Genomic DNA, 57,671 nt, shown 5'->3' on the forward strand with positions numbered 1-57,671 from the left:
TGTCGTGCTGCTTTTCGGTGTTTACCTTAACTACATGGAAGCCGATAAAGTTTTCACTTACGTTACAAGTGTCGCTACTTTCGGTGCCCTCTGGACATGGGGAACCATACTTGTCACACAGATCATGTCTAGACGGAAAATGAGTCAGGGAGAAAAGCAAGGTTTGTCATACAAAATGCCGCTTTTCCCATTCACTTCTTATTTCACTTTAGCCTTTTTAGTATTCGTAATGGTAGTACTCGGTTTTTCAGCAGATACAAGAGTCGCTCTAATCGTCGGTCCGATTTGGATCTTACTGTTGGTAGCCCTGTATTATGCGACCGGCTTGCATAAACGGAATAGATAAGTTTCAAAGAGGGTGCCAGTAATTGGCACCCTCTATTAATGTCTTCACCTTCTCCCCCTTCTTTTGATCACCCAATGGACCACCGCACCAGCTCCGCCTATAATAATGAGGATAGGCAAGTTCCCTATTATGAAAACAATGATTCCTGAACCCGCTTTAAGTAATAGATTCGCACTTGTTGCAAGTTGTTTCTTCGTTCTCTCCCATGTATTCAATTCCTTATTATCAATGCCCGGCACAACTATCCGGTCCTGTGATAACGTGATGGTGACCGTCGAATATGAGGTTTGGTTTTCAAGATACTTCATTTGCCCAGTCAGCTGCTCTATTTCTTCTTGCACCACGGCAAGATCGGATGATATTTTCAGTAAATCTTCCGTCTTCCCGGCATCATTCATGAATGCAAGTAACCTTTCCTCTACTGCCCTCTTTGATTTCAATCTTGCTTTTAGATCAACATATTGCTCCGTTACATCCTGTCCAGTCACATTCCTTCCGACCACTTCTGAGGCCTCGCCCTCGCTGACGGCCAGAAAATCCTGAAAATGGGATTCAGGGACCCGAACGGTGATCGTTCCTTCCACCAGTTCTTCATCTTCCCTATATACATTGGACTCGACCACATATCCGCCATATTCAGCCACCTTATTCTCAATCTTCATTTGTGCTTTTTCAAGGTTTTTCACCTTCAACTCAAGTTGTGCTTGATGGATGACCTTTCTTTCTTCCGTCATCCCTTCCTTTTCCGCTGCTTCTTCCTGCACCTTATCACCGGAAATGGAAGCGTCCATTTTACTTTCCGCCGTTTCATCCTGTGCTTTGGATGCTGAATCATCTTTCTCATTACTGCTGCATCCAGCAAGTAAAAGTAACAAACAGAACAGAAGCATCATTGTTTTACGGTTCATCGGTATTCCCCCTTTTCTTAATAGTACCGACGTATAATTTGGAAGAAAGTTACACTTAGTCATTAAAGGGCATGTTTTATTTTCATATGAATAGGTAAAGGTATAAGAGCATCCAAATTATTAAGAAAGAAGTGGATTCATTATGAACTACGGAAAATTTGCTAAAAGTTTATTGGTCCCTGTGGTCGGAGGTTCACTTGTGGGTATATTCGCCACAAGGAATTCAAAAGCAATTTATGATAAACTCAAGAAGCCTGCCTTTGCACCTCCTTCCTGGACCTTCCCCGTTGCTTGGACAAGCCTATATACGATTATGGGAATAGCGAAATATCGCATTGCATCCAAAGAAAAAGAATCGAAGTCCGCTGAACTCCTCTATAATACTCAACTAGGGTTGAATTTCTTATGGTCTTTTTTATTCTTCAAATGGAGATTGCGTGGAACGGCCTTTATTGAAATGGCTGCACTGCTGACCCTGATCACTTTAACTGCATTCGAATTTTACAGAATAGACCGTGCATCCGGTTTAGCGATGATTCCCTATATAGCATGGGTCACCTTCGCATTGGGATTGAACTTTTCCATTTTCAGAAACAATTAATCACATAAAGAAGCGCCCCTTGTATAAAGGGGCGCTCTCTTTTAAAGTTTCACGAGTAAACCCGCCAAACTCACGAGTAAATCCTCAAGTTTCACGAGTAAACCACAATTAATTATTGATATTCATAATTCTTCCTTCGATTTCTGCCGTGATCTTCCCGCCTTTAAAGGTTTCTTTGACATAGTTAACGAATGCTTCCAGGTCAGCATGTCCAAACACACGCTCTTTTCCTTTCAGTACGGTATAGTTATCACCGCCGCTAGCCATGAAATCATTGACGGCCACCGTGTATGTTTCGGTATCCTCGATCGGAGTTCCGTCCGCTTTCTTCAATAAAGTGACACGTTCCGTGACAGGTTTACTGAAGTCGGCTGTATAGCTCAGTCCAGAAATTTGCAAGGTTTTCGGAGATCCTTCTACGACCCATTGCTGTTGAAGCAGCGTTTTCACTTCTGCTCCAGTCAGTTCCAGCTTAACCAACACGTTCCCGAACGGCTGGATTTTCGCTAAATCGGAAAAAGTGACTTCCCCCTTTGGAATATCCGCACGAATTCCGCCTGGATTCATGAAGGCAAAATCGGAATTCAAATCTGCCTTCATCGAATCGGCAATTAAATTTCCAAGGCCCGTTTCCTGTGTATAGGCATTGGCTCTTAAAATTTTTTCATCCGTTGTCCCAAGCGGAGCCTTCAACTCGGGGAACATGTCTAGATAGTCGTTAATGAATTTCGTCGTCCCGGCATCAGGCGTGATGCCATCTTGAGTAACCGTCACAATCTCAGCTGACCTTTTGACAATATCCTTTGTGTTCGGGTCGATTTCCAAATCCACATCTTCAAAAGCCGTTCCATAAGAGTAAGCTTGTACAATCAATTTATCGTCCACATAGTTGTTGACCTTTGCATGATTATCCCCGGCTAAGATCACATCCACTTCATCATCCACGGCATTGGCAAGGTCGGCCACTTCACCTGTGATGACCCCTTCCTTTTCCGTGCCTGGGTCATGTGAGATGACCACTATCGATTTGACGCCTTTATCTTTCAACTCTTTAACCGCCTTATTTACGGCAGGTGCCTGTTCTATGAATTCCACATTCTTAATGCCATCCGGACTTACTTTTTGAGGTGTGGCATTCGTGACTACGCCTATGAACCCAATATCAACCCCGCCGACCTTTTTTATGACGTAAGGGTCCAAAATCGTTTTTTTCGTGTCTTTATATACGACATTGGCTACTACATATGGAAAGTTCAATTTATCGAATACCACATCGGATGTTGGCGACTTTCCGCCATTGATTTGAGTCATCAGGGTTTCTACCCCTTTGTCGAATTCATGGTTCCCGACAGTTCCGACATCGAATTTCATATTATTCAAAAACTGGAGCGTCGGTTTGTCTTGGATCAAAGAAGAAACGGGTGCACTTGCCCCAACAGCATCCCCTGCCGAAAGCAGAAGTGTATTTTCGGGGTTTTCAGCTTTACGCTGCTTCAAATGCGCAGCTAGATAATCAGCACGCCCTTGTTTGATACCGCCAAAATCGGAGGTGGTATCAAGCTGGCCGTGAAGATCATTGATCCCGAGCAGTTGCACCTTGACATTTTCTTTCCCCAAATTGAATTTGTAAATGCCAAAGCCTTTCTCATCCTTTTTGCCTGTATAGGAAATCGCGCTGTCTTCATTTAAATATTCCGCACCTTTTGGTGATGAGGTGAAGGTAACGTTCACCTTGCCTGGAATCGGGGCGATCGACCAGTTATTATCAGCGGTTGGATTGATCTCACCCTCTTGTGTGATGTAGTCCATCAAGATCTGGCGATTTTCATCCGCAGAGTCCACTACATATTCGCTACCCTTGACTCCCGGGAAGTTCCCCCCGCCCGAAGCACGGTAATTATTCGTCACGACGATGAAGTCTTGATTCGGATCCACTGGTTCACCCTTATATTTCAAATCTGCAATCCTGCTGGAATCCGACACTTTTATCCCTTTTTCATCATAGCGCGGGGCCTTGGTGACATCGATTTGGTACGTGACGCCGTCAATCACATCAAAATTATAGACGGCAAACTTTCCATTAAGCAGCTCCTGTTCCTCAGACTTGGCAGGATCGATTGTATTATATTTCCCTGCAGACATCTCAAGCCACTCTTTAACCACGGACCCTTTGATCTTGATTGCCTTCAAGGTATTATCGTATAAATATAAATCGCCGGCACTGCGAATGGTCAGTGCGCCTTCCTTGATTTCGGTGAATTCCTCGACTCCATTTCGGCCCGCTTTGAAAGGGGCGCCAACAGAGAGGATGGGAAGGTCTTTGTATTCCGGGCGGTTGCTTTGGATGTATTTCTCTACATACCATTTCTGTGCGCTCGTCACGACCTGTACGGAAGGGTCGTCTTGCACAAGGGCGAAATAACTATGAATTGGAGCTGTAGTCGTTCCAATTGGCGTGTTAACATACTTGATCGTTCCTTCGTGATCCTTCTTCACGGCTTTGACGACAGACGCATCTTCAGCTGCTTTTGTTCCTGTTATTTTGTCGTTGATTGCCCGTGTTGATGAATCGGAATGGACGACTTTCCATTTCCCCTTGATATTTTGGATATCAAGATCGATGATCCCGAGATTACTGCCGCCATATCCTGCTTGAACGGCTGGTACACCATTGATGGTACCCTTTTTATTATCCACGCCTTTAAGGATTTTTCCTTGTGCATCTTTGAATAGGCTGTCTAAAGAAGCCTCATCTTGGGCCGGAAAGACCTTATGCGTATGGGAGAACGTGATGGCATCGATGCCGGATACCTTGCTTAATGAATAGATGACATCCTCGGTGTTCTTGGTGTCGCCATTAAACCCGGAATGTGTGAGCGCCACGATGACATCCGCGCCCTTTTTCTTCATTTCAGGTACATATTTATTCGCTGTCGTGACGATTTCCTTTGTAATGACCTTACCGTCAAGATTCGCTTTATCCCAATCCATGATTTGCGGAGGGACAAAACCAATGTAGCCTATTTTCACTGATTTTTCTTTTCCATTGATGTCTTTCACTTTCTTCGTGACGATTTTATATGGAGTATATTTATTTTTATCATTCTTTGGATTATTATCTTTATCTTTTTTATAAACATTGGCATTAACGTAAGGGAAGTTCGCATCGTTGATGGCCTCGTCCAAATAAGATAAACCATAATTGAATTCATGATTGCCGAATGTGGCCACATCATAGTCAAGCAAGTTCATCGCTTTAAAGACGGGATGGACTTCACCTTTTTTCAGTGGCGCTATTTTCGCTTTGTACGTACCTAGCGGGGTCCCTTGAATAAGGTCGCCGTTATCCACTAAAACGCTATTTTTCACTTCTTTTCGTGCCTGTTTGATTAAAGAAGCCGTGCGCGAAAAGCCGACCGAGTCCGATACGGCATCCTTATAATAATCATAGCTCACCAGATTAGTGTGTATATCCGTCGTTTCCATGATCCTTAGTTCAAATGGTGCATCCGAAACGGAGGCTGCCAGGCTTTTGCCGAAGTTACTAGTATTGCCGTTATACTTGGAGACAACCGATACTTTGACCCAATAACCCGCTTTGTATGAATTGAAATACGCGGAGAACTTTTGGGCCGATTTAATATCTGCCTCAATGGCTGCCTGTGAAATGACCTTCTTACCATCCATCAACTGGAAGACAACGGTTTCATTTCCTTTGTTCCCTTTTTGCGGTTTGACCGTTACAGTCGCTTTTGTGCCTTTTGAGTAATTAACAATAGGAGCTGTAATGATAAACGGTTCAGTCGTGACAGGTTTCTTATTAGACTCTTTGGCGGATGTCTCCCCAGGTACGGTAAATGGGGCTGCAGCCAAACTTACAGCAAGAATAGGGGCGAGCATCTTATTGACATGCATCTTGAACGACATACTTCACAACCCTTCTATTTTTTGTAAAATGCTAGAATAATATATCATGATTTTGTCGAATAAGCGCCAAATTTTACCGTAATATTACGAATTTTGTATAAATAGTTCTTTTTACCCATTCACCTTTCAAAGATGTATATAATCATCATTGAATCCCATTGAATCCTTAGGGAAAAAGTTTCTTTTTTGGAGGACATAATAAAGTGGGGAAACCACTCACGTGGCTTCCCCTTTATCAAGCAGTACTGCTTAGTTTTATATTAATCTAGAGGCGATAGGAGAAGTGGTACTAGATAGATAATATGTCATATCTAACCACGTTGGATGAACTGATCATTTTCCAGCTTTAAAAATGGAGTTGCAGAAACTGTATATTGCGTCACCGGCGATGATACCTGCAGCCATTATCGTCATTTGTTGTTCATATTTACCGTTACTTTTTCTCATAATGATGATTCGTAAGACAATACCTGTCAGTACGGCCCATCCTGCAATTGGAGTCAATAAAAGTAGACCAGTAGCAAATAAAATTCCCATTTGCCTTTTTGAGCCACCGATTAATTGAAGAATCGCACCCGGGATAGCCCAAATCATTAAGTCTCTTGCAATACCATTCGAGATTCCAGATTCAATAGTCGTTGCATACACAAGGTCAACCGGGGGAATCATCCCTTGGGAGAAATATGTTTCATATGACACCACTACGACAATTGCCGCTACGAAAAAACCAACTAAACCGGCATACAACTGATTCCGGCGCCCTTTTCTTTCAAACTCCATATCTTGGCCATTTCCCCGAAGGATATAACCCGTCTTCAAATCATATCCCAAATCAGCGAATGCAACTCCAGTACATGCACTGAATCCCACCAATAATGCCAATGCTTCTGCTGGAAATCCGATTAATATCCCAATAATCAATGTAATGAGTGCTACAGCAAAAGCAGGGAACCATCCTGCGTGCATGGCTGCAATACCAACAATCAATTCATGGGCAAATGCCGCTACCATTGTAAAAAGGACGAACCCGATTAACATGCCTACTGACATTTGGGTATAGATTCCGCCTAAAACTGCCAGCAGGATCGATATGGCTGTATAAGCAATAAAACCATAGCCAAACGCTTGCCCCAACTCTTTGGTAGGTTTAGAGAATTCATCAGCTTGCACAGCCACTTCTTTCTTTTTATTGAAAATTAAAACGATCACTTGAATTAACGCAACAATGCCCGCTCCGATCATAAATCCATGAGGGATATACAATTCATTGATATCTATTCCAAACAACGGAACCGAGTAACCTCTCAATAATAGCCCTATGCCGAACATCGTTAGCGCCCATATATTCCCTATGAATGCAACACCGAACGCCGACATGGGAATTTTCAAAATCGCTCCAATTATTCCGATTCCAATTCCGGTAAGTAAATACTTTGCCCGGTTCCCGCCTTCATCTCCAGCTTTAATTGCTTCAGCGGTTGCAATCCCTGGTGGCCAGGCTTGTTTTGCAGGGAAAACTTTCGTATCGAACATTTTATAAAGCAGCAAAGCATCAACAATCATGGCAAGAGTCACACCGATAAACAATGGCATAATTAAATGGTGCATTCCAAGCACATAAGGTATCCCGATTGGTAACATCAAACTGCTCGCAGCTCCGAAAGTTGCTGACGAGATTGAAGTTTGGACCAAATTCTGGCTATGGATTGACTTGAATTTAAATAAAAATTTCAAAGGGATCCGAGCCAGAATCATGGCGAATACAGCTCCAACGATTGAAGTATTGGCGGAAATACCTAAAGAGGTAATAAGTTGGACACCTATCATGGCCCCAATGACGGCCAATAATACAATTACAAAAAAAATCGCAGGATTAAATATGGTCGGATGGTTTTTTCCTGTTTGATTTTTATTCGCCATTTGAAATCTCCCCTATTTGCGTATTTATATATTAATTGTATAAGTTTCCGAACTTATTAAAATATTGCTGGATGATATCCGTTTTCTTTCTCAGGATCTCCAAAGTCTCGGCAAACCTATCTTCCGGCATCCTGTAGGAAGGTCCCGCTATCGTCAGTGATCCAATTACTTTGCCTGAGCCATTGAAAAGCGGTGTGCCCATCCCAAAGACAGCATCCGAGAACTCTCCTTTCGTAAAACTCCAACCTTTTTCTTTGATGACTTTTAGATCTTCCAACAGTTCCCCTTTGTCGGTCATGGTTTTCTCGGTAAAGACTTTCATCCCTTTTTTCATTATTTCCAATTGTTCTTCCTCAGGAAGAAAAGCCATAATTGTTTTACAAGATGCCCCCACATAAAGGGGGGTGCGAGTGCCAACCATTACATTAAATTTGATTTGCTGCTCATATTCCGCAATTTCAACAGTTACACCGTCATCTCCATCTTTTAGCGTGAGAAAGACCGTTTCATTCACAACGTCCGCCAATTCCTTCATGACTGGCTGGATGAATTCCGAGAGTTTCATTTTTTGTTTAATCACACTGGAAAACTCTAAAAATTTCAAACCCAATTCATAGTTTTTTGTACTTTCGTTTTGAATGAGGTACCCTTTATTCTCATATGTCTTCAGGATTCGGTGTAAGACCGTATGATTCATCTCCATTTGACGGGCTAAATCTCTTAATCCCCATTCCGGAGTTTCCGCATTGAAATAAGACAGCACATCCAATGCATTCTCCAACGTTTTTAAAGTCATATCTCCATCTCCCTAAACTACTGGCGTAATTCTGTATAGCCGATTATGCTATCGTATTTATCATTTACTATGACCCCGAATTTTTCTTTTGCTTGTTCAGCTGTGATATAACCGTTCTTGACATCCTTTAACACAGCCTGTTCATCCCTTTTAGCCGGATCTCCATATCCCCCACCAGTGGCAGTGACCAGATGGATTGTATCCCCTTTTTCCAATTTCAACCTTGACGTGACACCAAAGGGCCCGATGACCTCACCGTTCTCTTTATGGATCTTTATATAGCTTGATGATCCGTTTTCTCCTTTATTCATTCCCCAAGGCTGAAATTGATGTCTTCCAAAACTAACCGTCAGTTCTTGGCCTTCACTTAAAGTTTTATACGAACGTATTACACCAGAACCGCCGATATGCTGCCCCGCACCTTCTCCATCACATCTAAGTCCATAGTTTTCAACTCTCACTCCGTACCTGGCTTCCGCAATTTCAATCGGCATATTGTATGTCTCACCGTTACCCATACAAAATTGCCCTCTTTGACCATCTTGGCTTTCACCAGCTCCCCAGCCACCTAAAGTAGGTTCAACAATAAGGAACGGCTCATCCGTCTCAGGGTTTTTACCCGACAATAAAAAGGAGCAGACAGATAAAAGATGGCCGGAAGTTAAGCGGTCGGGAAGCAATGGAGCTAGCGCTTTCCAGATTAGTTCTGCACCGCCGATTCTCGCTTCGAAGTTCATCGAAACTGGCGATGGCCTTGTTGCAGAAACAATTGAATGATCACCCGTGATGATTCTCAGTGGTTTGAATAGACCTTCATTGACATTGAACTTCGGTCTGATGATTGCTAAAAACATGACCCTGACACTGGATAACAAGCCATAATAAGAACAATTTACAGGATTCATCACTTGTTGATGGGAGCCTCTGAAATCACAGATGAATTCGTCGTCCGTAATCGTAACTTTCACTTTTATAGGATATGGCCCTCCTTTTGAAGGATCGCCCTCGATAAAATCTTGGGCTTCAAAAGTTCCTTTCGGAAGTGCTCCCAACTCTTTCAATGAATATTTTTCCGCCTGATCAATCAGGTTATCCATCGTGGAGGATACGGTGCTTCTTCCATATTTCGTGCAAAGTTCTTTGATTCTTTTTTCACCAGTTCGAAGCGCAGCCACTTGCGCCCACATATCTCCAAGAGACAATTGAGGCAATCTTACATTTGTAGCAATCATTTCTATAATGCCTTCATTCACTTTTCCGGCATCAAAGAGTTTGATTCCAGGCATTTGCAATCCTTCTTGATAAATCTCAGTTGAATTATTGGTAAAGGAACCGGGATCTTTTCCTCCCACCTCTGTCCAATGTCCTTTATTGGCCGAGAATGCAATAAGCTCACCTTCAAAATATATAGGCATCACAAGGCCGACATCCGACAAATGCGATCCCCCGCCTACATATGGATCGTTTATGATGATGATGTCTCCTTCTGACAATTTATTTCCATCATCAAATTTATCAAGTATGTGCTGAACCATCGGACTTAGCATGCCGATAAAACTAGTGACACCGTTTCCTTGGCTGATTAAGTTTCCTTTAGCATCGGTCAGGCCACACGCATAATCCAATACCTCGTAAAACATCGGACTCATCGAAGTTCTTGCCAAAGCGATGAACATTTCTTCACCGATGGACAGCAGCGAATCCTTGATAACTTCTAAAGCAAACGGATTGGCAGTTTTCATCATTATTTCACCCCAGTTTCAATAATTAAATTTCCATAAGCATCAACAGATAATTTTTGTCCTTCCATAATGACGGTGGAAGCGGATTGTTCTTCGACAATTGCTGGACCTGTCACTTCATGTCCTCTGGCCAATTTTGCCCGTTCATATACAGGGGTAAGACACCAGCCGGCTTGATTGAAAAATACATTTCGCTCTTCAATTTTTGCATCCTCCACAGCTGATTCACTTTCTTTCATTTCAGAGATGACAGGCTTGTCCACTATACCGAAACTGGTGAGATGCAAATTAACGATTTCAATTGCACTTTCCGGTAAGTTGAACGAATATACTTGTTCATGCATTTGATGGAATTGGCAGATGATGTCCGCTATAGCCCGATCATTCCATTCTCCATTCGGGACAGGAACTTTCACCGTATGCTCTTGGCCGATATACCGTAAATCTGCGAATCGGTTGAATACAATCTTCCCTTCATCCACATTCTCTTTAGCAAATTGTCTTTTGGAATTGGTCTCCATATCTTCCCATTTCAGATTCATTTCCGTTAAATCCAAGGTATTCAGCAATTTTATATAGGTATGGATATAATCATGGCGTAAATCTGTCATCAACATGCCCCAAGCAGAGAAAACGGATGAAGCCAATGGGATGACAACTTTTTTCACCCCAAGGTCTCTGGCAAGTTCTGCTGCATGAATTGGGCCTCCGCCGCCGAATGCCAACAATGTAAAATCTTGTGGATCATATCCTTTCCTCACTGATATAAGCTTTAATGCGTTAAGCATATTTGAATTCGCGATATCGATGATTCCGAGAGCCCCTTCTTCAGTGGATGTTTGAAATGGCTTAGCGACATTTTCATCAATTGCCGCTTTTACTTTTGCCATGTCCACCTCGTAATCGAAGTTTTTCCCTGAAAGCCTCCCAACAAACAAATTTGCATCTGTCGTAGTCGGAAGTTTCCCGCCTTTTCCGTATGCCACAGGACCTGGTGATGAGCCTGCCGATTGGGGTCCCACTTTCAAGGAGCCGATCTCATCAATCCAAGCGATGGAACCGCCGCCATTTCCAATTTCAACAATATCGACGACTGGCACTTTAATCGGGTATCCTGCTGTTTTTTCGGACTTTTCAATGTAATAGTTCGTTGACACTTTCACTTCACCGTCACTAATTAATGAACACTTTGCAGTTGTTCCGCCTATATCAAAAGCGATGATATTCTCTTCACCGATCATTTTCCCTAAAATGGCGGCTCCGAAAATTCCAGCTACCGGCCCTGACTCAACCATGTTGATTGGAATGTTTTTCGCGTTTTCGAATGTCGTGACACCGCCATTGGATTGCATGATGTACCGGTTCTCTTTGATGTTAAAATCACTTAACTTGTTCGAAAGATTGTCAATGTATGAATTCGCAGTCGGTTTAACGTATGCATTCAGCACCGTCGTATTCGTCCTTTCATACTCACGCCATTCTTTAGTGATATCGCTGGAAACGCTGACAGATACCCCAGGCCACAACTCCTCCACGATTTTAAGCGCTTTCATTTCATGCTCGGGATTCAGGTAAGAATGCAAAAAGCAAATCGCAATTGCCTCAACCCGTTCTTCCTTAAAATACTCTATCGCTTTCTCAATATCTTCCTGAACTAACGAAGTAACGACGTTTCCTTTGTAATCCAACCGTTCTGTCACTTCTAGACGCAAATGCCTTTCCACAAAGGACTCTGGTTTTTTATATTTAAAGTTGTATAAATCAGGGCGATTTCCTCGAGCAATTTCCAAGACATCTTTCGTTCCCTTTGTCGTAAGTAATCCTACTTTTACACCTTTTCTTTCGGTTAATGCATTAATCACAACGGTAGATCCATGAATGAACATGTCGATAGTCTCTACGCTGACCCCACTTTGTTTAATTACGTCAATTACTCCGTTCTCAAACTGGGGCGGAGTTGTGTGTGATTTGGCAAATCCAAATTCCCCATTGTCATCCACATATACTAAATCAGTGAAAGTTCCACCGATATCTGTTGCAATCCTCATGCAATTCTCCCCCTTTTTTGGTTCTATAATAGAACCACTGGTTCTTAACTAAAAATATATTAATTTAACAAGTTAGAATTGTCAAACTATTTATTATTCAATGTTTTTGGCTATTGGAATTTCCCTTGTATCTTCGAACAAACCTTTATCCGACCTTTCGACCGTCTCTAGCTGTGAAAAAAACGAACGATCCCCGGACCCTAAAAAAGAAGTTGATTCAGGTAAATAAGACTGGCCCATGCCCCGGTGTTTAATTTGGACTGGAGGAAAAGTGGCAAGACAGGTAACCCCAAAAGATTTTCCAGGAAAATCTTCAAAAACTCGAAGGAGGGTAAGAGAGCAATAGTAATGTAATCGGGCTGATAATATGGATATGCGGTCTTGGTACGCGGGGAGTTTCGCTGAAAAAGGGGAACTGGTTCAAGAAAAATCCGGCGCCTGACACCAAAGAATTTGGGGACAAGCAGCCGAATGATGGCATTTTATTTTTATTTCAAATCAGTACGGAGTCTATCTTTCCTTCTTTTTTTTGTAAAGATTTAATGTGTGAAACGGCCAAATCGATTTCCTCTTCCGTGTTGAAATAGTGAGGGGACAGCCTCGCCATTTTATCAATACCATATTGTTGAAGCAGCGTGTTCGCCATGAACGTGCCTGATTCAATAATGATTTTTTTCTCCTCTAAATATTCTGTTATTCTATCCGGATGAAGTCCCTTTACATTAAACGGAATGATGCCTAGCCGATTTTTGATATCCTGTGGCCCGTAGATGGAGATTCCCTCTATGGTGGAAAATTGATTAACAGCGTACTCTGTTAAGGCTGCCACTTTTTTGAATATATTTTCCAGGCCTATATTTTGGGCATAATCGATAGCTGCTCCCAGCCCAAGTATGGAAGGGACAATCGGGCATCCTGCCTCAACTCTTTTGGCGGCTGATGAATAGTTATAGTCATTCGTTTCAAAATCCCAAGTGGTTCCTCCCCAGCCAATTAAAGTAGGCTCAATGGAATCCACCAATGATTCTCTAATATACAATATTCCCGATCCTTCGGGACCCCTCAGCCATTTCCGTCCACAAGCTGTCAGAAAGTCACAATCAAGCTCTTTAACATCAATGGGTACCAATCCTAGAGTTTGAGATGCATTGATAAGGGTTAACGCATCATTTTCTTTTGCAAGTTTACATATTTTCTCTACTTCCTGTAGGGCTCCAGAGGCATTAGGTAAATGGGAAACGGTTATAAGCTTGGTCCGTTTCGTCATTTGCTTCGCTATTAAATCCACATCAATAACGCCTGATTTATGAGTCTCGATAATCTTTAAGCTGACTTTTCTTTTATCCCTTAATTTAAGCCAAGGTGTATAATTACTATGAAATTCAATGTCAGCGAGTATGATTTCATCTCCTTCTTCCCACGGAAGTCCATTTGCAACAAAATTAATGCCTTCTGTCCCATTTTTCACAAAAGCAATTTCCGATGCATTGGCCCCAATGAAACTTCCTGCCTTTACTCTTGTTTCATCTAACTTCCGATAAACCTCTTTTCTGAATGCAGGCAAGTATGGACCTAAACTAGCTGTCTTTTGTAAATAATCTATGATCGCATTAACAACTTGTCGAGGTGGGGCAGATGCAGCGGCAGTATTTATATACATGTAATTCTCATGAAAAGGATTATCCCTTTGAATCTGTTCAATATCCATATTCAGCACCCCCTATACAGTAATAAGATCTTTTCGAAGCGACATCAAATTGATAAAGCCATCTTCTGTCATGATAATATTATCCTCTATCCGGACTCCTCCTTTACCAGGCACATAAATCCCCGGTTCAACCGTAAAAGCCATTCCGGGCTGTAATCTTAGATCACTATTCATCATGATATATGGCTCTTCATGGGAATTCAGCCCCAACCCATGTCCTGTACGGTGGGTAAAATACTCTCCATAACCCTTGCCTTGTATAACGGCACGTGCAATTTCATCAACTTCATGTGCTGTCACACCCGGTTTGATGATATCAATCGCCGCCTGCTGTGCTTCTTTGACAGTTTCATAGATTTCCTTTAATTCATGAGAAACGTCCCCTACCGCTACCGTACGACAAATATCACCCACGTACCCATTGATTATGGACCCGAAATCGATCACAACGAGTTCTCCTGATTCAATTTTCTTGCCGCCAGCACGTCCATGCGGACTTGCGCCTCTATATCCAGAGGCAACGACGGTTCCAAACGGCGTTCCTTCAGAACCCCTTTTTCTCATTTCATACTCCAGCTGTGCCGCCACTTCCACTTCGGTTACTCCAGGCTTAATATATGGGATTGCAGCTTCGAAACTTTCTTCCAGTACTTTCACAGCCTGTTGCATCTGTTCAATTTCCTGTTTATCTTTATAAATTCTCAGAACATCAATTAAATCACTAATATCATCAGCTGCTGTCGATAAAGTCTCTGCACCTTTTAACTCCATGATTCTCATTTGGTTGTATTCAACTCCGATTTTCATAAGAGTTCCTGCTGCATTTTTCAATTCACCTAGAGCCCTGCTTGGCCCCTCTTCATCTGTATACCAAAATACATTTTCATCCGTCACTTCCTGAACTTTACTCAACTCCACTTGTGGTGAAATAATAAACATCTCAGATTCCTTTGTAATAACAACAAATGTCAGCCGTTCACTTTGTTTAAGCTTCAGTCCGGTAAAATAATACATATTCGATCCCGGTACAATAACTGCCGCATCTATATTATTTTCCTTTAATAGTCGAGTAAGTTTTTCCCTCCGTTGTTCAAACATTTAAATAATGCCCCCTATCAATATTTTGATTTTTCAATGTTTTCATTCTATAGCATGTCAACACGAAGTCAAATGAATCTTATTGATCGGCTAATCCCCTTTCTTTTTAAAAACCTAGGAATTCCTCCCGAAATAAAAAAACTGGTAATGCATGTTGCATTACCAGTTTTAAAGTATAAAGCCTATAAAGTCCGATTTATTAAACTGGCTGATACCGGTTCGATGCCCATCTCCCTCGACCAGATGGACAGCTGGCCTATATGGTGAATTTCGTGCGCAATAATATGGCGAAGTATCATGCCTTTTTCGTATGCCCCCTCCATCCATGATGGCTGTATCATTCCTTGCTCATCCTCAATGGAATGCGAGTTTAAATAGTCCATGACCTCAGAATGATAGCGGGTGGATAGATCCTCCACTTTCTCGATCGTATCATAAGCGTCCAAATCGATCGCGGCATCAGGCTTTCCTTGTATGGCCTTGATCCAGCTGCATTCGACATCGATAATATGGGCAAGTGTTTTCAGTATATTGCCCATCCCTCCTGTGCGCTGCCGTTTCAGTTCCTCACTCGGTAAGGCCCGGCACCATTTGAACCACTCACTTCGCACCTGCCAATTATAAATGAATAATGTCAACATCATCCCAGCCCCTAACTCTTTTTCGTCCTTTTGTATTGATAATAATCCTGTCTTTGGATGGTTCTGAATCCACAAGATTCATAGAGTCTTAATGCATGCTCATTAGTCGCCTCGACCTCGAGAAAAATATCATATCCCAGCTGGCATTGTTCGGCTACGACCTTTTTCAATGCCTTTCTGCCAAGTCCTTTTCCCTGGTATTTTGGCAAAATGGAAAACCCATAAATCCATGCTTCCCCGCCTGAATGATCAACACGGATTTTACCGACTGCAAGGCCATCCATTTCAATCATCATGGTTTTCAGAGTATCCTCATATAGGATGCGCTGATAATAATCCTTCGCTTCCTGTTTCGTAAATTGGAAACATTGAACATCCAGCTGAATTTCCGTTTCCTCATCATCTCTCCGTGAAGGGCGAATGACTGCATCGCCATAATCGTCAAGCTCCATTTCGGACCACTTCATTTGAAACTCAGAAAAAGCAAAGTCACATGGGAGCTGTTTCAAAAATCCTGCCCCTGATTGGGATTGAGCGGGTGAGTTCAGGAGAATCAACCTATAGTTGCGCTCCACGGCACTCCTTATGGCCTCTTCCAGAAGCTTTGTAAAAATGCCTTGTCTCCTGTAATCAGGATGCACCATCCCGCACATCTCCGCTTTGTTTCCAAAATCGTAAAGACCAATAAAACCAACAAGCTTCAATCCATCATAGTGAAAAAAGTCATTCTTAAGCACACCATTTCGACTGCGAAGCGTTTCCCAGTTCAGCTTTAAAGTAAAACCTTCCCGTTCACATTCTTGCTGTAGGATTCGAATATCTTCTAGCTGTTTATCATTCAAATTCTCCACCCCTTTTCCATATTATCAGTTTTTTGCCAAAAAAATTAGAAAAGCAGCATCCTTTTTCTTGGATGCCGCTTACTATTCATAAGTTTTTTGATGAATGTTGTTTTTTTAAAAGTATTTTCACTTTAATCCATAAAACTAAAATCGTACGAGGGGAGGATTTCCTATCTAATTCCATTGTCGGATGAATTATAGTAGTAAAATGATTCCAAATAACGATTGTTTTTTACCTATTTTGTGCTATATTCCAAATAATGGTTTACCATTATTTTACTTGATTTTAAAGGAGGGATATAACCAAGTCTTGATTTTTTTTGAGTACCCATTTCTTTATACCCGAATTCCGGACCCTTTTTAGAATAGAATCCGAAATTCGGTGTTTATCACCTGGCACATTACGTCCTGAGGTTATCGTTTTTTCGTTTTATGAGCGGACTTTTTTAAGTTCTCTACGTCCGTAGTCAGTTCTTTTAATTGTTTACCGAAGCGGAAGAGCAAAAACATAGAAACGACGAATGGATAGCCAAATTCGCTAACTAATGAAACCCACATAGTAGCATCCTCAATCATCATCCTCTTCACCCCTTTTCTTGTATCTGATATCTAAAGTGAAACTTGTTTAAAAAAATCAATCTAGCACTATTGATTTATGGAAAAAAGAACGAATGTTCCTATATAATTGATTTATTCCCCTTGTCTATCACTTTATTAATAAAAGGAGGGATAACAATGAACCACTTAACTTCTCATTTTTTTTCTCATTCATTGGAGTTTCTGCAGCAACAGTACTCATCTTTCTTTGCACAGCCAATCATTCATTTATTCTTACAGAACCCAGAACATTTAAAGATTTTCACTGAAACTCTTGATTCCCCTTCTTCCCACAACATTGATCATCTCAACGAGACTTTCAAAATTTTCTATTACCGGGCTAAAGTATACAAATACATGTGCTCCTTAATTTACTTTTTCTCTGTTGATTTTGATAAAAGGGCACGTAAGCAGCGGGAACGCTATCGAATGGTACTTGATGCGACACCAATGGATACTGGCGGATTGATCGATCGAATCGGTACGCTGGACATTCAACTTGAAAAGATGGGGGAAACGAACGAACTCGCTTCACACATTAGTGATGAAGAGATGATAAAAGCCTTGAAGAAGTTAACAGCCAAACAAAGCCTGGTATTGACCATGATCTTTTCCTACGGCCTATCCAACAAGGAAATTGCTGCCTATTTCCATGAGTCGCCGCAGAATATCTCAAGCATCCGTAAACAAGCTCTAAAAAAACTGCGAAAGCACTATATGGATGAGGTATATGTTAGAAAGGAGAAAAGCCATTGTGGATAAAAAACTGTCAAAAGAAGAATTGATGGATCTCATAGACTCATTGAATCCTAAAATAAAAAAATCGTTAAAAAACACGAACTATCAAGACCGGAATGATCTGGAGCAAGAAATTAAACTCAAGATCATTGAATCATATGAAAAAATCGCGGCAATCGAGGCCCCTAATTTTGAGGAGTTCCTAGCAGAATTCTTTACTAAGCAAAAACAATGAAGAAGTACCAAGTCCAGGGCAAGGATACTGGACTTGGTACTTTTTTTCGAGTTATCAGTATGATGGTTTCAGTGTCAGCTTATCCCCTTTTGGATCGCCCAATGTGGTTTTGTGATAAGTACCTTCTGCCCAATCATCAAGCTGGTCGTGGTACCACTCACTTTTAACGTTACCTGATTGACCCGGGCCAACAAGGTGATATCCTTGATTCATGTCGGATAGGTCGATGACGAATCTCCAGGAGCCACCGTGATTAACGGTTCCATCATCTAAAAATGCCGCTGCCTGTACGGTGACACTGCTGCCGCCTACCGGTATTCCTCCGCCGCTGTTAAATAAATAATTTAACGGGGCGACACTCGATAGCGGATGGTTAAACCTGACCTGATGATAGTCCCCCCATTCCCAATCGGCTATATCGTCACCTTGGGATTCTTCAAGCTCGGTTAACGTCATCTGTAACGACTTGGCAAGCACCTGCTCAAGTCCGCCTGCATCTTCAATCCAAGGGCCCGGCTTACCGTCCAGTGCCCGCCTTAGTAGTTCATCAACGGCCGAACGCCTTCCATTAAAGAGGTTGAGGGTTTCCTCCGGTATTTCTTCCGCAAGCAGGACATCCCCTATTTTTTTCATCCAGACATTAAAAATCATCGGTGCCGCTTCATCAACGGAATCAATATGATTCCATTTCTTCAGAATCATTAGTGCCTGATCTTCCTGCTTCCCCCATGGACCTTTCAATACATCCACGAATTGGGGAACAAACTCCTTGGCTTGCAAATTCACCTTATCCATCTGCAGGCTTTGCATATCCTCGGCAGTAAGCTTTTTATTGGCTTTTAAAAACTCCTGTATCCTCATCTGACGGTACGGCTGTGCCCAGTTATTGCTGATGTGGTAAGGGTAATCATCCGAGATGACTTTATTATTCGCCGTCGAAATGAATCCCTCTTCCGGATTCACCGTTTTTGGAAGTTCATCAAAGGGAATAAAGCCTTTCCACTCGAATTCATCCGTCCAGCCAGGTACAGGAAGCATACTATCGCCTTTTTTCCGGATTGGGATTTTCCCATTCGCCTTATAGGCAATGGTCCCATCGGCTGAGGCAAAGACGAAATTCTGTGCCGGCGTTTCGAATTTCAAGAGGGCCTTTTCGAATTCTTTCCAGCTTCCCGCTTTATTCATATTCAGTACCGCTTCAAGCTCGGCGGATGGATCAAGTGCCGTCCACCTTAATGCAAGCACGGTATCTTTTCCGCTTTTCCCGGCAAACTCGGAGACCACAGGCCCATGGCGGGTAACCGTCACTTGATAATCAAGTGTTTTACCGTCCTTCACCTTGATAGGTTCGTCCAGGATATCAGCTTTTTCCCATTTCCCTTTGTAGGAGAATTCCTTCTCGTTTTCCGGGTTTCTCCTCTCGATATAGAGATCCTGGACATCCGGGCCGGTATTGGTCACACCCCAAGCGACCTTTTCGTTATGACCTAGTATGATTCCGGGAATCCCGGCAAAGATAACACCGCTCACATTGACTGAAGGGGCCTCCAAATGCATTTGATACCAAATGGATGGTGTAGCCAATCCCAGATGGGGATCATCCGCCAATAACGGCTTACCGGAATCCGTTTTCTTGCCTGAAACGACCCAATTATTGCTGCCGTTGAATTCATAAGGAATAACGGCCCCGGCAAAACTTTTTTCAATATCCAGTTCTTCCTTGCCGATGATATATGGAGCGTTCTTTGGATAATCAGGAAATAAATCATAGGCTTTTTCCTTTGGGAACGTTTGCAGCAAATACTGCCTAAACGCCTGATCTTCCCAGTTCCCGCCTAAATCAAAGGCCATATATTTACCGATGGTCAGCGAATCGACGGGTGTCCAAGGCTCTGGTTCGTATCCAAGCAGGGTGAACTCCGCCGGCCATTTCCCATTCTCCTTCAATTCATCGATATAAAGGTTCACCCCTTCGGCAAACACATCCAAGGCTTCTTTCCCGTCACTTGAATATGCTGCATAAGAGGCTTCAGCCGCCCGCCTCAACCCAAGTGTGCGGAAATACTTATCATTTTTGATGGTTTTCTCACCAATCACTTCACTCAATCTTCCTGATGCCTGACGCCTGCTTAAATCCATTTGAAATAAGCGGTCCTGTGCTTGGATATACCCTTGGGCCAAATACAAATCATGTTCATTCGCTGCCTTGATATGCGGGACCCCACTTGAATCCCTCACCACCGTAACCGGTTTCAAAAGACCTGGAAGCGATATTTCCCCCTCTGTTTCCGGCAAGGATCTTGAAAGAAATACATTTGCAGCAATCAAGACTGACAGCAAAAGAATGATCAGGATACCAAAACTCCATAGTGCACGCTTTCTCCACTTCCGTTTTGGCTTTTGCTGAGGTATGGCAACTTCCATCGCTTCATCTTCCTCTCCCCATAAAACTCTCTTTCTATTTTAGATATTCCGCGTTTATCCCCATCTTTCCTACCAACTTCCTTACATTCTCTTTTTTATTTCCAAAAGGTTGGGAAGGCGCAAGGGCGGATCATTCCGAGCAAGGCCGAATCACTCCCGCGAAGTGCTCCGATAAACATGGAATCAAATGCAAAAACACCGATACAATGTATCGGTGTGGCAGGGGATGCTAGCTATTTGCAAGAATGTATTCAATCACCTTATCTGCATCGTCTGTATAAAAGAGAGCTTTATCAAAGTCATGGGCCGCCTTCGTCTCGGCTTCCATGTATTCAATCGGGGAGAGGAGACCAAAGAGCCTCTTCCATTTATAAGTTTTCTCCAGAAGTTTTCTTTCCCTTATTATATCCTCTGGTATGAATTCATTAATGATAAAACATGGGTCGGAAAATGAAGGGTCCTGAAAACGTTCGTTCAAGGCTCGCAATTTATCCCGATCCCATTCCACCCTTACCAAGTCCGATATGACCGAGACATTTTGGACCGAGTCGAGGATGCGTTTTGACAAAACATCATATTCTTCATCCTCCAGCCCTTTATCCGTCATGATTCCTACACAATACCATCTTTCGTTATGATCAGGTTCTTCACTCTTCTTGAAAAACACTCTTCATCCACCTTCCTTACACGCTTTACAGGTCCTATTTAATTTAAATGTAGATCAACATGCCTGCCGACGTCATTTCACTATAACACGGTGAAATGGCGATGGGTGATAATATGGGAGCTGCAGGAATGCTTGCAGAAAAAAAGATACCCTGAAAAAGGATACCTCCATCATACTGGCTGAACAGCCAGTCCCCTTTGTTTAAACAGATACTCCAGAGCCTGCCTGAACGATAGGAAGGCTTTTACCCGATTTGCAAAATCAAGTGTGACGATCTCTTTCACGACATCAGGTGTAAAGCCGACAAAAATCGTTTCCGTACCCATCAACGACAGTGCCCCCACTAATTGATCCAGCAGGGAGAGCATGTTGTTTTCCTTCGTAAAGGTAATTCCGGAGAAATCCATGATCAATACTTCCGCATGCAAATCTGCACATTTTTGCAGTACAGTCGATTGCATCGACTCCATTCTCCAGTCGTCAATGCGTCCGATCAATGGCAAGAGCAGCACATCCTTTAATACGGTCTGAACGATCGGGGTGGACAATTCTTCCATGACTTCTTGGTTTTCTTTTATCTTCCGCAAAGACTCGTTTGCCATTTTCGCCATTTCTTTATAATGATTCACGTAACTGATGCTCACACAATGTATGAATTGGTCCAGGATGGCATCTATTATCGAGCTTGCCTTTAGCAGAATTTCAATGGAGTAATAGCGATTGCTTACCTCTTCTTCAATGAAACTCCAGAAAAGATTGCGTATCAGCTGAGCTTCCTCAATATTCTTATCTAAAGGAATGCCCATATCCACAATGCGCTTTCCTATTTCCATACCCGTTATTTTCATGCTTTCCATCGCTTGTGCCTTTCCATGAATCAAGGCATCTGCATGTATTTGAATAAGCTTTGACCGTACCTCTTTACTCGTTTCGAAATCATAGAGAGGTTCCTCTTCTTCAAACAACTCGATATGCTCCACTAAGATAAATTTGAATTTTTCAATTTTTTCACCGATCATTCTTAATTCTTCCATATGGACCTCCCATACAGGGCTTTTATCCCATTTTATCAAATAATGAATGGATAAGGATATAAAATCCTTCTATTACCAATATGATAATAGACGTTTACCCTTTTCTGCATAAGGGTATTATGATATATGACTTGGAGGGATTATCATGAAAAAAGAGCAGCAAGACTTTGAATCTGAAAACATGAGTGATTTAGTCGAACTCATAAACAGTAAAAATAACAGCCGCAGAATCTTGGATGTACTTCGGCGTAATAAAAAGGATAAAAGTAAAACGAAAGATAAAAAATGAAAAAGCCCAGTCCAATACGGTCTGGGTTTTTGAGTGGATAAAAAAAGAGCGGAGTTGCTTTATTAGGCAAACCCAGCTCCTCCGTCATTAACTATTGATAACCTCTACCTTTTTCTCCGGATTTCCTTCACATGGTTTCCTTCAGTAGTAATATAGACTGTTTCATCAATTTTGTATGTTAAATAACGGTCACAATCAATTTCCAGCGTTTCCCCATTGCTGAATTTCATTGCGCAATTGGATCCCTCTTCGGTTTCCGTCACATCAATGACTTCGTTCGTCTTAAAACCGATTGCCTTGCCATCGGAGAAATGGGGATAGTATTTTTCAACAATCTCCACCTTTTCCAATCTGCCCGGACTTGTTAAGTACACAACGAATAATATAATTAAAACGGCTATTAACCCAATGAGAATTACTGCTTTTCGTTTCACTCTATCTATTACCCTCTTCTCTTATCAATCTATTATTCAATATCCATTTTCACTAGATTATATTCAGGATTCCGGAAAAACATGATAGAAAAGATCATTTTATTTAAACGGTTTTCACTTTTCCAGCCATCATCGCACAAACGGCAGCCAGGATGATCAGAATGGATACAGCCGAGATGACCCCTCCCCAGCCGAACTTCATCAGGAATAAACCGCCTGACGCCCCCACTACACTTGATCCGGCATAGTAAAACAGGAGATATAAAGCGGAAGCTTGTGCCTTTTCATTCTTATCAGCCAACGTTCCGACCCAGCTGCTCGCAATTGAATGAGCTCCAAAAAAACCAAATGTAAACAGTGCAAGCCCCATTATTTTAAGCAAAAGCGGATCCAATAAGGTTAAAAGGGCGCCCATCAACATGATTGCGATTCCGATAAGAAGTACATGCCTCCGTCCATATTGATCGGCTAGCTTCCCCATCCATGTGGAACTGAAAGTCCCAACAAGATAGATGATGAAAATGAAGCCTATCAATGTTTGTGATAAATGATATGGCGGCCCCATCAAAGGTATGCCCACAAAGTTATAGACGGTAACGAACGAGCCCATTAATAGGAAGGCCATGCCGAATAAGAGGACTAGCCTGCCATTCCTTAAGTTATTAATAAGGGAGGTTTTGATTCTCGAAAATGAGGCCCCTACGCGGATGGCATGCTGCGAAGGCGGGAGCATCCACCAAAAAGCCATACTGATGATCAAACTTAAAGCCCCAAGGCTTCCAATCGCTATGTTCCATGAGAAATGGTCGGTCAGCACCCCGACAATCAGCCTTCCTGCCAATCCGCCGATACTCGAACCACTCACATAGATCCCCATCACATAGCCCAGGCTTTTCGGATGAAATTCTTCATTGATATAGGCCATCGCAATTGCCGGGAATCCTGCAAGCACCGCTCCTTGAATCGCCCGTATTGCGATAAGGATGTATAGCTCATCCTGGATGAAGCTGACGCATATGGATAACAAGGCAGACAAAGTGAGGGCCGTCCCCATTATTTTTTTCCTATCGATATTTTCCGAGAAAAAGGAAACAAGCAATAAACAGATGGCAAGCGTTCCTGTTGCGAAAGATAATGTAAGACTTGCCATTGCAGGAGAGACTCCGAATTGCTTTGCGAAAACCGGAATGACCGGTTGGGTACTATACAGATCCGCAAACGTTACAAAGCTACCAAGAAATAAAGCCAAGATTGTTTTCCTGAATGATTTACCAGCAGGCTCGATATAATTCACTTTTGTTCAGACCCTTCACTATTTAACTTTCCCCCTATGTTAATACGAACTTCCCGAGTTGTCTATTTCGCCACTTTTGTCCAAAGGGAAAGTTTTGTTCCGGCGATTTACAAAAAACCCTTCACTGCATCCAGTGAAGGGTTTTTCATTAATATGAACGTTTATCATCCCGCTCACCTTTTTTAAGGAGCCAGTACACTGGCATACCTATAATGAGGATGATCACCGAGTACAAGGCATTTAAAGGTGTATCGATCAATGTGCTTACAACAATGTATATTGCTCCAGCAATCGCCACGATGGGGATGAATGGGTAAAACGGCACTTTATAAGTTTTCGCATCCGGATCCTTTTTGCGTAAGATAAAGACCGCGAAGAAAGCTAATCCATAAAAACAGAAGACAGAGAATACGGCCATATTGGTAAGTTTGTCAGGGTCTGCTGCAACCATCATGATGATTGCAATGATCACTTGCAATACCGTAGCATTTATTGGCGTTTTAAACTTAGGCGATATTTTCCCGATTTGTTTATGGCCTGGCATCATTTTATCAGTCGCCATCGCCAAGGTAATGCGCGGAAAGGTCAAAAGCTTTCCATTCAAGCAACCGAATATTGAAATCGCTATTCCGATTGCTATCAATTTCCCGCCCAATTCACCAAATAGAAGCGTTGCCGCAACATTCGCTGCATTCGTACCATGAGCTACGACTCCCTCCGCCCCCAATACATGAAGCATGGCAAGGTTCACAGCCAAGTAAGCGACCATGACCACGACTAATCCCGTTATGATTGCCCGCGGCAGCGTTTTCTGCGGGTTTTTCATTTCCCCAGCCATGAAACCGACATTCATCCAGCCATCATACGCCCAGAGCGTAGCCAAAATCGCACCGGCCATACTGATTTTCATTGAACTTTCACTATCGATATTGAATACAGGCATATCACCTTGTGCGATTCCGAACACCGCTATGAATAGGATGGGGATTAATTTAGCAACGGTCGATAAGGTTTGAATGAAACCGCCGTATTTTGTCCCCAGAAGATTCATGCCTGCTATGAATATAATCGTAAAAATCCCTATCGCCAAAGTGTAGCCAGAAGCGATATTAAATATTCCTGCGACTAATAACCCGAAGTATAAGCTGAGTGCGCCCATGACGGCAGGTCCATATACCAATGTCTGAACCCAGCCGCATAGGAATCCCCATGCTTTTCCGTACACTTCTTCCATATAAACATATAGGCCTCCCGTTTTAGGGATCCGCGTACTCACTTCCGCAATCGTCAACCCGCTTGCAAGGGTAATCAGGCCGCCTATCAGCCAAGCTAATAAGGCCATGGTTGAATTACCGCTTAACTCAAGCACGTCACCAGGTCTCATGAAAATACCAGAACCGATAACTGTACCAACTACAATTGATGTTCCAACCCAAAAGCCAATCGTTTTCTTCAATTGGTCATTTCTCATGTTGTCCTCCCCAGGTGTACACATGTACTTTATTTATACTAAAATTATATCATATAAATTATACGAGAATAGTTTATGCAATCATTTGAATATTACAAAAAATAATCAAACATGTTGGTATCACTACGCTCAGGGGGCTTTTTTGCATTTATATTTTTTTTACTAATTATGTCTCAAACTATACCTAAAACCGAATATTTTTTCACACACAAAAGATTTATGGTTATTTAACTCAATAATAACGAATTAAAAACCACAAAAAACAATAATCATTCGTGATATTTTTTCTGGGATTCCAGCTTTTTTTCGGTCACAAAAAAAGCCACCCCGAATCAACGGGGTGGTTCCTCTCCTATTTGACGCTTCATTTCGTATTACCAAATAATGAATAGAAGCACAACCGCCAAGACGATCCGATAAATGGCAAAAGGAGTCAATTTAACTTTATTGATTAAAATCAAGAAAAAGCGGATACAGAATAATGCAAAGATAAATGCACTGATGAAACCTGCAATAAAGAATGGCAAGACTTCAGGCGTGAAGAACTCCCAGTATTTCACGATCTTCAACAGACTTGCACCAGCCATGATCGGCACTGCCATGATGAACGTGAAATCGGAAGCAGCGCGATAGCTCATTCCTAAAAGCACTCCTCCGGAAATGGTTGAACCTGAACGCGAGAATCCCGGCCACAGTGACAAACATTGAATTAACCCTACACCGAAGGCTTGTTTATAAGTGATTTGGTCAACCGTTTCTGCAGTCAGCTTCGGACGGAATTTATCTGCAGCAATCATCAAAAACGCACCAAGGAACAATCCGACGATAACCGTCTTCATCGTAAATAAATGTTCGTCAATGTAATCTTCGAATAATAGACCTAAAACGCCTGCCGGCAGCAATCCGACAAAGATCTGCAATAGGTTAAGCTTCGGGCCGCTCGCTGCTGATGCACCCTTCAGCTTCCTTAAACCAAGCAAGTCCATGAACCGTCCCCAGAAGAGCACGACAACGGCGAGTATCGAACCAAGCTGGATGACCACCTTAAAGGCATTTGCCACTTCACTCCCGAAAAGCTCAGTTGATTTCAGCCATAAATCATCGACGATGATCATATGCCCTGTAGACGATACAGGAGCAAATTCAGTTAATCCTTCTACAAGACCAAGGATAACCGCAACAAAAATTTCCCACATATTCATTTTATTCACCTCATATTTCGAACACCTATTTATGGAAATACCATATGTATTTTACTCGTTGTTTAAAATATTGTCTATTAAACATTGCTGAAACAATTCAGTGATACATGTATGATAGGGTTCAAGATAAAGTTTAAAGGGGATGTGATGATTTTGCAAAACATACTTATTTTCGCCCATAGGGGGTCCAAGGGGACGCATCCTGAAAATACGATGGCCGCATTTCAAAAGGCGGCAGAAATCGGGGCCGATGGGATCGAGTTCGATGTCCATCTCAGTTCTGATGGGGAATTGGTCATCATCCATGACGAAACACTTGATCGAACGACCACCCTTACTGGTTATGTAAAAGAGCATTCGGCACTAAGGCTGAAAACGGCTGATGCCGGGAGCAAGTTTTCCAAGGAATTCCTTGGGGAGCGGATTCCCTTTTTAATGGGCGTTTTCGAGTGGGCTAAGGGAAATGCCTTATTGATGAATATCGAAATCAAAACGGATAAACTCGCTTACGAAGGAATCGAACAGAAGATCATTGATTTAATACGTCAATATCAAATGGAAAAGCGGGTGATCCTCTCTTCTTTCAACCATCAATCCATTGAAAAAGTGAAGATGCTCGCCCCAGACCTTGAACGTGCATTATTGTTCGAGGGGCTTCCTGTAAACTACGAAGAGATCTTACGAGATAAAAATGAAGCGGGTTTTCATCCAGATAAAAACAGCCTGACCCCGGAAGTTAATGAAAAAGCGAAAAAACTTGGATATAAAATCCGGCCTTGGGTCGCCAATGATGAAGCCGACATCGTCAAGCTGGCAGAGTTGGGTGTCGACGTCATCATGACCGATTTCCCTGAAAAGGCAATCAAGACTTTAAAGGCATGGCAGTCGCATGGATGAACAATGCAAAAGAGAAGGAGCGATGCTCCTTCTCTTTCTAATCCATATTTATTCAATTAATTAACGAGAAAAGTTTGAACCGCCTAGTTGTTGTTCAGCCATTTGAACCAAACGTTTTGTGATTTCCCCACCAACAGATCCGTTAGCGCGAGAAGTAGTGTCAGCACCTAGGTTTACACCAAATTCACTAGCGATTTCATTCTTCATTTGTTGTAGGGCTTGCTCTGCACCAGCTACTACTAGTTGATTGCTGTTATTGTTGTTTGCCATGTGTTTTCACCTCCTACTAATATTAATTAGCATTTTAAGCTTAAATTATTATTGCCAATTTATTGAATTTTTTCGTTTGGGACCCTCTCTATCCTAAGCTCTTTATCATGAATTTCTTTTTATGCTCATAAACTGTTAGGAAACTTTCAGTAGGAGGGAAAAGAATTGCAAATACATGTGGTTAGGCCAGGCCAGACGTTATATGGCATCGCCCAGACATACAGCGTAACCGTTGACAGGCTCGTCGATTCAAATAAGATCCCTAACCCAAATAATCTTGTTTCGGGGCAGGCCCTTGTCATACCAATCGTCGGCAGTTATTATTTCGTTCAACCGGGTGATAGTTTATATTCGATATCTCAAAGAGTTGATGTCCCTGTTCAAGAATTGGCAAATATAAATGGCATTTCCGAAAATCAAATCCTATCCGTTGGATACCGGCTCTATATTCCGGCTAGAAAGAAAAGGACCGCCGAATTCAACGGTTATGTCGAGCCGCGGGGTACATCGGTTTCACCGGCCCTTGAAACGGCCGCCAGGGAAGCTGGGCCCTATTTAACCTATTTAGCCCCTTTCAGCTTCCAGGCGCTTCGTGACGGCTCCCTAAAAGAGCCTTTGCTCAATGATTTCCCTGCCATCGCCAGAGAAAATAAAAATGTCCTGATGATGGTCATCACGAATCAGGAAAATGACCAATTCAGCGATGAGCTTGGGCGAATCATTTTAACCAATACTTCCGTTCAGAATAAGTTCCTGAACAATATCGTTACAACGGCAAAGAAATATGGATTCCGGGATATTCACTTTGACTTTGAGTTTTTAAGGCCGGCCGATAGAGAAGCGTATAATCAATTTCTCCGAAAAGCCAAGGAACGATTCAAAAAAGAAGGATGGTTCATTTCCACGGCACTTGCCCCTAAAACAAGTGCTGAGCAAAAAGGCCGTTGGTATGAGGCACATGACTATAAAGCACATGGTGAAATTGTCGACTTCGTTATCATCATGACCTATGAATGGGGATATAGCGGAGGACCGGCAATGGCTGTGTCACCTATTGGACCTGTTCGGGAGGTTCTCGAATATGCCGTCACCGATATTCCCTCCAACAAGATCCTGATGGGGCAGAATCTATATGGCTATGATTGGACCCTGCCGTTTGTGCAGGGATCCACTGCCAGGGCCATTAGCCCGCAGCAGGCCATCCAGATTGCGGCAGCCAATAATGTTGCCATCGAGTATGATGAAACCGCTCAGGCCCCGCACTTCAACTATACCGATGTAGAGGATAGGAAGCATGAGGTGTGGTTTGAAGATGCCAGATCCATTCAGGCTAAATTCGATTTAATCAAAGAACTGAATCTAAGGGGAATGAGTTATTGGAAGCTAGGCTTAGCCTTTCCTCAAAACTGGCTGCTCATCAGTGATAACTTTAACGTACGGAGAAGGGTCTAAAAAAAGATGAAGGAATACCGAAACGCAAACGGGCATATAATCAACTATCGAGCATGAAGTCCTGTTTAGGATACGTGACTCAACCATGAAAGCCTTCCGACATCACCGGAGGGCTTTTATCATTTACCCGAAATATGACGGCAACTTTCCCATATTCATCATTCAAAGTTTGTCTATACGCACCCTTATGAGCCAAGCCTTTTTTGAACATACTAAAAGGAACAGCTTAAGGGGTGTGAAAAACATGATTCGATTCGGTCCATACACCAGCATCGTTCCCAGATTTCCGCGGTTCATCAGATTGCTATCCACCATCGCATTATTTTTACTTTCATTCGGCATCCTGATACATTTTGTGGAGCCGGAGAGATTCCCTACTTTACTTGATGGCATCTGGTGGGCAATCGTGACCATGTCAACGGTGGGTTACGGAGATTTCACTCCCGTTACAAATCTAGGTAAAATAATTGGGATGGTCCTCATTTTGTCAGGCGCCGGCCTGATCACCTCTTATTTTGCGTACATTGCCAAGATTTCCATTTCCAATGAACAGCAATTTCTAACAGGAAAGAAAGTATTCAGCGGCGGCGGACATATTATCATTGTGGGCTGGAATGGCCGTTCCCAGAGAATCATCCAAAACATTCATGACCGTAAACATCATCAATCCATCGTCCTTATAGACGATACGCTCCAAAAGCACCCGCTTCCAAGAACGAATATCCACTTTATCCAAGGAAAAGCTACATTGGATTCCGTTTTGCAGAAAGCGAATGTAAAACAAGCCATACGCGTCCTGATCACGGCTGACCTTAAGCAAGACGAGCTGCAAACGGATATGTTCTCGATCTTAACATTGCTTGCCGTCAAAGGGCTGAATCCTCATGTATATTGCCTTGTGGAAATATTGACGCATGAACAAAAGGAAAATGCTTTACGGGCTGGGGCGGACGGTATCGTGGAAACGAATAAATTTGCAAGTGAATATATGCATGATTGCTTATCGAAGGGGATCCTTGCCGAAGCCGAAGAGCAAAAAGAGCCGGATGGATTGAACATCAAGCAGCTGCCCATCCAGGATGACTGGGTTGAATTGACGTTTAAACAATTGAACGTTAAACTATTCGATCAAGATATTTTATTGGTCGGCATCATTTCAGGAGGCAAGACATTGATCAAGCCCCCTGGAGATGTAATCATACATCGTGATGACACCTTGCTCATCATTGAAGATTAATGTAATAAAAGCTTTTCCAAATCACGGACAAGCGCTTTTCCTAATGAGATATAATTTTCCGGAAATTCGGCATCCGGATCTTCAGGCTCAGCAAACTGATTGAAGGAAGCGGAGAGGTTTCCGATATTTCCTTCATCATCCATCCCGTCCTCGTACTTATGAGATAGCAAAAACGGTTGTAATAGTTCGACCATCACCCCATCCTTATCGAGTGAACCATCAACAGCCTTGAAGGGGACTCGCAAGAATTGGTAGCCATCACTGCCATCAATCTTATAATCAAAAGAGCCGTGGTCATAATCCCATCCGCCGCCTATCACATATCCTTCCGGTTTTAACTTCGTCTCCAGATCGAACAAACCGAATGTTTTCCCTTCCAACTGAGAAGAAATTTTAATCATTGTATAAAACCTCTTTCGCTAATTTTCTATTAGCTTAACCAAAGTGCCTTAAAAAAAACCTGGAATGCCCCTATTGTTCCTCGATTGGCGAAAGGTTGGCTTCCAAGCCGCCCTTATGCTTTTGAAGTTTCTCCCTTTTCGTCGCTTCCTTGATGGCACTGCTTAAGCGTTCAAAAAAAGCATCAAGCAGGATGTTATTCCGGCTTGATGCTTTTTATATTATAAGCGCTGTTCGAGCTCAGCTTTTTTCTTTTCATAACCCGGCTTTCCTAAAAGAGCAAACATGTTCACCTTATAGGCTTCCACTCCAGGCTGATCAAATGGATTTACACCAAGTAAGTATCCGCTCATTGCACAAGCTTTCTCGAAGAAATATACAAGGTAGCCAAAAGTATAAGCATCGAGCTGCGGAACCGTCACGATCAAGTTGGGAACGCCACCGTCCGTATGGGCTAACAGCGTACCCTCAAATGCTTTATCATTCACGAATTGCACCGTTTCACCTGAAAGGTAATTCAGGCCATCCAAGTCATTGGCCGCTTCTTCAATCAAGATTTCATGACGGGCCTTTTCCACTTTGATGACTGTTTCAAAAAGATCACGCCGTCCTTCCTGAACATACTGCCCTAAAGAATGCAGGTCAGTCGAGAAGTTAGCCGATGAAGGGAATATCCCTTTTTGATCCTTTCCTTCACTTTCCCCAAATAATTGTTTCCACCACTCAGAGAAGTATTGAAGTCCAGGCTCATAGTTTATCAGCATTTCAATCGTTTTCCCTTTATTGTAAAGGATATTCCGAACCGCCGCATATTGGTATGCCTGATTCTCGCCTAACTCGGAAGAACTGAAGTCCACCCTTGCGCGCTCGGCTCCCTCCATGATTTGATCGATATCCGCCCCGCTGACCGCAATCGGAAGCAGCCCTACAGCCGTCAAGACCGAGTAACGTCCGCCAACATCATCAGGAATGACGAAAGTTTGGAAACCTTCCTCCGTCGCTACCGTTTTTAATGCGCCCTTCTCTTTATCAGTCGTAGCATAAATGCGGCCCTTAGCTTCTTCAATGCCGTATTTTTGTTCCAGCAGTTTCCGGAAAATCCTGAAGGCCAGTGCAGGCTCCGTGGTCGTACCGGATTTAGAGATGACATTGATCGAGAAATCCCTATTTTCCAATAGGTCCATTACATCCTGCATATATGTAGAGCTTATATTATTACCCACAAATAAAATTTGCGGTGCTTTTCTTTTATCCGAAGGTAAAATGTTATAAAAACTATGTTGAAGCATCTCGACTGCCGCCCGCGCTCCCAGATATGATCCGCCGATTCCGATAACGAGCAGCACTTCTGAATCTTCTTTTATTTTTGCGGCCGCTTTTTTGATCCTGGAGAACTCTTCTTTATCATAATTGGCGGGTAAATCAAGCCAGCCAAGATATTCATTGCCTGCCCCTGTCTGTTCATGCAGGGAATGGTGTGCCACTTTTACAGCATCCTGTAAATACGTAATTTCATGCTCCCCGAAAAACGGCAGGGCTTTTGAATAATCGAAACGAATATGGGCCATTCAAATTCCTCCTTGAATTCTTTAGTTTCCCTTTCACTTTATCTGATGTAATTCTCATAATCAAGAAATCGAACAAGTAAATAATGAATTATGCATATAAAGTAATCTCCCACCTGACAAGGCGGGAGAAAGGATAGATCACTTGTTTATAATGAAGCCCGTAATACGGCAAGGACATCTTCACGGTTCAGGACTTTGAATCTCCCAAATTCCCCTCGGCTCATCGCTTTATCAGCCATGACTTCCAATTGCGAGTCATCGATTCCATAATCCGAAAGATTGGTCGGGGCCCCTAAGCTGCTCCAAAATGACCTAAGTCTTTCAATGCCTTCAAGAGCCGCTTCCTCATCTGTCTTACCTTCAGGATCCACATGGAATACACGGACTGCCACTTGTTTAAAGCGTGCGACATTCTCATGTAGCACATGCTTCATCCAATTCGGGAATAAGATGGCCAATCCTCCTGCATGCGGGATGTCATAAACAGCCGAAACGGCATGTTCAATGTTATGCGTTGCCCAATCACCGCTGTAACCGGCCCCAAGCGACCCATTCAAGGCCAGGTTTCCGGCATAAAGGATAGTAGCCCTGTGCTCATAATTCTCCAGGTCATCCAATAGTTTAGGTGCCGTTTCAATCACCGTCGATAATAGCGATTCACAAAAACGGTCTTGAAGCGGCGCATGCGTTTCAGGATGGAAGTAAGTTTCGAACACATGTGACATCATATCGACCATTCCGTATACCGTTTGGTCTTTTGGTACTGAAAAAGTATTTTCGGGATCCAAAATGGAGAATTGCGGAAATACCAACGGACTTCCCCATCCATATTTTTCTTTCGTTTCCCAGTTTGTTATGACAGATCCGGAATTCGCCTCAGAGCCGGTTGCAGCTAAAGTCAGCACCGTTCCGAATGGAAGCGCCTCTTCGACTGGTGCCTTCTTAATGACAAGATCCCATGGATCCCCGTCATATTTAGCACCCGCAACGATGGCCTTTGTAGCGTCGATGACGCTTCCTCCCCCAACAGCAAGGACAAAGTCGATTCCATGTTCTTTACAAAGATCAACACCTTTTCGGACTGTCGAGATGCGTGGATTCGGCTCAACTCCGGAAAGTTCGTGCACCTCTGCATCGATATCCTTCAAGGTATTGAACACTTTTTCATATAAGCCATTTTTCTTTATGCTTCCACCACCGTATACAAGTAAAACTTTATCGCCATACGCAGGAATTTCAGTTTTTAAGCTTTCAAGCTGACCTTTTCCGAAAATGACTTTAGTTGGGTTTTTATAAGTATAATTTTCCAATGGATATCTCTCCTTTAATGCATATTGACTCCGTTTTTGAATGGTCCAAAGTGCTAGTTTTTCTTTTATTCATTATGACCAATGTTCCATTTAAATACAAAATATCCGCCCGGAACTTTTGGAGTGATGTATATTTACATGATGAAATAGCATGATAAATAAAGAACTGATTTTTTCAAAAAAAGGAGGCAGTACAATGAGTGGAATACAAAGAACTGCACTTGTTCTTACAATAATTGGGGCAATCAACTGGGGATTAATAGGTTTTTTCCAATTTGACTTGGTCGCTTCGATTTTCGGAGGGCAAGATGCTGGATTAGCCCGTATCGTTTATGGATTGGTTGGAATTGCCGGTCTCATTAATCTTGGTCTTCTCTTTAAACCAAGTCCTGAAATTTCCAGGGAACCTGAAACTAAACCGACCCGTTAATGTCCTCGACATTGTTCATGTTTGATAAAATAAAGCCGGACCATGGATAAACACATGACCCGGCTTTATTACATTCATATGCCCCATTGTGAAAAAGGACAAAAAAAACCGGCTGATCGAAGGATCTGCCGGTTTCCAAAATTATTTTTTGATTAAGTCTTCGCGTTGAGATTGTTCAATCCACTCTTGAAGTTTGTCTTTCAATGTGTTGAAGCCTTCAGTAGATTCGATGTGAGATGTCGCTTTAACAGAAGCTTGGCGTTTTTTCGGAGCTTTTTTCGGAGCTTCAGTACGCTCAGGAGCTTCTTCTGTAGCGCGGATCGATAAGCCGATTTTTCCAGCAGCTGAATCGATGGAAAGCACTTTTACTTTCACTTCATCGCCCACTTTTAAATGTTCGTTGATATCTTTAACGAAGCCGTGAGTAATTTCAGAAATATGAACTAAACCTTGAGTTGAATCATCTAGAGCAACAAATGCACCGTATGGTTGAATACCGGTTACTTTACCAGCAACTACCGCACCAATTTCGAATTTTTCAGACATGGTAACACTCCTATTTTATATATATTTTTTCGTCTTTTCACGCAATAAAAAATTATATCACATAATTGGAAAATAATCAAAGTTAAGTATACCATACTTTTTGGGATTTTACTCAATAAAAATGTTTGTTTTTTGGAAATAATAAATATTATAAGTTCTTTATGTATAACTTATCCTAAAAATTTTCAAATAACCTCTATTTCCCTTAAAACATTCACTCATTTTTTCCCCATAATCTTCGTAATAATGAGAAAATGTTTATACAGCTAGATATACTTTACATCTAAAGGAGTTTTTCCATCATGTCAAAACAAGATCAATGGACTTCAAAACTTGGGTTCATCCTCGCAGCCGCGGGTTCCGCTATTGGATTAGGAGCCATCTGGAAGCTCCCATATATGACTGGGGCAAATGGTGGAGGGGTCTTTTTCCTGCTCTTCATTTTATTCACCGTCCTTATCGGTGCCCCGATATTAATAGCGGAATTCACGATTGGCCGCCATGCACAGAAAGATGCCATTAGTGCATATAAACATATCGCCCCCGGAAGGCCTTGGGCATTGATCGGATATGGCGGTGTCGTAGCTTCAATGATTCTTCTTTCCTTCTTCAGTGTTGTCGGAGGCTGGATCATTTCGTATTTAGCCAGAAGCTTTACAGGCTCACTCTCAAACTTAACGCAAGAAGAATATGGGAACTTCTTCAACACGATAATCAGTAATCCATATGAAACGGTTATCGCTCAGTTATTGTTCATGGTCTTTACCATTTGGGTCGTGCAAGGCGGCGTTTCCAAGGGAATAGAAAAGGCCAATAAATATATGATGCCTTCCTTGTTCATCCTTTTCATCATTCTTCTTATCCGTTCCTTGACTCTGGATGGTGCGATGGAAGGTGTTAAATTCTTCTTGAAGCCGGACTTTTCCGCATTAACAGGGGAAACGATCCTATTGGCACTTGGCCAATCCTTCTTTGCACTAAGTGTCGGTGTTTCCGTGATGGTAACCTACGCATCCTATTTAAGTAAAAAAGAAGATATTACAAAATCGGCCTTTTCGGTAGTTGGGCTGAATATCTTCATTTCCTTGCTGGCAGGTTTGGTTATTTTCCCGGCGGTTTTCGCACTGGGTTTCAGCCCTTCAAGCGGGCCTGGACTGGTTTTTGTCGTGTTGCCTGCCGTATTCAATGAAATGGCGCTTGGCGGGATCTTCATGTTCATTTTTTTCGTATTATTATTATTTGCCACCCTTACGACGGCATTCTCCATTCTCGAAATCGTCGTTGCAGCCATGATCAAGGGGGATGCTGCAAAGCGGAAGAAGGCTTCGTGGATAGCTGGTATCACCGTTTTCCTGATTGGGATTCCTAGCGCATTATCATTTGGGGTGTTATCGGATCTGAAGATTTTCAATTTATCCATATTCGATTTCGCCGATTATCTGACAAGCAATATCGCGCTGCCAGTCGGTGCCTTGTTCATATCCCTTTTCATCGGCTATCAAATGAAAAGGATCGAGGTACAAAAGGAGTTCGAATCCGGCGCTGATCCCGGCCGATCACTTTTTACACTTTGGTATTTCCTGATTCGCTACATCGTGCCGATCATGATCATACTCGTATTCCTAAAGTCCACTAACCTCATTTAACGTCCGATGTGCCGTATCGATATTTCCCGATGCGGCATTTTTTTCACAAAACCTACATATTCCGGGACTTCCCTTAAGTAATAATATGGTAAAATAACGACATAAAGAAAATATATTTCCTGAAAAAGGAGTGTCTGACTATGTCAAATATCGCGAAGAATATCCGGCAATACCGAGAAAATCACAACCTCACTCAACAGGAACTGGCTTTAAAATTACGAATCGGCACGAAGAAGATAGAAAAGTATGAATCGGGTGAATCGGTTCCGGATACACAAACGATTCTACGTCTTTCCACCGTTCTTGACATCCCTGCTTCGGAATTCCTGAAGGATGCCCAAACTGGGAACGCTGCTGGTACCGACGAGGACATAAAAAATCTGATTGAAGAAATCGGGACAAAAAAAGCCGAGCTCATCCTTAGAACAGCCAAGGACTTTAGCGAAGACCAAATTCTGAATGTTATGCATACTTTATATAATACACAAGCTTAATTCAAAAAAAGGGTCGTAGTACGTGTATTTTTTTTCAGGGTACTGGATATACTATGATTAACACTTTCTATGTTAATCCATTAGATTAACTCTTTTTTCTAATTCCCCCTATGGAAAGGGATCCGGCTGTTTGGAACGGCCGGATCCCTATTTTTTTGCTTTTATTTGCAATGATTCTTCATGAAGCGTTCCATCCTTCTAAGCGCTTCTTGAAGCTGTTCCATTGAGGATGCATAGGAACAGCGGATATGACCTTCACCGCTTTCCCCGAACACATCACCCGGCACAACGGCTACAAGTTCTTCCGTCAGGAGTTTTTCAGCAAATTCCATTGAAGTCATCCCCGTTTTCTCAATTGAAGGGAATGCATAAAAAGCCCCGCCAGGATTATGGCAATCCAGGCCAATCTCGTTAAATGATTTCACGATAAAATTTCGCCTTCTCCGATAACTACGGCGCATTTCCTCCACATCCTGCATTCCGTGCTTTAAAGCCTCCAATGCAGCATGCTGCGCAACAGTCGGCGCACACATCATCGCATATTGGTGGAGTTTAAGCATCGCTTCGGAAATTTCCTTAGGAGCACAGACGAACCCAAGACGCCATCCAGTCATCGCAAACCCTTTCGAAAACCCATTGATGACAATTGTCCGCTCAAGCATGCCGTCAATGGCAGCAAAGGAAGTGAATTCCTCATCGTAAGCAAGTTCTGCATAGATTTCATCGGAAATCACCAGCAAATCATGCTTTTTAACGATGTCAGCAAGCATCACTAATTCTTCCTGCCCAAGTTGGGTTCCCGTCGGGTTATTCGGTGAACAGATTAAAACGGCCTTCGTTTTAGGCGTGATCGCCGCCTCGAGTTGTTGGGGAGTCAACTTAAAGTCATCTTCCTTGGATGTCTGGACCGTGACCGGTATTCCCCCAGCCATGGTCACAAGCGGTGCATAGGCGACGAAACAAGGTTCGACGACAATCACTTCTTCACCCGGATTCAAGATGGTCCTAAGGGCAATATCGAGGGCTTGGCTTGCCCCGACCGTGACGATGATTTGATCTTCCGGTCTATACGAAACATGGAACTGCTTCTCCATATACCCGCTGATTTCCGACCTTAATTCATATAATCCGGCATTGGCCGTATATGAAGTATACCCTTCCTCCAAGGAGTTGATCGCCGCTTCCCTTACTGCCCAGGATGTAACGAAATCCGGTTCACCCACACCAAGGGAGACAACACCTTCCAAATTGGCTGCCAAGTCGAAAAACCGGCGGATGCCTGATGGTTTAAGCTCTGCAATCGTTTTTGAAACATAACTCGTTTTAATCATGGTGACACCACTATCCGCTTATCTTCTTCAGTTTGCTCGAAAATGGTGCCATCATGCTTGTATTTTTTCATAATGAAATGAGTCGTCGTGGAAATGACGGAATCCAGTGTCGAAAGCTTTTCCGAAACAAAACTTGCCACCTCGTTCATCGAACGTCCTTCGACAATGACCGAAAGATCATAAGCCCCAGACATTAAATAAACGGATTGGACTTCTTTGAATTTGTAAATCCTTTTTGCGACCTCATCGAAACCGACGCCGCGTTTAGGAGTGACTTTTACATCGATCATCGCTGTAACACCGTGGTATTCATCCACTTTAGCCCAGTTAATGACTGTTAAATAACGGACAATGACCCGCATATCTTCTAACTTCTTCAATGTAATTTCAATGTCCGATTCTGATTGATCGGTCATTTTAGCCAAATCCTTCATCTCAATCCGGCTGTTATTTTCAATGATTCTCAAGACTTCCAATTCCTCTTCATTCAAGTGCATTGGAAAACCCCCCTTTTGGAATTCACTAATTTAGATGTGATGGTTTGGCTGGCAGATAGTCTCACGAATTACCTTATTAGACTTTTTCAAAAACCTATATGACAATTAATTTAATAAGTCCTACTCTGTCAGGATAAACTTACACTATTATATCAAAATTGGCTGGTGACCTGTTATAGTAATTGTCTTTTTTCATCGTTATTATTACAATTACTGTTATGCAACAGTATTAAAGGTCCTTTTTTGGAATATTAAGGGAAGGCCAGGTTTTTATCATTGCCCCACCATAACGGAGGAGGAGCTTTTATGGAAAGTCATACAATCAAAGGCGTCGAACGGGTGGGTACTATCGATATCTATTTTGAATATGACCGAATCGACGATTCCCTCCCCACCCTCGTCCTGCTTCATGGATTTTTGTCGTCAAGCTTCAGTTTCCGTAAATTAGTGCCCTATTTAATCAAGGAATACAATGTGATTTCCATAGACCTCCCGCCATTCGGGCAAAGCGGAAAGGATTATCGATATACCTATTCATTCCGGAACATCGCTAAATCCGTCGTTACGTTCTTAGGGGGAAAAGACATCAGGAAATTCAGCATCATCGGCCATTCCATGGGCGGGCAGATTTCCCTGCAGCTCATCAAATCATACCCTGGTCTTGTCGACCATGCCATTCTTCTCGCCGGTTCAGGCTATCAGCCCGGCTATTCTGAAAAAATGAAGATGGTCAGTTACCTGCCTTTCTTTTCATTCGGGATAAAACGGTATCTGCAAAAATCAGGTATCGAAAAGAATTTAAAAAATGTCGTCCATGACCCGGCCATGATTGACGATGAAATGCGTCAGGGATATCTAGGGCCATTCATAAAGAAGCATGATATCTTCCGGGCATTGGGGAGGATGCTTCGAGATAAGGAAGTCGATTTATTGAAGGAGGACCTTAGTGACATTCATACACCATGCCTGCTTATTTGGGGAAGGCATGATCGAGTGGTGCCATTGAATATTGGCCAAAGGCTCCATGAAGACCTGCCCAATTCCAAACTTGTTGTCCTTGAAGATTCCGGGCACCTTCTTCCAGAGGAGAAACCGGAAGAAGTATATCAATTAATCAAAGCGTTTATTGGTGTGGCCACCCTAACGTAAACTCACGAGTAAATGGCGAAATTCCCGAGTATTTCGCGCAAATTCACGAGTATACTGCTCAAACCGCGAGTATACTCCACAAACTAACGAGTATACTGCGCAAACTCATGTGTAATCTGCACAAACTGAGAGTATAGAGCAAAAAAACAACGTAAAAAAAAGGTGCCCCTGTTGGGTACACCCTTTTCACCTAAATCGAACAGCTGGCATCACTTTTTATGATGAGCAGCTTTTGTGCAACTTCCAGGCACTTTTCCATCTGAACGGATTCATCGAACGAGAACTCGTAAATGGATTTTATTTTTTCCGCCAGTACCTTTGGGTCATCTATATCACGGATTGCTACGACCGTATCGGCTATTTCCGGCTCATAAAGATCCCATCCTATCTTGAATGGATCCCAGTCTTGCAATACGGCAACCAACGCTAGATTCATTTGCTGTGTATCCATATAATCATCACCTGCTCAATATTTTCAAAGAACATGAATTCATAGTATCATAACAACATGGTTTTCGCGAAATGACAAATTTTATTCGGTGGTGGATATTTTGAACAAGTCAATATTCGAAGAACAAATAAATAGGGAAAATTCAGGGTCTGCTAAATGGGATAAAATCTCGCTCACATCATTATATGGGCGCGAAGATGTCCTCCCGATGTGGGTGGCCGATATGGACTTCCCATCTCCTGAGGGCATTCAAAAGGCATTGATGGAACGTTTGAGCCATCCAATTTTCGGATATACGGTCCCTTCTGAAACGGTTTTCACCGAAATTCAAAGGTGGCTAAAAGACCGGCACTCCTGGCAAATCGATAAAGAGTGGATCTCATTTAGCTCTGGCGTCGTTTCTGCAATCGGTACAACGATCCAAGCATTCACGAACCCTGGCGATAAAATATTGTTACAATCCCCAGTCTATACCCCATTTTTTGATATGATCAAAAATAATGACCGGGTAGTGGTCAATAGTCCCCTTATCATGGAAAAGGACCGATTCGAGATTGATTTCAACGATTTTGAGGACAAGCTGAAAAGCGGAGTGAAACTATTCCTTTTTTGCAGTCCGCATAACCCTGGCGGACGCGTTTGGACAAAGGACGAACTGTTACGAATCGGGGAGTTATGTGAAAAATATAATGTAGTCATCGTCAGTGATGAGATACATGCCGACTTATTTCATAAAACATCAAGGCATTATCCGATCGCCTCGCTTTCAAAAAATTTGGCGGACATGACGGTTACATTGATGGCGCCAAGCAAAACATTCAATATTGCAGGCCTTCAGGCTTCATTCCTGATCGCCAGTAATGAAAAATTGCAGAAGCAACTGCAAAAGGCGCAAACGAAACTGGCCTTCCATGGTCTTAACATCTTTGCCTTAACAGCAATGGAAGCCGCGTACCGAGATGGTCTGGAATGGCTTGAAGACATGATTGGCTACATTGAGGAAAATATTAAAGTGGCAGAGGAATTCATTGCTGCCGAAATTCCTTCACTGCATGTCATGCATCCGGAAGCCTCTTACCTTTTATGGATCGACTGCCGTGATCTTGGATTGACCGACAAGGAAATTAAGGATCGACTGATCCATCAAGGGAAGCTTGCATTGGAACCTGGTTTAAAATATGGACCTGGCGGCGAAGGGTTCGTCCGAATGAATCTCGGTTGTTCACGCAGCGTCCTGATGGAAGGGCTAAAACGTTTGAAATTGGCGTTTTCATAAATAAAAAGAAGAACCAGGCTGAATCCTGGTTCTTCTTTTTCAATCTTTCTCTTCATCGACATATGGATCGTGCTCATATCGTGGCAAGTCCCCAAACGAGGTTTGAATATTTTCTTCAAAAAGTTCTTCCTTCAATTCTTGATATTGGGAGTTTGGATAAACCGTTATCTCTTTACCGTATATATCCACACCAACGAAATTTTCATAATCTTCGACATATCCAATATTTTCGTCGGACTCGACATACATATCTTCGTAATCGTTTGGCGGATTTACAAAATCGGAAGGCGATTCAGATGTTCCATAACTGGCAACATCCTGCCAAGAATCCTCCGCATCATATGCAACCGATTCGTGACGGTCATCATAATCGAACTTTCCAAATGGGGGTCCCAGCACTTCCTCTTCCACCGGACGATTGTCCGAAGTTTCCTGTGATGGGGTATGCTCGACACAAAAAGTAGTGGTAGGGATGGCATTCAGGCGTTCCAGAGGTATTTCCTTTGAACAAACCTCACACTTTCCATACTCACCTGCCTCGATGGCGGAAAGCGCTCGTTCAATATCCCTTATTTCATCGCGATCATGCTCGGAAAGCGCCAAATCCTTTTCCCGTTCATATAACTCGGTTCCTTCATCTCCGGGATGATTATCATAACTCGATAACTCACCTGTCGAATCCTCCAAGCTTCTTCTTAAATCGTGGTTGCCTGACTCATTTAATCGCTCTTCCAACTCTTGCTTCGTTTGCTGCAATTGCTGTTTAAATTCTTTAAGCTGCTGATTGGATAGCATGTGCAACATCCTTTCAAAATCGTTCTTCCTTCTAGTATTTCTCTCTTCCCGCCATTCCATAAAGGTATTTTTTACCTCAAGAATAATTTAATTCAGGTAACAGAAGCTAACTTAGAAATATTGTCTTCAGGGAAACACTTGGAGGACAATTCGGTGAAATGCGGACGATGATGCAGTATTCTTTCCAAAGCGCAAACTTCCGCGGCAAGGCTAAACAATATCGTGATTTACTTCGTGGAGTTTTCTTGGAGGAACTTAGCCACATTGAACTTGTCCAATCCACCATCAATCAGCTGCTGAATGGTGCCGGCGGGAATATGCCTGGAGATTCCGCCAACGATGGCGCCCCATTGGATGAAGTCATCAAAGGCGGCGCAACCCCCCATCACTTCATCATCGGTGCGAAAGCATCCCTGCCCGTCGATGCCGGCGGCAATCCATGGAATGGGTCATGGGTTTATGATCACGGTAATCTTGTGGCTAACCTTTTGAACAATATCATGCTTGAATCCACGGGAGTCCTGCAAAAGTCCAGGATTTATGAAATGAGTTCCAATAAATCAATGCGCGAAACACTGGCATTTTTAATGGTTCGCGACAATGCCCATCAAAATGCATTTGCCAAGGCATTAGAAACGCTTGGGGTTGACTGGGGGAAAATCTTCCCTGTACCTAATTATGATTTGAACAAATATCCTGAATGCCGCAAATATGTGGATTTAGGCTACCATAATGCCCAATTCAATTTCCGCTTGGACCAAACGCAAATCGGCGAGATTTTCAAAGGGGAGACACCGAGCCGAAATGGCGGAAACCTTGCTGTTACCGATCCGCCAAAAGGATTCCCTGTCCCTGAAATGCCGGATATGCCAAATGAACATAGCCCTGGCTTGAGCGATTTGAACAATTAAAAAAGAAGGCGGACACAGATTCGTGTTCGCCTCCTTTTTTAATTATTGATATATTTCTCAAAAACATAGCCAAAGTCTTTAACATGGTACTTTTTCCGGCTGTCCATCAACCATTCGAAAGCTGCAGAATTTATTTCCTTGAAACTTGCGGCCATTTGGCTTCCATCTGTGCGAACCTGGTTCAAGGTGGAAGAAGCAAGGTTTACGCTTTGCTGGGCATATTGAAGGGCATACTCATTCTCATGGCAAATTTCTGATATTTTCACGAGTGATTTGAACAAGTCTTTTAATTCTTCAATGAATTTCTTATGGACATCGATCGAGAAAATCTTGGCACCTATCGAAAATTTAATTTCCGCATCCAAATCAACGGTCCCTGCGGTTTCAAGTGTAGCGTCGGAAATAGTATGCTGGCTGTAGCTATATCTCGTAAGTGTACGCTTTTTGCTTATGGCACTTGTGCCGTCCAGATGTATGAACGCTTGATTCGTAAAACAATACTCATCGGTTTTCGACTTGATCAGGAAATAAATTTTTTCCCCATCTTCATGCATGATATAGTCATCCGCATCCACCTTGTCATAATCTGCAGGATTAATCACACTTCCAATATCACTAAGACCAAGGGCATCCGCCGCCATTTTCTTAAACATCCCTATTCCCCCCATCAAAATCCAGGTGAATTTCACCTTATTATAAGTATTTCTCCAGTATTATCTCGTCTCTGATCGGAATTCCATCAAAACTGTAAAATGGTATTTCGGGCTTGATTTTCCGTGACTCTTCAACGGCATTTTTAACGATTTCCGAAATGACATAACCACGCTTTTGAAAAAACTTCAATGCCTGTAAATTATCGTTCGTTGTAATCGCTTTAATAGTATGGCAATTTTTCTCCTTAGCAATATTTTCCATCACATAAAGCAATGATGAGCCCACACCTTGATTCTCATGCTCACTATTCAAAGAGATGATCTGACAAACATGGTCGGATAATTTGTATGTTCCCAACCCCATGATGCTCTCATTCTCGTCCATCACCCCAAAACCCTCAAGTTCCGCATAATGAAACAAGCCTCTTGAAAAAACCACTTGAGTCGTCTCCCAGTGGTGAATGAAGAAATCCTTAACCGTATCTGCCGCAATCATTCTTTTCGCTATGATTTGCATAACCAATTACGCCCCCAAAGTTTCTATCTCTATGTTTATAGTATAAAATGCTTATGCTCATAAGGGAACATTTAATTCTTCACGGCCTTCTAACAAAACATAATACCATTCATATTCAAATAATCAATATCATTTAACGGGGCTCACGATTGCTGGCATCTTCCGGGTTCAAGAAATGGTATCATCCTTGATTCGCTGGTTCCTTTTGGTGACCTCATCTTCGAATTGCTTGGTTTTCATTTCTTCCTTCTTTGAATATCTTATAATTGCCCTCATCGTTAAAACGGCTGCCACTAAAAAAATGAAGCAAGTTATACCAGCCGAGATATATTCAGTCTTGTCTTCTGGAAAGTAAAGAAACAAACCCAGTAAAGCATGATTGAGAAAGTCCATCCGATACATCCTTCCTGATAGGGAATTACACTGCATTATCCCATTATATCAATTACCAGAACAATCCACTAGTGGGCCTAATCCACTAAAACCTAAAAAACGAGAGGCAGTAAGCCCCCCGCTTCTCATTTATTTATAGAATGGTGATCCCTTTAATGACCACGTCCACTGCCGGCTTGTCTCCCGCAGTTGTCTCCACGTTAGCAATCGCATCAACAACGTCCATGCCTTCGACGACTTGTCCAAAAACAGAGTGTTTATGATCCAGCCATGGTGTGCCTCCTTGTTCCATATAAGCACTGATGATTTCCTCCGGATAACCGGCTTGCTTCATTTGCTCACCCATCCTGCTGTCCACATGCTGGGCTTGTACGATGAAGAATTGGCTGCCGTTTGTTCCCGGGCCTGCATTAGCCATGGAAAGGGCTCCGCGCAAATTGAATAATTGCATGGAGAATTCATCCTCAAATGTACTTCCCCAGATACTTTCTCCACCCATTCCAGTCCCTGTCGGATCTCCGCCTTGAAGCATGAAATCCTTGATGACACGGTGGAAGATGATTCCTTCGTAATAACCGTTTTCGGCATGTGTCAGGAAATTCTCCACTGTCTTTGGAGCCAGTTCAGGGAATAGTTTAATTTTAATATCGCCCATCGTCGTTTGCATGATGACCGCTTTTTCATTTTCCAAAACTTCACTTGTTAATTGTGGAAAGTTTGTCATTGTACATAACCTCTCTCTTTTTAAAAATAAAATGGCATGAAACACCATTTTTCATCTTCATTTGTACACTTTACACGATTTTCATAAAAAAAGCATCTTTACGAAATGGAACAAATTCGCTGTGAAAAATCGTTGTTCTTATGTATCATGAAGGAAGTTAAAAGAAAGGTGGTAGGGAAATGTCAGAACAGGATTTTAAAATCGGCGATAAGGTTACCGCCATATATAAAACTGGAAAATACATCGGGGAAGTCACCGATATCAGACCTGCTGCATATCTTGTTAAAGTGTTGGCTGTCTTGAAGCATCCCATGCAGGGAGATCTTCATAACCCGAAGCAAACGGAAGTGTCCATGTTCCATCAGCGGCGTGCCCTTGCATTCCGGGAGCAAACCAATGTACCAAAGAATATGGTAAGGAACTTTGATGAGGAGATTCCTGAGTATAAGGAATCCTTAAGGGAAGCTGTTGAGAAAATGAAAAGCACTTTAAGCGAAGCCCAAACAGAGTGGAATGATAAAAGCTTGCAGTTGCTTGAAGATCTAGCGGCAGATTATTTCAAATAAAGCATGATAAAAGCCAAATCAGTCGTATATGATTTGGCTTTTATAACGCTAAATGATTCAATACCTTTGATAAATCAATGCGATCGCCAATTGTAGTCGGTTCATGGTTTTTCATATAACTTTTATCTTTTTCTACCAACTTAAAGATATTATATGTCGTAATGGCATCATCCAGCGCCCTGTGATGCTTGCCTGTCCCTTCTTTACCATAGGCCTGTACAGCTTTCCAAAGTCCGGTTTGGTTTTGATCCCCGAAAAAGCGTTTATACTCCAGGCAAAGATCAATTTGTTTCCCTGAAAAAGGGAAATCCAACCCTGCTTTCTGACAGTTCTGGCGAAGCACCTTCATGTCCATATTTCCCCAGGTAACAATCGTCGTCGGGTGCTGCTCGTCTATATTCTTCAATAAAGAGACCAGCTCTTCAAATGAAATCCCCCGGTCCACCTGGTCCTGGGCAATGTTCAAGAACTTCTTGCACCTGCCCGTCAAAACTGGAAATTTCATTGGGTTAACAAAAGATGAGAATTGTTCCTGAATGGTCTCATTCATGACGGTGACTAAACCAACCTCAATGATTTCCGGATAAAACCCTACTGGGTTGGCTTTTCCTTCAGGCATCGTAAATTCAAAATCAATGAATACAAATTGCTGTTGTTCCTCCATTTTTATGACCCCCTTCATATTCCTGACATCAACATATAAACAAAAATGTTTTTTTCTCACGAGAATATTATAACAGAAGATTTAGAAAGTTTTTTCCCGGGATTGTAACACACCATTCGGATACGGATCCCGCTTTCATACCTATTTTACCCAAAACTCTTTATTGTCTACCTTTTTTGGATTATGATGGATGAATGGATCAAAAGTACCATTTTTCCACTCCTTCAATCCAAGGACATACTAAAAATATATTAGTTAGGAAGTTGAACTATGCGCACGTATCTTGGTTATATCACGATTTTCGTCTGCATTCCCATATTGATCCTTTTTATTTTTCTTTCTTATCAGGAGTTATCCGTAGCGCAATCTCCCTATCAAGTACTCGACGAACGAATTCCCATCGAATCGATAAAACTGTCCCAGAATAGTTACATGAAGGACGCAAATGGGAAGGTCATCAGTGAAATTTCCAATGGTGAGAAACGGACTTACCTAAAACTTGAAGACATCCCTCTTTTCCTGGAAAACCTGTTCATCGTTACAGAGGATCAGAAATTTTATGATCATGCAGGCGTTGACATATCCGGCATAAGCAGGGCGCTTCTTATCAATTCACAAAATAAAACAATCGAACAAGGCGGCAGTACCATTACCCAGCAACTGGCCAGGAATGTTTATCTCTCACATGATAGGACGTATAACCGAAAACTCAGTGAACTCATTTACGCCCATCAGATCGAGAGAAAGAAATCAAAACCGGAAATCCTGGAGCTGTATTTGAATGCCATATATTTCAGTAACGGAGCTTATGGAATCGAAGCTGCTTCCCAATATTATTTCAGTAAACCGACTGGAGAGTTGTCCAAGGCGGAACTCGCCTTCCTGGCCGCAATCCCTAATAATCCGGAGCACTATAATCCTCTAAAGCATTTCGCTGCGACGAAACAGCGTCAGGAGAGATTACTGAAACGATTGGCGGACGAAGGTGTTTTAGAACAGGACGAGTACGGAAAGCTTATCAAAAGTACGATTAAATTAGACTTGTCCACCCCAGTCGACTTATATCCCGATTACGTGACGTATGTTCACCAGGAATTGAAAAACCTGGTTGCAACCTCCGAGGGTCTCGGCAAATCCCTGCGAAGCCCTGATGTCGCCATACGTAAGCAGGCGGAAGCCGAGCTGGATAAAAAGGTAAAAAAGCTTTTGAATTCCGGAGTAACCATCCATACCGCCCTCGATACTAAACTGCAGACACAGTCAAAGACTGCTGTTCAATCAAAACTCGGTACCAATGATATCGAGGGAGCTTTAGTGGTTATACAGCATCATACGCACGAGCTTGTCTCTTTGATTGGGGGAAAGGATTATAAAAAAAATTCTTTCAATCGGGCATACCAAAGCTATAGGCAGCCAGGGTCAGCCATTAAGCCACTTCTCGATTATGCTCCCTATTTAGAGGAAACGGATGCTGACATCAATCAGCTCGTTAGCGGAGCAAGCTATTGCAGCAATAGCTATTGCCCAAAGAATTATAGCGGCGACAGCTACGGGATGGTCACAATAAGGACTGCCTTCGCTCACTCCTATAACACTCCCGCCATAAGGCTTTTTGAAAAGACGGGGGTGGAAACGAGTTTCAAGTACCTGGATGCTTTCAACTTTGAAAAGGTGAGCAAAAAAGACCAACATACAAGTTCTGCCATAGGCGGATTTGAATATGGCATGAGTCCCCTTGAACTGACGAATGCCTATACTTCCTTCAATGACGGAAAATATCAGCCAGCGCGAGCCATTACTAAAGTCACCGATCAAGAAGGGAAAGTCCTTTATAAATGGAAAGACCGTTCCAAGAAGATATGGAACAAAAGCACCGTAGCCAAGATGCGGCAGCTTCTCCACGAAACAGCCCTTTCCGGGACAGCCCGCAAAGCCTACTTTCCTACAGATTATGTCGGGGGTAAAACCGGTACGACCAATGACGTGAAAGACATGTGGTTTGTCGGTCTGACAGCAAACTATACAACCGGGGTTTGGGTTGGAAGGGACAAGCCATCCACTCTTCAATCCATTTATTCACAATCACCACATGTATTGATTTGGAAAGATATCAGCCAGACTGCCGAATGAAAAAAGAAGGTGCCGAGATGGCACCTTCTTTTTTGCTATATGGGAAGACTTGCAATAACGCTGTTATAAAGCTTCAATCCCGCATAAGCGACTATTGAAATCAGTGCCGTCCAAGCGAAGATCGGAAAGAAGACCAATCCCACCAGCCTCGATAAGTTCAGGCTCGGGCTTAACTTATTGACAAAATAAATTAAAGCGACAATATTCGTTGCGATAAAGATCGACCCAAGCCCGATGATGAATTGAACACTGAACAATGAACAGGCACCGCCAATCACATATATGACCGCGCCTTTTCTTACACTGTTAAGGGCTTTACCTTCCGAATCCTTGGAAAAGAATAATAAAGCCAGCTCCAATATCGTATCGGAGATCAGCTTCAATGCAGCAAAAACCATGAAGAATAATAGGAGCAATACGATCAGCAGCGCCAGCTTGATGCCGGTTTCAGAAAAGAACTCAAGCATCCCTTGGTAGATTCCCAAATTCCCAAATAACTTGAGCATTTGCATCTCCCCATAAATGGCAAAGGAGAGGCTGAATAATAAGATTGAAATGATTGGTAAATAGCTAAGTAAATATGTGTTTTTCATGATTTCTCCATCCATGCGTCTTTTATCCTATATTATGCTAGATAATCCACCATTTCTCAATGGATACTCCACTAATTCACCCTTAAAAAAATTTTTTCAATAAATTTTTCAGGCCGGTTCACCCTCCTTTTCTACCTATATATAAAACTTCGTTCAAGTTGGCCTTCACCGTTTTCAAACCCATGCAAACCCATATAAATTGCGTTATACTTTTAAGCGAGGCAAGTATTCGATAAAAAGATACATATTCAGCGAAGATTTTCTAACGTCTAGGATTGCTCGAAAAAAGCATAATAAGACGACTGACTTCGTTTAAAAAAGGGGGGCGTTTATGTCTATACTTCATTGGGCGGTATTATCACCGTTTCTATTAGCAATCATCGTACCAATATTATACAAACTATTTCGACAAATACATACAGGCTGGTTTGTATTGATTTTACCGATTCTCCTTTTCACCTATTTTTCAAGGTTCATTTCCTTGACCAAACAAGGGGATATCATTATGGAAAGCGCTGCATGGATTCCTTCTCTAGGAATTCATGTTGATTTCTATATAGATGGACTAGGGCTATTGTTCGCCTTGCTCATTACAGGTATAGGTTCGCTCGTCGTTCTGTATTCAATTTTCTATTTATCGAAAGAGAAAGAAAAGCTGAACCAATTTTACGTCTTCCTTTTGCTTTTCATGGGGGCGATGCTTGGTGTCGTCCTATCCGATAATCTAATTGTCCTTTATTCATTTTGGGAATTCACGAGTTTATCATCTTTTCTATTGATAGGATATTGGAATGAAAGGGAGCGTTCACGTTATGGGGCGCAGAAATCCCTGCTGATCACTGTGCTTGGCGGCTTAAGCATGCTTGGCGGAATCATTCTCCTTTCCATTATGGGGAACACATTCAGCATTCGTGAACTGATTGCCCAAAGCGGGGAACTTATGGACCACTCGCTCTTCATTCCTGCACTTTTGCTTGTGCTGCTTGGCGCGTTCACCAAATCCGCACAGTTCCCGTTCCATATCTGGCTTCCTGATGCGATGGAAGCCCCGACACCGGTCAGTGCTTACCTTCATTCCGCCACAATGGTCAAGGCCGGAATTTATTTGGTTGCCCGGTTAAGCCCTGTTTTTGCAGAATCAGGATTATGGTTCTGGCTCGTTTCGGTCACCGGATTGATCACCCTGTTCTGGGGCTCATTCTCTGCAATCAGGCAGACTGATTTAAAGGGGATTCTCGCTTTTTCCACCATCAGTCAGCTCGGATTGATCATGTCGCTTTTGGGACTTGGTGCAGCGGCCCTCCACTATGAATCTTTTGGGGAGAATATTTACTTGGCAGCCACGGTTGCTGCAGTATTCCACTTGATCAATCATGCGACTTTTAAAGGCAGCCTTTTCATGGTCGCAGGCATCATTGATCATGAAACCGGTACACGTGATATCAGAAAGCTTGGCGGATTGATGCAGTTGATGCCGATCACTTTCACCGTCGCTGTCATAGGCGCTTTTTCAATGGCTGGACTTCCGCCCTTCAATGGTTTTTTGAGCAAGGAAATGTTCTTGGCAAGCATGGTGAATGTATTGGAATTGAACATCTTCCATATGGAGACATGGGGGGTCCTTTTCCCTGTGGTGGCATGGGTAGCCAGTGTATTCACTTTCATATATAGCATGATCGTCGTGCTCAAACCTTTTACAGGCAAACTTCAGTTGCAACTATTGGACAAGAAGCCCCACGAGGCACCGGTCGGGATGCTGATATCCCCGATCATCCTTGCTTCGTTGGTCATCGTTTTCGGTATTTTTCCAAACTTGCTGTCTTCACGGATCATTGAACCTGCGGTAGCCGGCATACAGCCAAGCTTGGCGGGTCCCGATTTCCATGTCCATATCGCCTTCTGGCATGGTTTGAATACTGAAGTATGGATGACGATCGGCATCATAGCATTTGGAATCCTTTTATACAAAACGCTTCCGAAATGGCAGAAGATCACTCAGTGGATTCCCGAGCGCATCTCCCTGAATGCTTTGTATGATAACGGGGTTAGAGGGATGGAACGCTCAGCATCTTCCGTCATGAAATTTTTAATGACAGGTCATATTCGGACATATTTGCTTTCAATCTTCCTTTTCTTCATTCTCTCATTGGGCTTTACGCTCTATTGGAAGGATGCATTTAAATTGGATAAAGGGAACTTTGCCCCGATCGGCCTATATGAATGGGTATTAGCTGCGATCATCGTGATTGGCTCGATCGCCATTCTGTTTGCAAGATCCCGTTTAACTTCCATTATCATTTTAGGAGCGGTCGGTTATGCGATTTCCTTATTTTTCGTTTTGCTGCGGGCACCGGATTTAGCCCTGACTCAACTAGTCATCGAAACGATTTCGGTATCCCTGTTTTTGCTCTGTTTCTTCCACCTTCCGTTAATGGCAAGCAGAAAGGAAGAACGGATGACATTCAAGTTGAATAACGCCTTGATATCCATTGGTGTAGGGGTCATCGTGACATTGATTGCCATATCGGCACATAGCAATAAACTATTTGATTCCATATCAAGTTACTATCTTGAAAATGCTTATAAGGAAGCAGGCGGAAAAAACGTTGTCAATGTCATTCTAGTGGACTTCCGCGGACTTGATACGATGTTTGAAATCAGTGTCCTTTCCATCGCTGCGCTCGGAATATTCGCGATGATCAAATTGCGTTTGACGGGGAGGAAAGATAAATCATGAAGCAAAATGACCTAATTCTCCAAACGGTTACGAAAGTCGCTGCCTTTGTTATCCTGCTGTTCGCGGTTGCCATCTTTTTAGGAGGGCATTATTCGCCAGGAGGCGGGTTTGTCGGCGGTTTAATGACTTCAGCCGCCATAGTCCTGCTGTTGCTCGCTTTCGACCTGAAGACCGTTGCCGGCATCTTGCCGATTGATTATAAGTTAATGATCGGTTCAGGCTTGTTCATATCAAGCCTGACCGTTGCCGGCGGGCTCATGTTCGGGGTGCCCCTCATGACACATGTTTATCATTATGTTGATTTACCGCTTCTTGGGCACATCTCGCTTCATACCGCGGTACTTTTTGATCTTGGTGTTTACCTTGTGGTTGTTGGTGTAACGATGACCATTATTCAAACGATAGGGGAGAGTGAATAATGGAACTTTTAATGGCCATTGTCATTGGAATACTATTTATGTGTGCGACATATTTAATGCTTTCCAAAAGCATTTTAAGAATCATAATCGGTACTGGGCTTCTCAGTCACGGTGCCCACCTTTTGATTTTGACGATGGGCGGTTTGAAAGGCGGTTCCGTCCCATTGCTGAGTGACGAAGCTGCATCCTATGTCGATCCACTTCCGCAAGCGCTTATCTTGACGGCGATCGTCATCAGTTTCGGGGTCACATCATTTCTGCTGGTACTTGCCTATCGGACCTACCAGGAACTCGGTACGGATGACATGGAAGAAATGAGAGGTACGGAAGCGAATGAATAATCTTACTTTCATGCCTGTTTTATGGCCCCTTTTCACAGGCATCTTTCTCATTTTCTTTGCAAAAAAAATCAAGCTGCAAAGAGGGATATCCCTTTTCTCCTCTCTTATGGGAATTGCGCTTTCCCTTTATCTTGTGTTGATGGTCCATACTCAAGGGATCTTGACTTTAGGTGTCGGCAGCTGGGATGCTCCATTCGGGATCGTGATCGTGGCAGACATGCTTTCTTCACTGCTCGTACTGACCACGAATATCATAGGATTGGCCATACTGCTTTACTCGTTTCACTCCATAGGGGAGGAACGTGAAAGACATTATTATTACCCTGTTTTTCAATTTTTGCTGATTGGTGTAAACGGCGCCTTCCTTACGGGGGACCTTTTCAATCTATTCGTTTTCTTCGAAGTCATGCTGATGGCTTCCTACGTACTGCTTGTACTGGGAGGGACGAAAATTCAACTGAGGGAATCATTGAAGTATATCATCGTCAATGTGCTTTCCTCTTCCTTTTTCGTCATCATGGTGGCGTATCTTTATTCAGTTCTAGGAACATTGAACATGGCGGACATCAGCCAGAGGATTGCGGAAGTCAACCAGCCTGGAATCGTCTCGGTGATAGCGATTGGCTTTTTGATCGTATTCGGTTTGAAGGGAGCCATTTTCCCGCTCTTCCAATGGCTGCCTGGGTCTTATTATGCTCCACCCATCCCTGTGATGGCCCTATTCGGTGCATTGCTGACAAAGGTCGGGATATATTCCATTTTCAGGACCTATACACTCATGTTTTATCATGACCAGGATTTCACCCATTCTTTCCTTGCGGTACTTGCCATCTTGACCATCATCATCGGTGTCATTGGTGCGATAGCCTATTGGGATGTAAAAAAAATCATCATTTACAACATCATCATCGCCGTCGGGGTCATCCTGTTCGGCATCTCCGTCATGAATGAACAAGCCTTATCCGGCTCCATTCTGTATATCATTCATGACATGCTGATCAAGGCCGCACTCTTCCTGCTTGTTGGCATCATGATCAAAATCAGCGGATCGGATGATCTGCGGGACATGGGCGGCTTGATCAAGCAATATCCAGCCGTTGCATGGACCTTCTTCATAGCTGCCATATCATTGGCGGGAATCCCGCCGTTCAGCGGTTTTGCCGGCAAGCTCCTGATCCTTCAGGGAGCTGCCGAAAAAGGGGCCTACATTGGAATGGCCATTGTCTTACTTTCAAGTTTGATGGTCCTATATTCCGTCATGAAAATTTTCATGAATGGCTTTTGGGGAACTCCGAAAGCTGATTATGCCTTAACTAATCAAACGGTTAATAGAATGCTGGTCCCTGCCGTCCTACTTGTGGTCATTTCCGTTTTATTCGGAGTAGGAACTGAAACGATTTACCCATTCATTACACAAGCAGTGGATTCATTAATGAATCCCGAAATCTATAACAAAGCGGTTTTAAAGGAGTAGTGCCTGATGTCATTCCAAATTTTACTGAATGTGTTCCTTGCGTTTATCTGGATGTTTCTAAAAAATGAGTTTAACGGGAGCACTTTTATCATCGGATATATATTGGGGCTCGGCATCATGTTCGTCTTCCGTCATTTTTTCAATGATCGTTTTTACTTGAAAAGGGTGAATGCCGTCGTTGTATTGCTGCTCATATTCGCAAGGGAACTCATACTTTCCAACATTAGCGTCCTTAAGGCCGTGCTTAAACCGAGCCTGGATATGAGACCTGGCATATTCGCATTTGAAACCGTGCTGACCAAGGATTGGGAAATTACGATACTATCGAATTTAATTACGTTGACACCAGGAACACTTGTCGTTGAAGTATCGGAAGATAATCGGATCCTTTATATCCATGCAATGGATATTGCCGACAAAGATGAGGCTGTGGACAGCATTAAAAATACATTTGAAAAAGCGATTATGGAGGTGGGCAAATAATGTTCGATCTATTGCTTAAAATCGCGTTGCTCGGTGTTTCGCTTTCCATGATTGGATTCTTATACCGTTTAATCAAAGGGCCTTCCGTACCGGATCGGGTCATCGCACTCGATGCGATGGGAATCAACCTCATCGCAATCGTAGCACTTGCCTCCATTGTCATGGATACAAGCGCTTATCTGGAAGCCATTCTTCTGCTCGGAATCCTATCATTCATCGGAACGGTCGCTTTCGCCAAATTCCTTGAGAAAGGGGAGATAATCGAAAATGACCGCAATCGTTGAAATTCTATCGGCCCTATTCATTATAATGGGAGTCTTTCTCTTTTTAGTCTCTGCTTTCGGCATCATCCGGCTGCCCGACGTCTATACAAGAAATCACGCTGCCTCAAAGAGCTCGACACTTGGGATCATGTTCATCCTGATTGGCACCTTGTTATATTTTTATTATAAACATAGCCATTTCGATTTCCGGGTCGTGCTCGCGATCATCTTTATCTTCATGACCAGCCCTGTTGCGGGACATTTAATCATGCGCTCGGCTTATCATACAGGCGTGAAAATGTGGGATCGGAGTGTCCAGGATGATTTAAAGAAAACCCGGTGACCCCTTCCATTGCAAAAGAGCTGCCCTGATTACAGGAGCAGCTCTTTTCTGTTTCAATCTTTTATAAATACCTGGTCGCCCACCCTGATTTCACCTGTTTTGATGACCGAGGCATATACCCCAAAATGATTTTTCCTTTCCTTGACGACAGTTTTCAGCAGTGATGGATCTCTATGTGAATCGCTTGGATCGACCGTTATGATCATACAGCGCTCGCAATGCCTTTTGATCTCCAATTCCACTTCACTTCCGATTAAAATCCTTTTTCCGAACCATCGCTCTTCTAAAAAGTGCGTTTTGTTCACTAAGGATAGCACCAAATTCTGCCTGAATCTCCTGCCATCCAGTTCTTTCCCCCAAAGCTTCGTCAATTCGCCAATCGAGGCATCACTGACAAGCAGGATGTTTTCTTCTTCAATCGCCCCCAAAGGGATATGTCTAGGCGGATAAACAATGGTCCTAGCCTCCTGGTTCAGCAACCGCTCCATTTCCTCCCGAAAGGCTTCCTCACCCCATGTCAGCACCTGCCCTGAAGGGGTCTTCACCTTGATTTCCGGATATTGGTCAAAGGTTTCCTCACCAGAAAAAGCAGCTTGATAACGGACCATTTCCGGGACTTGGGTTATCGTCAGGAACTTCCCATTTTTGTCTTTAAAAGCATGACTGCGATCTCCATATAGTCCATAATCCATCACCTTCGTTTTCTGCACCTGTTCACCAGTGAATGATTTTACAGGATGACGGGTGATTTCTTGTATATGACCAACCAGCATAATAATACCTCTTTTCATACAATAATCTTCTGCCATATTATACTTAAACCGGACATTGCAGAATCCATGCACCACTTGATTGCGATTGTTCTATTGATTCACTTTGGCTTCGGCAAGTCGATAACGGCCAATGTACAGCGTGAAACGCAGATAAGATGATCCTCTTCATCATGGATTTTTACGTCCCACACCATCGTCGTCTTCCCGCGATGGATGATGTTCCCTTCTGCAGTAACAAAACCGGAACGGACGCCCCTTACATGATTGGCATTGATTTCAAGGCCGACGACAGCTTGTTTTGTTTTATCCACTAGCTGCATGCCGCCATAACTTGCAACAGATTCCGCAAGGGCAACGGACGCTCCCCCATGCAATAAACCATACGGCTGCCTGGTCCGTTCATCCACAGGCATCGTCGCAATCACTTTCCCATCGCCGACATCTTTCATTTCTATCCCAAGTGTGCCTATCAATGACTTTTCGATATTTCTCTCCATCCCATTACCCCCAACTTTTTTCTGCAAATAAATGAATCACTATTCATATCAGTATACAAAAAAAGGATGACCCAAGTCTATTAAGTCATCCGGCAATAATGTGAATTGTATTATTTGGAGAGGATTTCTTTTAATTCAAACCAGTTTGTCAATCTTGGAATATCCAATTCTTTGTTATAGGAGTTATCCATTGCATACACTTTCGTTGGAAGATCCAATAAAGTTTCCAACACTGCCGGCTTATCATCAAAATAATAATCCAATTCCAATTTGCGGATCGTATCAATTTTTTCATGATCCTTCATACCGCAGTAAAAATGGTCATCCTTAACCGGAAAGCCGTTTTCAATCAGCCATTTTTTCGTCCGTTCCCCATGCTCCGCTTTTCTGGCGGTGATGTAATAGATTTCATGGCCATCGCGTTCAAGATCCTGCAGCGTTTCCACTGCGCCCTCGAAGGCTGGGCAGGATGAATAATAC

At 42.7% G+C, this 57,671-nt stretch carries 58 protein-coding genes and 1 pseudogene (2 of these 59 cut by a window edge); 23 read left to right on the forward strand and 36 right to left on the reverse strand.

Annotated elements, in window-relative coordinates; all coding sequences use genetic code 11:
* Positions 1-346 carry the end of an amino acid permease gene (locus ACQKNS_RS15910; protein ID WP_427644327.1) on the forward strand. The gene continues 1,022 nt to the left of window position 1, outside the view, so 346 of the gene's 1,368 nt are visible here — the last part of the coding sequence; the start codon falls outside the window, past its left edge; it ends in the stop codon at positions 344-346.
* Positions 347-390: 44 nt separating this feature from the next.
* On the opposite strand, the gene ACQKNS_RS15915 is transcribed toward ACQKNS_RS15910, so the two are convergent.
* Entirely contained in the window at positions 391-1,254 is an 864-nt protein-coding gene (locus ACQKNS_RS15915; RefSeq protein ID WP_427644328.1) for a DUF4349 domain-containing protein, read from the reverse strand.
* A gap of 142 nt (positions 1,255-1,396) precedes the next feature.
* On the opposite strand from ACQKNS_RS15915, the gene ACQKNS_RS15920 reads away from it, so the two are divergent.
* Entirely contained in the window at positions 1,397-1,855 is a 459-nt protein-coding gene (locus tag ACQKNS_RS15920; RefSeq protein WP_427644329.1) for a TspO/MBR family protein, read from the forward strand.
* Between the two features lie 108 nt (positions 1,856-1,963).
* On the opposite strand, the gene ACQKNS_RS15925 is transcribed toward ACQKNS_RS15920, so the two are convergent.
* From ACQKNS_RS15925 to ACQKNS_RS15970, 10 genes are all read right to left on the reverse strand, one after another.
* Complete coding sequence (locus ACQKNS_RS15925) at positions 1,964-5,782, reverse strand: bifunctional 2',3'-cyclic-nucleotide 2'-phosphodiesterase/3'-nucleotidase (RefSeq protein ID WP_427644330.1); 3,819 nt, start codon at positions 5,780-5,782, stop codon at positions 1,964-1,966.
* Positions 5,783-6,115: 333 nt separating this feature from the next.
* Entirely contained in the window at positions 6,116-7,702 is a 1,587-nt protein-coding gene (locus ACQKNS_RS15930; RefSeq protein ID WP_427644331.1) for an OPT/YSL family transporter, read from the reverse strand.
* Positions 7,703-7,733: 31 nt separating this feature from the next.
* Positions 7,734-8,498 carry an IclR family transcriptional regulator gene (locus tag ACQKNS_RS15935; RefSeq protein ID WP_427644332.1) on the reverse strand — a complete coding sequence of 255 codons (765 nt, stop codon included), beginning with the start codon at positions 8,496-8,498 and terminating at the stop codon, positions 7,734-7,736.
* A 17-nt stretch (positions 8,499-8,515) separates the two neighbouring features.
* Positions 8,516-10,240 carry a hydantoinase B/oxoprolinase family protein gene (locus ACQKNS_RS15940; RefSeq protein ID WP_427644333.1) on the reverse strand — a complete coding sequence of 575 codons (1,725 nt, stop codon included), beginning with the start codon at positions 10,238-10,240 and terminating at the stop codon, positions 8,516-8,518.
* A gap of 2 nt (positions 10,241-10,242) precedes the next feature.
* On the reverse strand, positions 10,243-12,288 hold the full coding sequence (locus ACQKNS_RS15945; RefSeq protein WP_427644334.1) for a hydantoinase/oxoprolinase family protein: 2,046 nt from the start codon (positions 12,286-12,288) through the stop codon (positions 10,243-10,245).
* Between the two features lie 493 nt (positions 12,289-12,781).
* Positions 12,782-13,996: an aminotransferase class V-fold PLP-dependent enzyme gene (locus tag ACQKNS_RS15950; RefSeq protein WP_427644335.1), complete on the reverse strand. Its 1,215-nt coding sequence runs from the start codon at positions 13,994-13,996 to the stop codon at positions 12,782-12,784.
* A gap of 12 nt (positions 13,997-14,008) precedes the next feature.
* Positions 14,009-15,094, reverse strand: a complete 1,086-nt coding sequence (locus tag ACQKNS_RS15955; protein WP_427644336.1) for a M24 family metallopeptidase — start codon at positions 15,092-15,094, stop codon at positions 14,009-14,011.
* 182 nt (positions 15,095-15,276) lie between these two features.
* Complete coding sequence (locus ACQKNS_RS15960) at positions 15,277-15,735, reverse strand: DinB family protein (RefSeq protein ID WP_427644337.1); 459 nt, start codon at positions 15,733-15,735, stop codon at positions 15,277-15,279.
* Between the two features lie 11 nt (positions 15,736-15,746).
* Entirely contained in the window at positions 15,747-16,577 is an 831-nt protein-coding gene (locus tag ACQKNS_RS15965) for a GNAT family N-acetyltransferase (protein ID WP_427644338.1), read from the reverse strand.
* Positions 16,578-16,991: 414 nt separating this feature from the next.
* Positions 16,992-17,156, reverse strand: a complete 165-nt coding sequence (locus ACQKNS_RS15970) for a YvrJ family protein (protein WP_081088496.1) — start codon at positions 17,154-17,156, stop codon at positions 16,992-16,994.
* Between the two features lie 156 nt (positions 17,157-17,312).
* Between ACQKNS_RS15970 and ACQKNS_RS15975 the strand changes: the two genes are divergently transcribed.
* Both ACQKNS_RS15975 and ACQKNS_RS15980 read left to right on the forward strand, forming a co-directional pair.
* Positions 17,313-17,936, forward strand: coding sequence for a sigma-70 family RNA polymerase sigma factor (locus ACQKNS_RS15975; protein ID WP_427644339.1), 624 nt, complete (start codon positions 17,313-17,315; stop codon positions 17,934-17,936).
* Positions 17,929-18,147, forward strand: a complete 219-nt coding sequence (locus tag ACQKNS_RS15980; protein ID WP_063234103.1) for a hypothetical protein — start codon at positions 17,929-17,931, stop codon at positions 18,145-18,147. The genes ACQKNS_RS15975 and ACQKNS_RS15980 overlap by 8 nt, the downstream gene beginning before the upstream one ends.
* A gap of 54 nt (positions 18,148-18,201) precedes the next feature.
* Here the strand turns inward: ACQKNS_RS15980 and ACQKNS_RS15985 are convergent, their stop codons facing one another.
* From ACQKNS_RS15985 to ACQKNS_RS15995, 3 genes are all read right to left on the reverse strand, one after another.
* Positions 18,202-20,571, reverse strand: coding sequence for a penicillin acylase family protein (locus ACQKNS_RS15985; protein ID WP_427644340.1), 2,370 nt, complete (start codon positions 20,569-20,571; stop codon positions 18,202-18,204).
* Between the two features lie 229 nt (positions 20,572-20,800).
* Positions 20,801-21,238, reverse strand: coding sequence for a hypothetical protein (locus ACQKNS_RS15990; protein ID WP_427644341.1), 438 nt, complete (start codon positions 21,236-21,238; stop codon positions 20,801-20,803).
* 170 nt (positions 21,239-21,408) lie between these two features.
* Complete coding sequence (locus ACQKNS_RS15995; protein WP_427644342.1) at positions 21,409-22,272, reverse strand: STAS domain-containing protein; 864 nt, start codon at positions 22,270-22,272, stop codon at positions 21,409-21,411.
* Positions 22,273-22,417: 145 nt separating this feature from the next.
* On the opposite strand from ACQKNS_RS15995, the gene ACQKNS_RS16000 reads away from it, so the two are divergent.
* Positions 22,418-22,561 (forward strand): hypothetical protein, encoded by a 144-nt coding sequence (locus tag ACQKNS_RS16000; protein WP_427644343.1) that lies wholly within the window; start codon positions 22,418-22,420, stop codon positions 22,559-22,561.
* A 104-nt stretch (positions 22,562-22,665) separates the two neighbouring features.
* Here ACQKNS_RS16000 and ACQKNS_RS16005 read toward each other — a convergent pair whose 3' ends face one another.
* From ACQKNS_RS16005 to ACQKNS_RS16020, 4 genes are all read right to left on the reverse strand, one after another.
* The gene (locus ACQKNS_RS16005; RefSeq protein ID WP_427644344.1) at positions 22,666-22,995 is read right to left on the reverse strand and encodes a hypothetical protein; all 330 of its coding nucleotides are present in this window, start codon (positions 22,993-22,995) and stop codon (positions 22,666-22,668) included.
* A gap of 103 nt (positions 22,996-23,098) precedes the next feature.
* A complete protein-coding gene (locus ACQKNS_RS16010; RefSeq protein ID WP_427644345.1) occupies positions 23,099-24,289 on the reverse strand; it encodes an MFS transporter in 1,191 nt (396 codons plus the stop codon).
* A 148-nt stretch (positions 24,290-24,437) separates the two neighbouring features.
* Positions 24,438-25,760 carry an APC family permease gene (locus ACQKNS_RS16015; protein ID WP_427644346.1) on the reverse strand — a complete coding sequence of 441 codons (1,323 nt, stop codon included), beginning with the start codon at positions 25,758-25,760 and terminating at the stop codon, positions 24,438-24,440.
* Between the two features lie 374 nt (positions 25,761-26,134).
* Complete coding sequence (locus tag ACQKNS_RS16020) at positions 26,135-26,962, reverse strand: undecaprenyl-diphosphate phosphatase (protein WP_427644347.1); 828 nt, start codon at positions 26,960-26,962, stop codon at positions 26,135-26,137.
* Positions 26,963-27,115: 153 nt separating this feature from the next.
* On the opposite strand from ACQKNS_RS16020, the gene ACQKNS_RS16025 reads away from it, so the two are divergent.
* On the forward strand, positions 27,116-27,859 hold the full coding sequence (locus tag ACQKNS_RS16025; protein ID WP_427644348.1) for a glycerophosphodiester phosphodiesterase: 744 nt from the start codon (positions 27,116-27,118) through the stop codon (positions 27,857-27,859).
* A 60-nt stretch (positions 27,860-27,919) separates the two neighbouring features.
* On the opposite strand, the gene ACQKNS_RS16030 is transcribed toward ACQKNS_RS16025, so the two are convergent.
* On the reverse strand, positions 27,920-28,129 hold the full coding sequence (locus ACQKNS_RS16030; RefSeq protein WP_076368100.1) for an alpha/beta-type small acid-soluble spore protein: 210 nt from the start codon (positions 28,127-28,129) through the stop codon (positions 27,920-27,922).
* Between the two features lie 165 nt (positions 28,130-28,294).
* Here ACQKNS_RS16030 and ACQKNS_RS16035 point away from each other — a divergent pair, with 165 nt between their 5' ends.
* On the forward strand, positions 28,295-29,581 hold the full coding sequence (locus tag ACQKNS_RS16035) for a glycosyl hydrolase family 18 protein (RefSeq protein ID WP_427644349.1): 1,287 nt from the start codon (positions 28,295-28,297) through the stop codon (positions 29,579-29,581).
* Between the two features lie 244 nt (positions 29,582-29,825).
* Entirely contained in the window at positions 29,826-30,818 is a 993-nt protein-coding gene (locus tag ACQKNS_RS16040) for a potassium channel family protein (protein WP_427644350.1), read from the forward strand.
* On the opposite strand, the gene ACQKNS_RS16045 is transcribed toward ACQKNS_RS16040, so the two are convergent.
* The 3 genes from ACQKNS_RS16045 to ACQKNS_RS16055 form a co-directional block, all read right to left on the reverse strand.
* Complete coding sequence (locus tag ACQKNS_RS16045) at positions 30,815-31,219, reverse strand: YugN-like family protein (RefSeq protein WP_098371426.1); 405 nt, start codon at positions 31,217-31,219, stop codon at positions 30,815-30,817. The two genes, ACQKNS_RS16040 and ACQKNS_RS16045, sit on opposite strands and share 4 nt — an antisense overlap.
* Before the next feature lie 219 nt (positions 31,220-31,438).
* A complete protein-coding gene (locus tag ACQKNS_RS16050) occupies positions 31,439-32,785 on the reverse strand; it encodes a glucose-6-phosphate isomerase (RefSeq protein WP_427644351.1) in 1,347 nt (448 codons plus the stop codon).
* A 146-nt stretch (positions 32,786-32,931) separates the two neighbouring features.
* Positions 32,932-34,095, reverse strand: a complete 1,164-nt coding sequence (locus tag ACQKNS_RS16055; RefSeq protein WP_427644352.1) for an iron-containing alcohol dehydrogenase — start codon at positions 34,093-34,095, stop codon at positions 32,932-32,934.
* A 196-nt stretch (positions 34,096-34,291) separates the two neighbouring features.
* Between ACQKNS_RS16055 and ACQKNS_RS16060 the strand changes: the two genes are divergently transcribed.
* Positions 34,292-34,525 (forward strand): DUF378 domain-containing protein, encoded by a 234-nt coding sequence (locus ACQKNS_RS16060; RefSeq protein ID WP_063234087.1) that lies wholly within the window; start codon positions 34,292-34,294, stop codon positions 34,523-34,525.
* A 141-nt stretch (positions 34,526-34,666) separates the two neighbouring features.
* Here ACQKNS_RS16060 and yugI read toward each other — a convergent pair whose 3' ends face one another.
* Positions 34,667-35,071 (reverse strand): S1 domain-containing post-transcriptional regulator GSP13, encoded by a 405-nt coding sequence (gene yugI, locus ACQKNS_RS16065; RefSeq protein ID WP_063234086.1) that lies wholly within the window; start codon positions 35,069-35,071, stop codon positions 34,667-34,669.
* A 302-nt stretch (positions 35,072-35,373) separates the two neighbouring features.
* Here yugI and ACQKNS_RS16070 point away from each other — a divergent pair, with 302 nt between their 5' ends.
* A complete protein-coding gene (locus tag ACQKNS_RS16070; RefSeq protein WP_427644353.1) occupies positions 35,374-36,717 on the forward strand; it encodes a sodium-dependent transporter in 1,344 nt (447 codons plus the stop codon).
* A 140-nt stretch (positions 36,718-36,857) separates the two neighbouring features.
* Positions 36,858-37,211 (forward strand): helix-turn-helix domain-containing protein, encoded by a 354-nt coding sequence (locus ACQKNS_RS16075; RefSeq protein WP_427644354.1) that lies wholly within the window; start codon positions 36,858-36,860, stop codon positions 37,209-37,211.
* A 161-nt stretch (positions 37,212-37,372) separates the two neighbouring features.
* Here ACQKNS_RS16075 and ACQKNS_RS16080 read toward each other — a convergent pair whose 3' ends face one another.
* Together ACQKNS_RS16080 and ACQKNS_RS16085 are read right to left on the reverse strand one after the other, a co-directional pair.
* On the reverse strand, positions 37,373-38,542 hold the full coding sequence (locus ACQKNS_RS16080; RefSeq protein ID WP_427644355.1) for an aminotransferase: 1,170 nt from the start codon (positions 38,540-38,542) through the stop codon (positions 37,373-37,375).
* Entirely contained in the window at positions 38,539-39,039 is a 501-nt protein-coding gene (locus ACQKNS_RS16085) for an Lrp/AsnC family transcriptional regulator (protein ID WP_427644356.1), read from the reverse strand. The genes ACQKNS_RS16080 and ACQKNS_RS16085 overlap by 4 nt, the downstream gene beginning before the upstream one ends.
* 306 nt (positions 39,040-39,345) lie before the next feature.
* On the opposite strand from ACQKNS_RS16085, the gene ACQKNS_RS16090 reads away from it, so the two are divergent.
* Positions 39,346-40,188 carry an alpha/beta fold hydrolase gene (locus tag ACQKNS_RS16090; RefSeq protein WP_427644357.1) on the forward strand — a complete coding sequence of 281 codons (843 nt, stop codon included), beginning with the start codon at positions 39,346-39,348 and terminating at the stop codon, positions 40,186-40,188.
* 190 nt (positions 40,189-40,378) lie between these two features.
* Here ACQKNS_RS16090 and ACQKNS_RS16095 read toward each other — a convergent pair whose 3' ends face one another.
* Positions 40,379-40,639 carry a DUF1871 family protein gene (locus ACQKNS_RS16095; protein WP_427644358.1) on the reverse strand — a complete coding sequence of 87 codons (261 nt, stop codon included), beginning with the start codon at positions 40,637-40,639 and terminating at the stop codon, positions 40,379-40,381.
* Positions 40,640-40,730: 91 nt separating this feature from the next.
* Between ACQKNS_RS16095 and ACQKNS_RS16100 the strand changes: the two genes are divergently transcribed.
* The gene (locus ACQKNS_RS16100) at positions 40,731-41,915 is read left to right on the forward strand and encodes a MalY/PatB family protein (RefSeq protein WP_427644743.1); all 1,185 of its coding nucleotides are present in this window, start codon (positions 40,731-40,733) and stop codon (positions 41,913-41,915) included.
* A gap of 39 nt (positions 41,916-41,954) precedes the next feature.
* On the opposite strand, the gene ACQKNS_RS16105 is transcribed toward ACQKNS_RS16100, so the two are convergent.
* Complete coding sequence (locus tag ACQKNS_RS16105) at positions 41,955-42,710, reverse strand: TraR/DksA C4-type zinc finger protein (protein ID WP_427644359.1); 756 nt, start codon at positions 42,708-42,710, stop codon at positions 41,955-41,957.
* 122 nt (positions 42,711-42,832) lie between these two features.
* Here ACQKNS_RS16105 and ACQKNS_RS16110 point away from each other — a divergent pair.
* Positions 42,833-43,621, forward strand: a pseudogene (locus tag ACQKNS_RS16110) (manganese catalase family protein); the annotation flags it as partial.
* 38 nt (positions 43,622-43,659) lie between these two features.
* Here the strand turns inward: ACQKNS_RS16110 and ACQKNS_RS16115 are convergent.
* From ACQKNS_RS16115 to ACQKNS_RS16130, 4 genes are all read right to left on the reverse strand, one after another.
* Positions 43,660-44,274, reverse strand: a complete 615-nt coding sequence (locus tag ACQKNS_RS16115; protein ID WP_427644360.1) for a PH domain-containing protein — start codon at positions 44,272-44,274, stop codon at positions 43,660-43,662.
* 40 nt (positions 44,275-44,314) lie between these two features.
* On the reverse strand, positions 44,315-44,791 hold the full coding sequence (locus ACQKNS_RS16120) for a GNAT family N-acetyltransferase (protein WP_427644744.1): 477 nt from the start codon (positions 44,789-44,791) through the stop codon (positions 44,315-44,317).
* A gap of 168 nt (positions 44,792-44,959) precedes the next feature.
* A complete protein-coding gene (locus ACQKNS_RS16125) occupies positions 44,960-45,184 on the reverse strand; it encodes a hypothetical protein (RefSeq protein ID WP_427644361.1) in 225 nt (74 codons plus the stop codon).
* 133 nt (positions 45,185-45,317) lie between these two features.
* Positions 45,318-45,908 (reverse strand): peptidylprolyl isomerase, encoded by a 591-nt coding sequence (locus ACQKNS_RS16130; protein ID WP_427644362.1) that lies wholly within the window; start codon positions 45,906-45,908, stop codon positions 45,318-45,320.
* 179 nt (positions 45,909-46,087) lie between these two features.
* On the opposite strand from ACQKNS_RS16130, the gene ACQKNS_RS16135 reads away from it, so the two are divergent.
* Entirely contained in the window at positions 46,088-46,474 is a 387-nt protein-coding gene (locus ACQKNS_RS16135; protein WP_283899305.1) for a kinase-associated lipoprotein B, read from the forward strand.
* 40 nt (positions 46,475-46,514) lie between these two features.
* On the opposite strand, the gene kapD is transcribed toward ACQKNS_RS16135, so the two are convergent.
* A complete protein-coding gene (kapD, locus tag ACQKNS_RS16140) occupies positions 46,515-47,138 on the reverse strand; it encodes a 3'-5' exonuclease KapD (RefSeq protein ID WP_427644363.1) in 624 nt (207 codons plus the stop codon).
* Between the two features lie 270 nt (positions 47,139-47,408).
* On the opposite strand from kapD, the gene ACQKNS_RS16145 reads away from it, so the two are divergent.
* Positions 47,409-49,268 carry a transglycosylase domain-containing protein gene (locus ACQKNS_RS16145; RefSeq protein ID WP_427644364.1) on the forward strand — a complete coding sequence of 620 codons (1,860 nt, stop codon included), beginning with the start codon at positions 47,409-47,411 and terminating at the stop codon, positions 49,266-49,268.
* Positions 49,269-49,303: 35 nt separating this feature from the next.
* Here ACQKNS_RS16145 and ACQKNS_RS16150 read toward each other — a convergent pair whose 3' ends face one another.
* Positions 49,304-49,861 carry a DUF5366 family protein gene (locus tag ACQKNS_RS16150; protein WP_427644365.1) on the reverse strand — a complete coding sequence of 186 codons (558 nt, stop codon included), beginning with the start codon at positions 49,859-49,861 and terminating at the stop codon, positions 49,304-49,306.
* A 331-nt stretch (positions 49,862-50,192) separates the two neighbouring features.
* Here ACQKNS_RS16150 and ACQKNS_RS16155 point away from each other — a divergent pair, with 331 nt between their 5' ends.
* From ACQKNS_RS16155 to mnhG, 7 genes are read left to right on the forward strand one after another with little or no spacing between them, the layout of a single operon-like run.
* Positions 50,193-52,598, forward strand: a complete 2,406-nt coding sequence (locus ACQKNS_RS16155; protein ID WP_427644366.1) for a Na+/H+ antiporter subunit A — start codon at positions 50,193-50,195, stop codon at positions 52,596-52,598.
* A complete protein-coding gene (locus ACQKNS_RS16160) occupies positions 52,595-53,017 on the forward strand; it encodes a Na(+)/H(+) antiporter subunit B (protein ID WP_427644367.1) in 423 nt (140 codons plus the stop codon). Before ACQKNS_RS16155 ends, ACQKNS_RS16160 begins: the two co-directional genes overlap by 4 nt.
* Positions 53,017-53,358, forward strand: a complete 342-nt coding sequence (locus ACQKNS_RS16165; protein ID WP_076368129.1) for a Na(+)/H(+) antiporter subunit C — start codon at positions 53,017-53,019, stop codon at positions 53,356-53,358. Before ACQKNS_RS16160 ends, ACQKNS_RS16165 begins: the two co-directional genes overlap by 1 nt.
* Positions 53,351-54,832: a Na+/H+ antiporter subunit D gene (locus ACQKNS_RS16170; RefSeq protein ID WP_427644368.1), complete on the forward strand. Its 1,482-nt coding sequence runs from the start codon at positions 53,351-53,353 to the stop codon at positions 54,830-54,832. Before ACQKNS_RS16165 ends, ACQKNS_RS16170 begins: the two co-directional genes overlap by 8 nt.
* 6 nt (positions 54,833-54,838) lie before the next feature.
* Positions 54,839-55,315: a Na+/H+ antiporter subunit E gene (locus ACQKNS_RS16175; RefSeq protein WP_427644369.1), complete on the forward strand. Its 477-nt coding sequence runs from the start codon at positions 54,839-54,841 to the stop codon at positions 55,313-55,315.
* Between the two features lie 47 nt (positions 55,316-55,362).
* Positions 55,363-55,599 (forward strand): Na(+)/H(+) antiporter subunit F1, encoded by a 237-nt coding sequence (locus ACQKNS_RS16180; RefSeq protein WP_427644745.1) that lies wholly within the window; start codon positions 55,363-55,365, stop codon positions 55,597-55,599.
* Entirely contained in the window at positions 55,583-55,921 is a 339-nt protein-coding gene (gene mnhG, locus ACQKNS_RS16185) for a monovalent cation/H(+) antiporter subunit G (RefSeq protein WP_427644370.1), read from the forward strand. The genes ACQKNS_RS16180 and mnhG overlap by 17 nt, the downstream gene beginning before the upstream one ends.
* A gap of 53 nt (positions 55,922-55,974) precedes the next feature.
* Here the strand turns inward: mnhG and ACQKNS_RS16190 are convergent, their stop codons facing one another.
* The 3 genes from ACQKNS_RS16190 to ACQKNS_RS16200 form a co-directional block, all read right to left on the reverse strand.
* Positions 55,975-56,694: an MOSC domain-containing protein gene (locus ACQKNS_RS16190; protein ID WP_427644371.1), complete on the reverse strand. Its 720-nt coding sequence runs from the start codon at positions 56,692-56,694 to the stop codon at positions 55,975-55,977.
* 98 nt (positions 56,695-56,792) lie between these two features.
* Positions 56,793-57,191 carry a hotdog fold thioesterase gene (locus ACQKNS_RS16195; RefSeq protein ID WP_427644372.1) on the reverse strand — a complete coding sequence of 133 codons (399 nt, stop codon included), beginning with the start codon at positions 57,189-57,191 and terminating at the stop codon, positions 56,793-56,795.
* Positions 57,192-57,301: 110 nt separating this feature from the next.
* Positions 57,302-57,671 carry the 3' portion of a 5' nucleotidase, NT5C type gene (locus tag ACQKNS_RS16200; RefSeq protein WP_427644373.1) on the reverse strand. 194 nt of this gene lie beyond the right edge of the window, so only the last 370 of its 564 coding nucleotides appear in the window; its start codon lies beyond the right edge, outside the window; its stop codon occupies positions 57,302-57,304.

The organism is Peribacillus sp. NPDC094092 (genome assembly GCF_050279365.1).
Classification (GTDB): Bacteria; Bacillota; Bacilli; order Bacillales; family DSM-1321; genus Peribacillus.

What these genes read in the sequence shown, in the direction of transcription:
- ACQKNS_RS15915 (WP_427644328.1), bottom strand. Translation starts at nt 1,254, where the DNA reads ATGAACCGTAAAACAATGATGCTTCTGTTCTGTTTGTTACTTTTACTT.
- ACQKNS_RS15920 (WP_427644329.1), top strand. Translation starts at nt 1,397, where the DNA reads ATGAACTACGGAAAATTTGCTAAAAGTTTATTGGTCCCTGTGGTCGGA.
- ACQKNS_RS15925 (WP_427644330.1), bottom strand. Translation starts at nt 5,782, where the DNA reads ATGTCGTTCAAGATGCATGTCAATAAGATGCTCGCCCCTATTCTTGCT.
- ACQKNS_RS15930 (WP_427644331.1), bottom strand. Translation starts at nt 7,702, where the DNA reads ATGGCGAATAAAAATCAAACAGGAAAAAACCATCCGACCATATTTAAT.
- ACQKNS_RS15935 (WP_427644332.1), bottom strand. Translation starts at nt 8,498, where the DNA reads ATGACTTTAAAAACGTTGGAGAATGCATTGGATGTGCTGTCTTATTTC.
- ACQKNS_RS15940 (WP_427644333.1), bottom strand. Translation starts at nt 10,240, where the DNA reads ATGAAAACTGCCAATCCGTTTGCTTTAGAAGTTATCAAGGATTCGCTG.
- ACQKNS_RS15945 (WP_427644334.1), bottom strand. Translation starts at nt 12,288, where the DNA reads ATGAGGATTGCAACAGATATCGGTGGAACTTTCACTGATTTAGTATAT.
- ACQKNS_RS15950 (WP_427644335.1), bottom strand. Translation starts at nt 13,996, where the DNA reads ATGGATATTGAACAGATTCAAAGGGATAATCCTTTTCATGAGAATTAC.
- ACQKNS_RS15955 (WP_427644336.1), bottom strand. Translation starts at nt 15,094, where the DNA reads ATGTTTGAACAACGGAGGGAAAAACTTACTCGACTATTAAAGGAAAAT.
- ACQKNS_RS15960 (WP_427644337.1), bottom strand. Translation starts at nt 15,735, where the DNA reads ATGTTGACATTATTCATTTATAATTGGCAGGTGCGAAGTGAGTGGTTC.
- ACQKNS_RS15970 (WP_081088496.1), bottom strand. Translation starts at nt 17,156, where the DNA reads ATGATGATTGAGGATGCTACTATGTGGGTTTCATTAGTTAGCGAATTT.
- ACQKNS_RS15975 (WP_427644339.1), top strand. Translation starts at nt 17,313, where the DNA reads ATGAACCACTTAACTTCTCATTTTTTTTCTCATTCATTGGAGTTTCTG.
- ACQKNS_RS15985 (WP_427644340.1), bottom strand. Translation starts at nt 20,571, where the DNA reads ATGGAAGTTGCCATACCTCAGCAAAAGCCAAAACGGAAGTGGAGAAAG.
- ACQKNS_RS15995 (WP_427644342.1), bottom strand. Translation starts at nt 22,272, where the DNA reads ATGGAAGAATTAAGAATGATCGGTGAAAAAATTGAAAAATTCAAATTT.
- ACQKNS_RS16000 (WP_427644343.1), top strand. Translation starts at nt 22,418, where the DNA reads ATGAAAAAAGAGCAGCAAGACTTTGAATCTGAAAACATGAGTGATTTA.
- ACQKNS_RS16015 (WP_427644346.1), bottom strand. Translation starts at nt 25,760, where the DNA reads ATGAGAAATGACCAATTGAAGAAAACGATTGGCTTTTGGGTTGGAACA.
- ACQKNS_RS16020 (WP_427644347.1), bottom strand. Translation starts at nt 26,962, where the DNA reads ATGAATATGTGGGAAATTTTTGTTGCGGTTATCCTTGGTCTTGTAGAA.
- ACQKNS_RS16030 (WP_076368100.1), bottom strand. Translation starts at nt 28,129, where the DNA reads ATGGCAAACAACAATAACAGCAATCAACTAGTAGTAGCTGGTGCAGAG.
- ACQKNS_RS16040 (WP_427644350.1), top strand. Translation starts at nt 29,826, where the DNA reads ATGATTCGATTCGGTCCATACACCAGCATCGTTCCCAGATTTCCGCGG.
- ACQKNS_RS16045 (WP_098371426.1), bottom strand. Translation starts at nt 31,219, where the DNA reads ATGATTAAAATTTCTTCTCAGTTGGAAGGGAAAACATTCGGTTTGTTC.
- ACQKNS_RS16050 (WP_427644351.1), bottom strand. Translation starts at nt 32,785, where the DNA reads ATGGCCCATATTCGTTTCGATTATTCAAAAGCCCTGCCGTTTTTCGGG.
- ACQKNS_RS16060 (WP_063234087.1), top strand. Translation starts at nt 34,292, where the DNA reads ATGAGTGGAATACAAAGAACTGCACTTGTTCTTACAATAATTGGGGCA.
- yugI (WP_063234086.1), bottom strand. Translation starts at nt 35,071, where the DNA reads ATGTCTGAAAAATTCGAAATTGGTGCGGTAGTTGCTGGTAAAGTAACC.
- ACQKNS_RS16070 (WP_427644353.1), top strand. Translation starts at nt 35,374, where the DNA reads ATGTCAAAACAAGATCAATGGACTTCAAAACTTGGGTTCATCCTCGCA.
- ACQKNS_RS16075 (WP_427644354.1), top strand. Translation starts at nt 36,858, where the DNA reads ATGTCAAATATCGCGAAGAATATCCGGCAATACCGAGAAAATCACAAC.
- ACQKNS_RS16080 (WP_427644355.1), bottom strand. Translation starts at nt 38,542, where the DNA reads ATGATTAAAACGAGTTATGTTTCAAAAACGATTGCAGAGCTTAAACCA.
- ACQKNS_RS16085 (WP_427644356.1), bottom strand. Translation starts at nt 39,039, where the DNA reads ATGCACTTGAATGAAGAGGAATTGGAAGTCTTGAGAATCATTGAAAAT.
- ACQKNS_RS16090 (WP_427644357.1), top strand. Translation starts at nt 39,346, where the DNA reads ATGGAAAGTCATACAATCAAAGGCGTCGAACGGGTGGGTACTATCGAT.
- ACQKNS_RS16095 (WP_427644358.1), bottom strand. Translation starts at nt 40,639, where the DNA reads ATGGATACACAGCAAATGAATCTAGCGTTGGTTGCCGTATTGCAAGAC.
- ACQKNS_RS16105 (WP_427644359.1), bottom strand. Translation starts at nt 42,710, where the DNA reads ATGCTATCCAATCAGCAGCTTAAAGAATTTAAACAGCAATTGCAGCAA.
- ACQKNS_RS16115 (WP_427644360.1), bottom strand. Translation starts at nt 44,274, where the DNA reads ATGTTTAAGAAAATGGCGGCGGATGCCCTTGGTCTTAGTGATATTGGA.
- ACQKNS_RS16120 (WP_427644744.1), bottom strand. Translation starts at nt 44,791, where the DNA reads ATGCAAATCATAGCGAAAAGAATGATTGCGGCAGATACGGTTAAGGAT.
- ACQKNS_RS16125 (WP_427644361.1), bottom strand. Translation starts at nt 45,184, where the DNA reads ATGGACTTTCTCAATCATGCTTTACTGGGTTTGTTTCTTTACTTTCCA.
- ACQKNS_RS16130 (WP_427644362.1), bottom strand. Translation starts at nt 45,908, where the DNA reads ATGACAAACTTTCCACAATTAACAAGTGAAGTTTTGGAAAATGAAAAA.
- ACQKNS_RS16135 (WP_283899305.1), top strand. Translation starts at nt 46,088, where the DNA reads ATGTCAGAACAGGATTTTAAAATCGGCGATAAGGTTACCGCCATATAT.
- kapD (WP_427644363.1), bottom strand. Translation starts at nt 47,138, where the DNA reads ATGGAGGAACAACAGCAATTTGTATTCATTGATTTTGAATTTACGATG.
- ACQKNS_RS16145 (WP_427644364.1), top strand. Translation starts at nt 47,409, where the DNA reads ATGCGCACGTATCTTGGTTATATCACGATTTTCGTCTGCATTCCCATA.
- ACQKNS_RS16150 (WP_427644365.1), bottom strand. Translation starts at nt 49,861, where the DNA reads ATGAAAAACACATATTTACTTAGCTATTTACCAATCATTTCAATCTTA.
- ACQKNS_RS16155 (WP_427644366.1), top strand. Translation starts at nt 50,193, where the DNA reads ATGTCTATACTTCATTGGGCGGTATTATCACCGTTTCTATTAGCAATC.
- ACQKNS_RS16160 (WP_427644367.1), top strand. Translation starts at nt 52,595, where the DNA reads ATGAAGCAAAATGACCTAATTCTCCAAACGGTTACGAAAGTCGCTGCC.
- ACQKNS_RS16165 (WP_076368129.1), top strand. Translation starts at nt 53,017, where the DNA reads ATGGAACTTTTAATGGCCATTGTCATTGGAATACTATTTATGTGTGCG.
- ACQKNS_RS16170 (WP_427644368.1), top strand. Translation starts at nt 53,351, where the DNA reads ATGAATAATCTTACTTTCATGCCTGTTTTATGGCCCCTTTTCACAGGC.
- ACQKNS_RS16175 (WP_427644369.1), top strand. Translation starts at nt 54,839, where the DNA reads ATGTCATTCCAAATTTTACTGAATGTGTTCCTTGCGTTTATCTGGATG.
- ACQKNS_RS16180 (WP_427644745.1), top strand. Translation starts at nt 55,363, where the DNA reads ATGATTGGATTCTTATACCGTTTAATCAAAGGGCCTTCCGTACCGGAT.
- mnhG (WP_427644370.1), top strand. Translation starts at nt 55,583, where the DNA reads ATGACCGCAATCGTTGAAATTCTATCGGCCCTATTCATTATAATGGGA.
- ACQKNS_RS16190 (WP_427644371.1), bottom strand. Translation starts at nt 56,694, where the DNA reads ATGCTGGTTGGTCATATACAAGAAATCACCCGTCATCCTGTAAAATCA.
- ACQKNS_RS16195 (WP_427644372.1), bottom strand. Translation starts at nt 57,191, where the DNA reads ATGGAGAGAAATATCGAAAAGTCATTGATAGGCACACTTGGGATAGAA.